General features: G+C 75.5%; 52 protein-coding genes and 1 riboswitch (2 of these 53 cut by a window edge). Of the genes, 31 read left to right on the top strand and 21 right to left on the bottom strand.

Going from position 1 to position 55,788, the window contains the following annotated elements:
• From folK to ACIQVD_RS04245, 3 genes are all read left to right on the top strand, one after another.
• Window positions 1-105 carry the final stretch of a 2-amino-4-hydroxy-6-hydroxymethyldihydropteridine diphosphokinase gene (folK, locus tag ACIQVD_RS04235; RefSeq protein WP_111554808.1) on the top strand. It extends 495 nt beyond the left edge of the window, so only the last 105 of its 600 coding nucleotides appear in the window; its start codon lies beyond the left edge, outside the window; its stop codon occupies window positions 103-105.
• Between the two features lie 122 nt (window positions 106-227).
• Window positions 228-725 carry a DUF3180 domain-containing protein gene (locus ACIQVD_RS04240; protein ID WP_402285929.1) on the top strand — a complete coding sequence of 166 codons (498 nt, stop codon included), beginning with the start codon at window positions 228-230 and terminating at the stop codon, window positions 723-725.
• 104 nt (window positions 726-829) lie between these two features.
• Window positions 830-1,834, top strand: coding sequence for a hypothetical protein (locus ACIQVD_RS04245; protein WP_400682519.1), 1,005 nt, complete (start codon window positions 830-832; stop codon window positions 1,832-1,834).
• 64 nt (window positions 1,835-1,898) lie between these two features.
• Here ACIQVD_RS04245 and ACIQVD_RS04250 read toward each other — a convergent pair whose 3' ends face one another.
• Both ACIQVD_RS04250 and ACIQVD_RS04255 read right to left on the bottom strand, forming a co-directional pair.
• Complete coding sequence (locus tag ACIQVD_RS04250) at window positions 1,899-2,474, bottom strand: TerD family protein (RefSeq protein ID WP_400682518.1); 576 nt, start codon at window positions 2,472-2,474, stop codon at window positions 1,899-1,901.
• Window positions 2,475-2,586: 112 nt separating this feature from the next.
• The gene (locus tag ACIQVD_RS04255) at window positions 2,587-3,078 is read right to left on the bottom strand and encodes a hypothetical protein (protein WP_100838541.1); all 492 of its coding nucleotides are present in this window, start codon (window positions 3,076-3,078) and stop codon (window positions 2,587-2,589) included.
• A 62-nt stretch (window positions 3,079-3,140) separates the two neighbouring features.
• On the opposite strand from ACIQVD_RS04255, the gene arfB reads away from it, so the two are divergent.
• The gene (gene arfB, locus ACIQVD_RS04260; protein ID WP_100836825.1) at window positions 3,141-3,569 is read left to right on the top strand and encodes an alternative ribosome rescue aminoacyl-tRNA hydrolase ArfB; all 429 of its coding nucleotides are present in this window, start codon (window positions 3,141-3,143) and stop codon (window positions 3,567-3,569) included.
• A 7-nt stretch (window positions 3,570-3,576) separates the two neighbouring features.
• On the opposite strand, the gene ACIQVD_RS04265 is transcribed toward arfB, so the two are convergent.
• The gene (locus ACIQVD_RS04265) at window positions 3,577-4,128 is read right to left on the bottom strand and encodes a flavin reductase family protein (RefSeq protein WP_400682517.1); all 552 of its coding nucleotides are present in this window, start codon (window positions 4,126-4,128) and stop codon (window positions 3,577-3,579) included.
• A 223-nt stretch (window positions 4,129-4,351) separates the two neighbouring features.
• Between ACIQVD_RS04265 and ACIQVD_RS04270 the strand changes: the two genes are divergently transcribed.
• A complete protein-coding gene (locus tag ACIQVD_RS04270; protein WP_400682516.1) occupies window positions 4,352-6,139 on the top strand; it encodes a diguanylate cyclase domain-containing protein in 1,788 nt (595 codons plus the stop codon).
• A 77-nt stretch (window positions 6,140-6,216) separates the two neighbouring features.
• Window positions 6,217-7,191: a hypothetical protein gene (locus ACIQVD_RS04275; RefSeq protein WP_400682514.1), complete on the top strand. Its 975-nt coding sequence runs from the start codon at window positions 6,217-6,219 to the stop codon at window positions 7,189-7,191.
• Window positions 7,192-7,237: 46 nt separating this feature from the next.
• Here the strand turns inward: ACIQVD_RS04275 and ACIQVD_RS04280 are convergent, their stop codons facing one another.
• The 4 genes from ACIQVD_RS04280 to ACIQVD_RS04295 all read right to left on the bottom strand — a co-directional run bounded on the left by ACIQVD_RS04280 (window position 7,238) and on the right by ACIQVD_RS04295 (window position 11,372).
• Window positions 7,238-8,092 carry a ketose-bisphosphate aldolase gene (locus ACIQVD_RS04280; protein WP_400682513.1) on the bottom strand — a complete coding sequence of 285 codons (855 nt, stop codon included), beginning with the start codon at window positions 8,090-8,092 and terminating at the stop codon, window positions 7,238-7,240.
• A gap of 94 nt (window positions 8,093-8,186) precedes the next feature.
• Window positions 8,187-9,362, bottom strand: a complete 1,176-nt coding sequence (nagA, locus tag ACIQVD_RS04285) for an N-acetylglucosamine-6-phosphate deacetylase (RefSeq protein WP_400682512.1) — start codon at window positions 9,360-9,362, stop codon at window positions 8,187-8,189.
• Window positions 9,359-10,291, bottom strand: a complete 933-nt coding sequence (locus tag ACIQVD_RS04290; RefSeq protein ID WP_400682511.1) for an ROK family protein — start codon at window positions 10,289-10,291, stop codon at window positions 9,359-9,361. Before ACIQVD_RS04290 ends, nagA begins: the two co-directional genes overlap by 4 nt.
• Window positions 10,292-10,448: 157 nt before the next feature.
• Window positions 10,449-11,372 carry an SIS domain-containing protein gene (locus ACIQVD_RS04295; protein ID WP_400682509.1) on the bottom strand — a complete coding sequence of 308 codons (924 nt, stop codon included), beginning with the start codon at window positions 11,370-11,372 and terminating at the stop codon, window positions 10,449-10,451.
• Between the two features lie 168 nt (window positions 11,373-11,540).
• Between ACIQVD_RS04295 and ACIQVD_RS04300 the strand changes: the two genes are divergently transcribed.
• The 4 genes from ACIQVD_RS04300 to otsB all read left to right on the top strand — a co-directional run bounded on the left by ACIQVD_RS04300 (window position 11,541) and on the right by otsB (window position 14,924).
• The gene (locus tag ACIQVD_RS04300) at window positions 11,541-12,329 is read left to right on the top strand and encodes a DeoR/GlpR family DNA-binding transcription regulator (protein ID WP_400682508.1); all 789 of its coding nucleotides are present in this window, start codon (window positions 11,541-11,543) and stop codon (window positions 12,327-12,329) included.
• 184 nt (window positions 12,330-12,513) lie between these two features.
• Window positions 12,514-13,776 carry an extracellular solute-binding protein gene (locus ACIQVD_RS04305; protein ID WP_400682507.1) on the top strand — a complete coding sequence of 421 codons (1,263 nt, stop codon included), beginning with the start codon at window positions 12,514-12,516 and terminating at the stop codon, window positions 13,774-13,776.
• Between the two features lie 25 nt (window positions 13,777-13,801).
• Window positions 13,802-14,032 carry a DUF3263 domain-containing protein gene (locus ACIQVD_RS04310; RefSeq protein ID WP_400682505.1) on the top strand — a complete coding sequence of 77 codons (231 nt, stop codon included), beginning with the start codon at window positions 13,802-13,804 and terminating at the stop codon, window positions 14,030-14,032.
• 46 nt (window positions 14,033-14,078) lie between these two features.
• Complete coding sequence (gene otsB, locus ACIQVD_RS04315; RefSeq protein ID WP_400682503.1) at window positions 14,079-14,924, top strand: trehalose-phosphatase; 846 nt, start codon at window positions 14,079-14,081, stop codon at window positions 14,922-14,924.
• An 81-nt stretch (window positions 14,925-15,005) separates the two neighbouring features.
• On the opposite strand, the gene ACIQVD_RS04320 is transcribed toward otsB, so the two are convergent.
• Both ACIQVD_RS04320 and ACIQVD_RS04325 read right to left on the bottom strand, forming a co-directional pair.
• Window positions 15,006-16,472 carry a trehalose-6-phosphate synthase gene (locus ACIQVD_RS04320; protein WP_400682502.1) on the bottom strand — a complete coding sequence of 489 codons (1,467 nt, stop codon included), beginning with the start codon at window positions 16,470-16,472 and terminating at the stop codon, window positions 15,006-15,008.
• Between the two features lie 107 nt (window positions 16,473-16,579).
• Complete coding sequence (locus ACIQVD_RS04325; RefSeq protein ID WP_100836814.1) at window positions 16,580-17,578, bottom strand: glucosyl-3-phosphoglycerate synthase; 999 nt, start codon at window positions 17,576-17,578, stop codon at window positions 16,580-16,582.
• A 148-nt stretch (window positions 17,579-17,726) separates the two neighbouring features.
• Window positions 17,727-17,854: riboswitch (SAM riboswitch) on the top strand.
• Between the two features lie 17 nt (window positions 17,855-17,871).
• On the opposite strand from ACIQVD_RS04325, the gene thrC reads away from it, so the two are divergent.
• The 7 genes from thrC to ACIQVD_RS04360 all read left to right on the top strand — a co-directional run bounded on the left by thrC (window position 17,872) and on the right by ACIQVD_RS04360 (window position 23,631).
• Entirely contained in the window at window positions 17,872-19,152 is a 1,281-nt protein-coding gene (gene thrC, locus ACIQVD_RS04330) for a threonine synthase (protein ID WP_199846992.1), read from the top strand.
• A 40-nt stretch (window positions 19,153-19,192) separates the two neighbouring features.
• Window positions 19,193-19,471, top strand: coding sequence for a MoaD/ThiS family protein (locus tag ACIQVD_RS04335; RefSeq protein WP_111554793.1), 279 nt, complete (start codon window positions 19,193-19,195; stop codon window positions 19,469-19,471).
• Between the two features lie 560 nt (window positions 19,472-20,031).
• Window positions 20,032-20,238, top strand: coding sequence for a cold-shock protein (locus ACIQVD_RS04340; protein ID WP_014137493.1), 207 nt, complete (start codon window positions 20,032-20,034; stop codon window positions 20,236-20,238).
• 323 nt (window positions 20,239-20,561) lie between these two features.
• Window positions 20,562-22,184, top strand: a complete 1,623-nt coding sequence (gene groL / locus ACIQVD_RS04345) for a chaperonin GroEL (RefSeq protein WP_100836811.1) — start codon at window positions 20,562-20,564, stop codon at window positions 22,182-22,184.
• A 196-nt stretch (window positions 22,185-22,380) separates the two neighbouring features.
• Entirely contained in the window at window positions 22,381-22,962 is a 582-nt protein-coding gene (locus ACIQVD_RS04350; protein WP_400682501.1) for a Uma2 family endonuclease, read from the top strand.
• 22 nt (window positions 22,963-22,984) lie between these two features.
• Window positions 22,985-23,347, top strand: a complete 363-nt coding sequence (locus tag ACIQVD_RS04355) for a hypothetical protein (protein WP_100836809.1) — start codon at window positions 22,985-22,987, stop codon at window positions 23,345-23,347.
• Window positions 23,344-23,631, top strand: coding sequence for a DUF4031 domain-containing protein (locus ACIQVD_RS04360; RefSeq protein ID WP_402285945.1), 288 nt, complete (start codon window positions 23,344-23,346; stop codon window positions 23,629-23,631). The genes ACIQVD_RS04355 and ACIQVD_RS04360 overlap by 4 nt, the downstream gene beginning before the upstream one ends.
• 29 nt (window positions 23,632-23,660) lie before the next feature.
• Here the strand turns inward: ACIQVD_RS04360 and ACIQVD_RS04365 are convergent, their stop codons facing one another.
• The gene (locus ACIQVD_RS04365; protein ID WP_402285946.1) at window positions 23,661-24,290 is read right to left on the bottom strand and encodes a hypothetical protein; all 630 of its coding nucleotides are present in this window, start codon (window positions 24,288-24,290) and stop codon (window positions 23,661-23,663) included.
• Between the two features lie 164 nt (window positions 24,291-24,454).
• Between ACIQVD_RS04365 and ACIQVD_RS04370 the strand changes: the two genes are divergently transcribed.
• From ACIQVD_RS04370 to ACIQVD_RS04390, 5 genes are all read left to right on the top strand, one after another.
• Window positions 24,455-25,156, top strand: coding sequence for an ABC transporter ATP-binding protein (locus ACIQVD_RS04370; protein ID WP_400682498.1), 702 nt, complete (start codon window positions 24,455-24,457; stop codon window positions 25,154-25,156).
• Window positions 25,153-27,858 carry an FtsX-like permease family protein gene (locus ACIQVD_RS04375; protein WP_402285949.1) on the top strand — a complete coding sequence of 902 codons (2,706 nt, stop codon included), beginning with the start codon at window positions 25,153-25,155 and terminating at the stop codon, window positions 27,856-27,858. Before ACIQVD_RS04370 ends, ACIQVD_RS04375 begins: the two co-directional genes overlap by 4 nt.
• A 107-nt stretch (window positions 27,859-27,965) precedes the next feature.
• Complete coding sequence (locus ACIQVD_RS04380) at window positions 27,966-28,310, top strand: PadR family transcriptional regulator (protein ID WP_402285951.1); 345 nt, start codon at window positions 27,966-27,968, stop codon at window positions 28,308-28,310.
• Window positions 28,307-29,308: a hypothetical protein gene (locus ACIQVD_RS04385; protein ID WP_402285954.1), complete on the top strand. Its 1,002-nt coding sequence runs from the start codon at window positions 28,307-28,309 to the stop codon at window positions 29,306-29,308. Before ACIQVD_RS04380 ends, ACIQVD_RS04385 begins: the two co-directional genes overlap by 4 nt.
• A 113-nt stretch (window positions 29,309-29,421) precedes the next feature.
• Window positions 29,422-30,108, top strand: a complete 687-nt coding sequence (locus ACIQVD_RS04390; RefSeq protein ID WP_400682494.1) for a copper homeostasis protein CutC — start codon at window positions 29,422-29,424, stop codon at window positions 30,106-30,108.
• A gap of 77 nt (window positions 30,109-30,185) precedes the next feature.
• Here ACIQVD_RS04390 and ACIQVD_RS04395 read toward each other — a convergent pair whose 3' ends face one another.
• Window positions 30,186-32,273, bottom strand: a complete 2,088-nt coding sequence (locus tag ACIQVD_RS04395; RefSeq protein WP_402285957.1) for a HelD family protein — start codon at window positions 32,271-32,273, stop codon at window positions 30,186-30,188.
• Between the two features lie 316 nt (window positions 32,274-32,589).
• On the opposite strand from ACIQVD_RS04395, the gene ACIQVD_RS04400 reads away from it, so the two are divergent.
• Entirely contained in the window at window positions 32,590-32,754 is a 165-nt protein-coding gene (locus ACIQVD_RS04400; RefSeq protein ID WP_158585433.1) for a hypothetical protein, read from the top strand.
• Between the two features lie 60 nt (window positions 32,755-32,814).
• Here the strand turns inward: ACIQVD_RS04400 and ACIQVD_RS04405 are convergent, their stop codons facing one another.
• Entirely contained in the window at window positions 32,815-34,446 is a 1,632-nt protein-coding gene (locus ACIQVD_RS04405; RefSeq protein ID WP_402285960.1) for a DNA repair helicase XPB, read from the bottom strand.
• A 134-nt stretch (window positions 34,447-34,580) separates the two neighbouring features.
• Between ACIQVD_RS04405 and ACIQVD_RS04410 the strand changes: the two genes are divergently transcribed.
• A complete protein-coding gene (locus tag ACIQVD_RS04410; RefSeq protein WP_033250540.1) occupies window positions 34,581-34,862 on the top strand; it encodes a hypothetical protein in 282 nt (93 codons plus the stop codon).
• A 16-nt stretch (window positions 34,863-34,878) separates the two neighbouring features.
• Here the strand turns inward: ACIQVD_RS04410 and ACIQVD_RS04415 are convergent, their stop codons facing one another.
• A complete protein-coding gene (locus ACIQVD_RS04415; protein WP_402285963.1) occupies window positions 34,879-37,371 on the bottom strand; it encodes a helicase-associated domain-containing protein in 2,493 nt (830 codons plus the stop codon).
• Between the two features lie 230 nt (window positions 37,372-37,601).
• Between ACIQVD_RS04415 and ACIQVD_RS04420 the strand changes: the two genes are divergently transcribed.
• A complete protein-coding gene (locus ACIQVD_RS04420; protein ID WP_402285965.1) occupies window positions 37,602-38,549 on the top strand; it encodes a hypothetical protein in 948 nt (315 codons plus the stop codon).
• Window positions 38,550-38,646: 97 nt separating this feature from the next.
• Here ACIQVD_RS04420 and ACIQVD_RS04425 read toward each other — a convergent pair whose 3' ends face one another.
• Window positions 38,647-39,672 carry an ABC transporter substrate-binding protein gene (locus ACIQVD_RS04425; protein WP_402285967.1) on the bottom strand — a complete coding sequence of 342 codons (1,026 nt, stop codon included), beginning with the start codon at window positions 39,670-39,672 and terminating at the stop codon, window positions 38,647-38,649.
• Window positions 39,673-39,901: 229 nt separating this feature from the next.
• Between ACIQVD_RS04425 and ACIQVD_RS04430 the strand changes: the two genes are divergently transcribed.
• Window positions 39,902-40,507, top strand: coding sequence for an HAD family hydrolase (locus tag ACIQVD_RS04430; protein WP_400682479.1), 606 nt, complete (start codon window positions 39,902-39,904; stop codon window positions 40,505-40,507).
• 37 nt (window positions 40,508-40,544) lie between these two features.
• On the opposite strand, the gene ACIQVD_RS04435 is transcribed toward ACIQVD_RS04430, so the two are convergent.
• Window positions 40,545-40,820, bottom strand: a complete 276-nt coding sequence (locus ACIQVD_RS04435) for a hypothetical protein (protein ID WP_400682478.1) — start codon at window positions 40,818-40,820, stop codon at window positions 40,545-40,547.
• Between the two features lie 174 nt (window positions 40,821-40,994).
• On the opposite strand from ACIQVD_RS04435, the gene ACIQVD_RS04440 reads away from it, so the two are divergent.
• Window positions 40,995-42,128 carry an alpha/beta hydrolase gene (locus ACIQVD_RS04440; RefSeq protein ID WP_400682477.1) on the top strand — a complete coding sequence of 378 codons (1,134 nt, stop codon included), beginning with the start codon at window positions 40,995-40,997 and terminating at the stop codon, window positions 42,126-42,128.
• 325 nt (window positions 42,129-42,453) lie between these two features.
• On the top strand, window positions 42,454-42,837 hold the full coding sequence (locus tag ACIQVD_RS04445; protein WP_100836787.1) for a cold-shock protein: 384 nt from the start codon (window positions 42,454-42,456) through the stop codon (window positions 42,835-42,837).
• 7 nt (window positions 42,838-42,844) lie between these two features.
• On the opposite strand, the gene ACIQVD_RS04450 is transcribed toward ACIQVD_RS04445, so the two are convergent.
• The 4 genes from ACIQVD_RS04450 to ACIQVD_RS04465 all read right to left on the bottom strand — a co-directional run bounded on the left by ACIQVD_RS04450 (window position 42,845) and on the right by ACIQVD_RS04465 (window position 46,407).
• On the bottom strand, window positions 42,845-43,696 hold the full coding sequence (locus ACIQVD_RS04450) for a 1,4-dihydroxy-6-naphthoate synthase (RefSeq protein WP_402285971.1): 852 nt from the start codon (window positions 43,694-43,696) through the stop codon (window positions 42,845-42,847).
• A 1-nt stretch (window position 43,697) separates the two neighbouring features.
• On the bottom strand, window positions 43,698-44,378 hold the full coding sequence (locus ACIQVD_RS04455) for a futalosine hydrolase (RefSeq protein ID WP_402285974.1): 681 nt from the start codon (window positions 44,376-44,378) through the stop codon (window positions 43,698-43,700).
• Window positions 44,379-44,389: 11 nt separating this feature from the next.
• Entirely contained in the window at window positions 44,390-44,926 is a 537-nt protein-coding gene (locus ACIQVD_RS04460; RefSeq protein WP_111554776.1) for a DUF2771 family protein, read from the bottom strand.
• A 137-nt stretch (window positions 44,927-45,063) separates the two neighbouring features.
• A complete protein-coding gene (locus ACIQVD_RS04465; RefSeq protein ID WP_400682707.1) occupies window positions 45,064-46,407 on the bottom strand; it encodes an MFS transporter in 1,344 nt (447 codons plus the stop codon).
• A 609-nt stretch (window positions 46,408-47,016) separates the two neighbouring features.
• Here ACIQVD_RS04465 and ACIQVD_RS04470 point away from each other — a divergent pair.
• Together ACIQVD_RS04470 and ACIQVD_RS04475 are read left to right on the top strand one after the other, a co-directional pair.
• Entirely contained in the window at window positions 47,017-47,892 is an 876-nt protein-coding gene (locus ACIQVD_RS04470) for a DUF3027 domain-containing protein (protein WP_400682473.1), read from the top strand.
• 283 nt (window positions 47,893-48,175) lie between these two features.
• A complete protein-coding gene (locus ACIQVD_RS04475) occupies window positions 48,176-51,463 on the top strand; it encodes a sacsin N-terminal ATP-binding-like domain-containing protein (RefSeq protein WP_402285978.1) in 3,288 nt (1,095 codons plus the stop codon).
• A gap of 56 nt (window positions 51,464-51,519) precedes the next feature.
• Here the strand turns inward: ACIQVD_RS04475 and ACIQVD_RS04480 are convergent, their stop codons facing one another.
• Complete coding sequence (locus ACIQVD_RS04480; protein ID WP_402285981.1) at window positions 51,520-53,991, bottom strand: HAD-IC family P-type ATPase; 2,472 nt, start codon at window positions 53,989-53,991, stop codon at window positions 51,520-51,522.
• A gap of 84 nt (window positions 53,992-54,075) precedes the next feature.
• Entirely contained in the window at window positions 54,076-54,411 is a 336-nt protein-coding gene (locus tag ACIQVD_RS04485) for a DUF2530 domain-containing protein (RefSeq protein ID WP_402285983.1), read from the bottom strand.
• Window positions 54,412-54,628: 217 nt separating this feature from the next.
• Between ACIQVD_RS04485 and ACIQVD_RS04490 the strand changes: the two genes are divergently transcribed.
• Window positions 54,629-55,788, top strand: the 5' portion of a protein-coding gene (locus ACIQVD_RS04490; protein WP_400682469.1) for an NCS2 family permease. Its footprint extends 304 nt past the window's final position; the window shows 1,160 of its 1,464 coding nt (coding positions 1-1,160); the start codon lies at window positions 54,629-54,631; the stop codon falls past the right edge of the window.

Raw genomic sequence — 55,788 nt, forward strand, 5'->3', positions numbered from 1 at the left:
GTACCGGGCCGCGGCCCGGTCGCCGAGCTGCTGGCGGGCCTGGGCGGGGCCGGGGCGCAGGGCGTGCGGCTCCGCGCCGACCTGCAGCTGCGGCTGCCCGAGTAGCCCGGTCGGCGCCCGGGAACTTCCGGGCGCACGCGGGCGTAGCTCCCTGCGGGTGCGGCCGGGCCGGTACGGTGGCCTGGTCGTGACCCCGCCGTCGTCCCACTGGAAGGAAGCCCGTCCGCGTGAAGCCGCTCCGTCTCCGTCTGCTGCTCGGCATCACCGCGATCACCGGGCTGCTGTCCTGGGGGGGCGCCCGGCTGTGGGACTCGCTGGACACGCTGCCCGGGGTGCCCGCCTACGCGCCGTACGTGCTGGCGGCGGTCGCCGTGGTGCTGCTGGCCGCGGCGCTCTCGCTGCGCTCGCGGCTCAAGGCGGTGCGCGAGCGGCAGCCCGGCGCCAAGGGCGTCGACCCGCTGCACGCGGCCCGGGCGCTGGTGCTGGGGCAGGCCAGCGCGCTGGTGTCGGCGGTGGTGACCGGGATCTACGCGGGCGTCGGGGTGTTCCTGCTCGGCTCGCTGGACATCGCGGCCCGCCGGACGCAGGCGGCCACCGCGCTGTTCGCGGTGCTGGCCGGGGCGGCGGTGATCGCGGTGGCGCTGTGGCTGCAGCACATCTGCAAGCTGCCCGACGACCACGACGACCCCGAGCACCCGCGCGGGACGGCCGCCTCCCCGCACTGACGGTCCGTCACCGGGCCGTCGCCGTCCGTGGTTCTCGCGGACTGTCAAGGCCCGAATGGGGGGCGAGGCTGACAGCGCCGTGATTCGCACGCTAGTTTCTAGCCATGTCTCGCGGACGCCACCGTCATTCCTCCGTCCTCGGCCGGCTGCTGCCGCCGGTCGCCTCCGGTGTGCTCGTGGTCGCGGCGCTGGCCGCGCTGGTGGCCAGTCCGGATCAGGTGGTGGCCCGCTCGGTGGGCGTCGCCGCGGTCGTCGCGGTGGTCGGTCTGGCCCTGGTGCTGCGCCAGCGCGACCGGGCCGCCCGGACCTCCGCCCAGCTGGCCGTGGTGCGCCGGATGCGGGCCGAGGAGCGCTACGAGGAGCAGATCGCCGAGGCCGAGTACGCGGCCGAGGTCGCCGAGGAGCGCGCCACCCGGTTCGGACGGCGGCTGACCGCGGAGAAGTCCCGGCTGGCCAAGGCCGAGACCGAGATCGCCCGGCTGCTGCGCGAGCGCGCCGTGATGGTCGCCGAGCAGGCCCTGAAGGAGGCCGAGGCGGCCCGCGAGGCCGTGGAGGCAGCCCGCCCCAAGCACCCCGTCACGCCCGCCTCCTACGTCCGCGCGCAGGCCGCGCTGCGGCACCTGGAGCGGCAGGCGGCGGTCGCCGAGGCGCGCCGCGCGGTGGACGAGCGGGCCCAGGTCGAGCTGCGCCCGAAGATGCCGGAGCCGGTGCCGGCGGCCGCGGCCGCCGCGCTGCGCCCGGTCGGCCCGGCGCTGCCCGGGCCGGAGCAGCGCCCGGCCGTCCCCGCGCCGCAGCGCCCGCGGGCCACGGCGTTCAGCTTCTTCGGCCGCCCCGGCGCGGCCCGGGCCGCGCTGCGCTCCGGCGCCGCGGCCCCCGCGGTCGGCGACCTGGCGGACGTGGTGGGCGACGAGGCGCTGGCCGACAGCGAGCGCTACGCGGTGACGGCCGGCGCCCCGGTGGACGCCGCGCAGCCGCCGCACCAGGCGGTGGAGCAGCCGCCGAGCCACCAGCACGCCGAGTCGGACACCGAGTCCGAGGTGGTCGACCTGACCGCGCACGACGAGACCGAGCTGCTGGAGCTGCCCGAGCTGCGGGCCGGCCGCTCCTGACGGCGCCCCGGTGCGCGAACGGCCCCCGGAGGATTCCGGGGGCCGTTCGCGTGGTGGCGCCGGGTCAGACGTTGACGCCGAAGTCCTGGGCAATGCCGACCAGGCCGGAGGCGTAGCCCTGGCCGATGGCGCGGAACTTCCACTCGTCGCCGTTGCGGTACAGCTCGCCGAAGATCATCGCGGTCTCGGTGGCGGCGTCCTCGGAGAGGTCGTAGCGGGCGATCTCGGTGCCGCCGGCCTGGTTGAGCACCCGGATGTAGGCGTTGCGGACCTGGCCGAAGCTCTGGCCGCGGTTGATGCCGTCGTAGATGGTCACCGGGAAGACGATCTTGGTGACGTCGGCGGGCAGCGCGGCCAGGTTGACGTTGATCGACTCGTCGTCGCCCGCGCCCTCGCCGGTGCGGTTGTCGCCGGTGTGCACGACGCTGCTGTCCGGGGTGCTGGTGTTGTTGAAGAACACGAAGTGCCGGTCCGAGTAGACCTTGCCTTCGCCGTTCAGGACGATCGCGCTGGCGTCCAGGTCGAACTCGGCGCCGGTGGTGGTGCGCACGTCCCAGCCGAGGCCGACGGTGACCGCGGTCAGGCCGGGGGCCTCCTTGGTCAGCGAGACGTTGCCACCCTTGGAGAGGCTCACGGGCATGGTCTGTGGTGTCCCTTCGGTCGGTTTTGCCCAGAGAACGCCGGACGGGCCGCGATTGGTTCCACCGGTTGGTGGACGGACGGTTCTCCCCCGGACGGCGTTCGGGCCGTGATCAGATTCTCGGGTAACGGCCCTGGACGGTCCAGACGTTCGGGTTGTCGGCGAGCCCCTCGTGCAGCTCGGTCAGGTCGGCCAGCACGTCCTGCAGGAAGTCCCGGGCCTCGCGGCGCAGTTCGGCGTGCCGGACCACCAGCGGCTCGTCCTCGGGGCGCCAGGTCGCGGTGATCTCCACCCAGCCGAACCGGCGGGCGAAGCGCAGCAGTTCGGTGTTCTGGGTGAAGTCCAGGTCCTCGGTGCGCACCCGGGCCTCCCGGCTGCCCCGCGGGTCCTGGTCGAGCCGCTCGGCGATGTCGCACACCGCCCAGGCGAAGTCCAGCACCGGCACCCAGCCCCAGCGGGTCTCCAGCCCGGCGCCCTCGTCCGTCTCCAGGTACACGTCGCCCGCGAACAGGTCGTGCCGCAGCGAGCGGACCGACGCGGTGCGGTAGTCGGTCTGCGGGGGGTCGGGGAGGCGGGTGGACAGCGAGTAGCCGAGCTCGATCACGCCCGCCATTGTGCCCGCTTAACCAGGTGACGGGGGCCGGGGGCGGGCGGGATGATGGGCGCATGACTGAGCCCGTGCGCGTACGGGGCTCGGTGGTCGTCCCCGACGCCGAGCTCGTCTGGCGCTTCTCGCGGTCCTCCGGCCCCGGCGGACAGCACGTGAACACCTCCGACTCCCGGGTCGAGCTGCGCTGGGACCTCGCCTCCTCCGACGCGCTGCCGGCGGTGTGGAAGGAGCGCGCCCTGGAGCGGCTGGCCTCCCGGCTGGTGGACGGGGTGCTGGTGGTCCGGGCCTCCGAGCACCGCTCGCAGTGGCGCAACCGGGAGGTGGCCGCGGCCCGGCTGGCCGCGCTGCTGGGGGAGGCCACCGCGCCGCCGCCGAAGGCCCGGCGGGCCACCAAGCCCAGCCGGGGCATGGTCGAGCGGCGGCTGGAGACCAAGCGGCACCGCTCGGGGCTCAAGCAGGGCCGGGGCCGAATCCGCCCGGAGTGACGGGCCGTCAGCCCAGCTGCCGGTAGCCGCCGCGCAGGTACAGCAGCGGCCGTCCGGCCGGGGCCGGCACCTCGGCGGCCAGGACGCGGCCGAGCACCAGGGTGTGGTCGCCGGCCGCGATCCGCTGCTCGGTGCGGCACTCCACGGTGGCCAGCGCGCCGTCGATCAGCGGGGCGCCCGCGTGCGGGCCGCGGTGCCAGGCGGCGTCGGCGAACAGCAGCCGGTCGCTGAGCCGCCCCTTCATGGCGAACCGGGAGGCGAGCGCGCGGTGCTCCTCGCCGAGCAGCGACACCGCCCAGGTCTCGGCCCGGGCCAGCAGCTCGTCCATCCGGGAGTCGGTGCGGAGCGAGACCAGCACCAGCGGCGGCTCCAGCGACACCGACAGGAACGAGGTCGCGGTCATCCCCGCGTCCTCGTCGTCCTCGGGGTCGTGCACGGTCAGCAGCGAGACGCCCGCGGCGAGTTGGCCGAGGGCGGCCCGGAACTCCTCGGGGGCGGCGCCGGCCGCCGCGGGGGCGGGGGCCGCGGGGGCGGCGGGGGACTGCGGAGAGCTGTACACGTACCGCACGGTAGTCGCCGGTCGGGCGTGCCGGTATCGGGCCGTGGTCGTAGGTCCGCTCGGCCTTTGGTCGCCAACTCCTTGATCATTGTGTGATTTGAGTCACAGTCACCGGCTATTGCTGACCGAGCGTGCCTATCGCAGTGCTCGCTGTGATTCAGTTCTTCTGGCAATCGGACGACAACCTTTCAAGAACCATCCGAAGCAGCCGGGGAGCCCCCGCATGGAAGCCGAGTCGGAGCCCTACGTCCGCCTCGCGACCCTCCGCACCTTGCACCGGGTCGTGGCGGACCTCAACGCTGCCCGGAGCCTGGCGGGAACCCTGCAGGCGGTCGTCGAGGGCGCGGTCCACGGGCTCGGGTTCGACGCCGCCGCGGTCAGCCTGGTGCGCCCCGACGGCGACCTCGTGGTCGCCGCCGTCTGGGAGATCGAGGAGAACGCCTTCGGCGGCCCCACCGTCCTGCTCGGCCAGGTCGGCTCCCGCGAGTCCTGGGAGCGGATGCTCCAGGTCGCCGACCACTGGGGCACCCTGCGCTTCCTGCCGCACGACCGCGGCTGGGCGATCGCCACCGACGTCCCCACCTGGACCGGCGACGGCCCGATGCCCGTCTACGGCAACGACTGGCACCCCGCCGACGTGCTGCTCGCCCCGATGTACAGCGCCGGCGGCGACCTGCTCGGCATCCTCTCGGTGGACCGCCCGCGCAGCGGCAAGCGCCCCGGCGCCTGGACCCGCGAGGCGCTGGAGATGTTCTCCCTGCAGGCCTCCATAGCCATCGGCAACGCCCGGCTGCGGGCCGAGATGCAGCGCGCCCTGGCCCGGCTGGAGAAGGAGCAGCAGGCCCTGCGGGCCAGCGAGGAGTCCTTCCGGCAGGCCTTCGAGTACGCCCCCAGCGGGATGGCCATCACCGAGCTGCACGGCGACGCGATGGGCCAGCTCAGCCGGGTCAACGACGCCCTGTGCCGGCTGCTCGGCCGTCCCCGCGCCGCCCTGCGCCAGCAGCGCTTCGTCGACCTGGTCCACCCCGACGACCTCGACCTGCTGCTGCGCACCAGCGCCGAGGGCGGCCGCGCCGAACTGCGGCTGGCCCGCCGGGACGGCGGCTACCAGTGGGTCTGCCTGCGCAACTCGGTGGTCGCCGACGCCGCCGAGGGCCCCAGCTTCCTGCTGACCCACGTCGAGGACATCGAGGACCGCAAGCGCCACGAGCTCCAGCTCGCCCACCGGGCCAGCCACGACGCGCTCACCGGCCTGCCGAACGGCGCCGAGCTGCGGGCCCGGCTGGCCCGCCGGCTCTGTCCGGTCGCCCCGACCCCGGCGATACCCGGCCAGGCACCGCCCCCCGACGCCCCCCACCAGCCCTCCCACGCCGCCGCGGACGGCCGCCCGGCCCCCGGGGCGCCCGACGCCCTCGCGCACGGCTACGCGGCCCCCGACGGGCCCCTGGAGCGCGACCTGGCCGCCTTCCCCGACGACCGGCCGCCGTACCCCGGCGCCCCCGCCCACCACGTGCACGCGGTGGTCCCCGCCGAGCAGCCCGCCGGCGACCTGTGGCACGGCCACCGCCGCGGCGCCCCCGCCGGCGAGCGCGGCCTGGCCGTCCTCTACTGCGACCTCGACGGGTTCAAGCTGGTCAACGACCGGCACGGGCACAACACCGGCGACGCCGTCCTGATCGAGATCGCCCGCCGCCTCCAGCAGGTCGTCCGGGAGGGCGACACGGTGGCCCGGATGAGCGGCGACGAGTTCGTCGTCCTGGCCGACAACATCGGCCGCGAGGAGGCCAAGGAGCTGGCCGGGCGGCTGCGCGGGGCGATCCTGCCGCCGATGCGGATCGACAACCGGGCGGTGCGGGTCGGCGTCAGCCTGGGCATCGGCTGGGCCGGGTGCGGCATGAGCATCGACGAGGTGCTGCACTCCGCGGACGAGCGGATGTACGACGAGAAGCGCACCCGCGGCGGCGCCGCCCGCGGCTCGCGCGGCGAGCGCTCGCACCGCCGGGCGGGCTGAACCGCTTCGCCCCCGCTCAGCCGGGCCAGGTAGGGTGCCCTGGGTACAGAGACCATCCAGCTCCAGGGGAGTCGACCGTGACCACGCCCGGTGACAACGGCGCACCGCCCGAAGACGCGGTCCAGGACGACCCCTTCGCGTACCTCTACCGCCCGGCGGAGGGCGAGCAGCCCGTCGCGGAGCGGCCCCGCAGCGGCTACAGCCGCCCGATGGAGGTCGGCCGCGCCAGCTACGGCGAGCGCCCCGTCCACCCGCAGGCCGGCCCCGCCGGGTACGGCCAGGCCCCCGGGCAGCCCGCCGGCCAGTTCCCCGGGTCGGAGCCCACCTCCGCGCTGCCCCAGCAGTCCCGCTACGCCGAGCGCTCCCGGCCCCGGCCCGGCGAGGAGAAGCCCGCGGGCCGCGGCAAGGCCGCGATCATCGGCGCCGTCGCGGTGGTCGCCGCGGTCGCCATCGGCGCGGGCGTCGCGCTCTCCACCGGCGACCCGGACGGCAAGCCCAAGTCCGGCGCCGCCGCCCAGTCCGCGCCCGCCGCCCCGTCCGGCGGCGTCACGGCCGCCGCGGGCAGCGCCGGCCCCTCGGCCGACTCCTCGCCCAGCACCACCGCGCTCTCCGGCGGGACGGACGTCGCCGACGCCGCCGGCATGAAGCTCGGCGGCGGCAGCACGGTCGCCGGGCAGGTCGCGGGCGCGAAGGCGGCCGGCGGCAAGTACGTCGACGGGCTCGGCACGGTGGGCGCCTCGGTCTCCTGGGACGTGAACGTGCCCGCCGCCGGCACCTTCCAGATCTGGCTGCGCTTCAACAACAGCGGCCCGAACGCCACCGCCACCGTCGCGGTGGACGGCAAGCCGACCTACACCCCGATAAAGCTCAACAACTACAGCCCCGGCCTGCCGCCGGAGAGCTCCTGGTACTCCTCCTGGGTCAGCGGCACCGTGGCCCAGCCCGGCCCGCACACCATCTCGGTGACCTGCCAGGCCGACAACCAGTGCGGCTTCCTGCTCGACCAGATCGCGGTCACCCCGAACGGCACCTCGAAGGTCCAGGGCTGGTAGCCCGTCCCGGCCGGGCGCGGTGCGTCCGGCCGGAACGGTGCGCGGGTCAGCGGCCGGCGACCACCCGGGCCAGGTGCTCGACGGTCCGGGCCATCGCGTCGCGGGCGGCGGCCAGGCCGGGCCGGGGGTCGGTGGCCCCGGGGTGGGCGGCCAGGTGGGCGCGGACGGCCGGGGTGTAGGCGAGGTTGAGCGCCGTCCCGATGTTGATCTTCACCATGCCGGCGGCGACCGCCTCGGCCAGGGCGTCGTCGGGCACCCCGGAACTGCCGTGCAGCACCAGCGGGACGGGGACGGCGGCGGCCAGGGCGCGGATCAGCGCGTGGTCCAGGGCGGCGGTCCGGGAGGTCATCGCGTGCGAGGAGCCGACCGCGACGGCCAGCGCGTCGACGCCGGTCTCGGCCACGTAGCGGGCGGCCTCGTCCGGGTCGGTGCGGGCGCCGGGGGCGTGCGCGCCGAGCGGGGGCTCGCCGTCCTTGCCGCCGACCCGGCCGAGTTCGGCCTCCACGTGCAGCCCGTGGCGGTGCGCCCAGGCGGTGGCCTCGGCGGTGGCCTTGACGTTCTCGTCGTGCGGCAGCGCGGAGGCGTCGAACATCGCGGAGGAGAACCCGGCGGCGGGGGCCGCGCGCAGCAGGTCGGCGTCCTCGACGTGGTCGAGGTGGAGCGAGACGGGGACGCGGGCGGCGGCGGCCACCTCGGCGCAGGCGCGGGCGATCGGCAGCAGTCGGCCGCCGCGGTGGGCGACGGCGTTCTGGCTGAGCTGGAGGACCACGGGCGTGGCCGCGGCCTCGGCGCCGGCGGCGATGGCCTCGGCGTGCTCCAGGGTGATCACGTTGAAGGCGGGCAGGCCGCGCCGGTCGGCGACGGCGGCGGCGAGCAGGTCGGAGGTGCGGGCGAGCGGCAAGGGGTGCTCCCGGTGGGGTGAGTAGCGAGGCGCAGGTTCCGCTGCTCACCCCCGTGACCGGGAGGACCGGGGCCGCCGGAGGGGCGGCGCCGGGTCAGGCCGGATTGCCGGCCCGGGCGAAGCGGTCCGCGCCGACGATCCACTCGCCGCGGCGCATCACCGCGACGAGTTCGTGGCTGTCGGAGTCGAGGACGACCAGGTCGGCGTTCTTTCCGGCCTCCAGGGTGCCGATGGTGTCGCCCAGGCCGAGCAGCCGGGCGGGGACGGTGGACAGCGAGGTGACGGCCTGGTTCAGGGACAGGCCGAGGACGGTGACGGCGCGCCGGAAGGCGACGTCCAGGGTGAGGGTGGAGCCCGCGATGGAGCCGCCCTCGACCAGCCGGGCCACGCCGTCCTCGACCCGGACCTGGAGCGGGCCGAGCGGGTACAGGCCGTCGCCCATGCCGGCCGCGCCCATCGCGTCGGTGATCAGCGCGACGCGGTCGGCGCCGGCCGTGCCGTAGGCCAGCTCGACCACCGAGGGGTGCAGGTGGACGCCGTCGTTGACCAGCTCGACGGTGACCCGCTCGTCCTCCAGCAGGGCGACGATCGGGCCGGGGGCGCGGTGCTGGATGCCCGGCATCGCGTTGAACAGGTGGGTGGCGACGGTGGCGCCGGCGTCGATCGCCCGCAGGGTGACCTCGTAGTCGGAGTCGGTGTGGCCGACGGCGGCGATGATGCCGAGGTCGGACAGCATCCGCACCGACTCCAGGCCGCCGGGCAGCTCCGGGGCCAGGGTGAACATCTTCGTGTGGCCGCGGCCCGCGTCGGCGAGCTTGCGCACCAGCGCCGGGTCCGGGTCGCGCAGCAGGTCGGGGCGGTGGGCGCCGCACCGGTTGTGCGAGATGAACGGGCCCTCGAAGTGGATGCCGGCCAGGACGCCGTCCTCGACGAGTTCGGAGAGCACCGCCGCCTGGCGGCAGACCTCGTCGATCTCGCCGGTGACGGTGGAGGCCATCGTCGTGGTGGTGCCGTGCTCCAGGTGCGTGCGGGCGGCGGTGAGCGCCTCCTCGGCGATCCCGGAGGCGTACGAGGCGCCGCCGCCGCCGTGCACGTGCAGGTCGACGAAGCCGGGGACGACGGTGTACCCGGTGAGGTCGAGGTCGTCCGGTTCCGCCTCGCCGCCGAGGCCCGCGATGCGGGTGCCCCCGACGGAGAGCCGGCCGGCGTCGATCACGCCGCCGGGCAGGACCAGTCGGGCTCCGGCCAGTGCAGTACGGTCCGCGGTCACGCGGTCACCTCCATGGAGAGCAGATCCCAGGCGAGCAAGCCGGCGCCCAGGGACGCGGCGGTGTCTTTGAGCATGGCCGGAACGACCTCGGGGGGCATCTGGAAGGTCAGGCGCTCGGTCACCGCGGCGCGCAGCGGCGTGAAGAGCGTGTCGCCCGCCTCGGCCAGCCCGCCGCCGACGATCACCGTGGACGGGTCGAGCAGGCTCTGGGCCAGCACGATGCCGTCGGCGAGCGCGTCCACCGCCTCCTGCCAGACCTCGACCGCCCGCGGGTCGCCGGCGTCGACGGCGCTCGCGCAGGCGGCGGCGTCGGCCTCCGGGTCGCCGCTGGCGGCGGCCCAGGCCCGGGAGACCGCGGAGGCCGAGGCCAGGGTCTCCAGGCAGCCGCGGGCGCCGCAGCCGCACTGCGGGCCGCCGGGGCGGACCACCACGTGGCCGATCTCGCCGCCGTAGCCGTGGGCGCCGGCCTCGATGGTGCCGTGGATGCCGATCGCCCCGGCGATGCCGGTGCCCAGCGCGATGAACAGGAAGCGGTCGACCCCCCGCCCGGCGCCGATCCGGCCCTCGGCGAGGCCGCCGGAGCGGACGTCGTGGCCGAGGGCGACCGGGATGCCGCCGAGGCGCTCGCCGAGCAGCTTGCGCATCGGCAGGTCCCGCCAGCCGAGGTTGGCGGAGAAGACCGCGATCCCGTTCCCCTCGTCGATCGTCCCCGGCACGGCGACGCCCGCCGCGAGGGGGGCGGCACCGAACCGGGTGCGGCCCTCCCGCGCCAGGTCGGCGGCGAAGTCGAGGATGGTGGCGACGACGGCGTCGGGGCCGTGCTCCCGCCCGGTCGGTCGGCGTGCTTCGAACAGCACGGAGCCGTCCTGGGCGACCAGCGCGGCCTTCATGCCGGTGCCGCCTACATCGAGTGCGATGACGTGCTTCACGGGGGACAGTTTCCCTTGGCCGGGTCTAAGAGGTCTAGTCCAGTTGCTCGATTGCTCTGGTCCTGAGAGGTGAGGTTTATCGCTCTTTGCCGTCTCCTGGGGGGTTTGCGTGTCGGGGCCGTGACCCGCGGTGCGGTCGGCGGGGGCCGGGCCGGGGTCAGCCGAGCACGATCGAGCGGGTCAGGTTGCGCGGCTCGTCCGGGTTCAGGCCGCGGTGCCCGGCCAGCGCGACGGCCAGCCGGTGCACCCGGACCAGGTCGGCCAGCGGGTCCAGGCCGTCCGCTCCGGAGTCGGCCACCAGCCGGCCGCCGACCGCGCCGACCTCGTCCGCCAGGCCCGCGGGCAGCGCGCCGAACATCCAGGCGGCCCGGCCCGGGGCGGTGATCGAGATCGGGCCGTGCCGGTACTCCATCGCCGGGTACGCCTCGGTCCAGGCGAGCGCGGCCTCGCGCATCTTCAGCCCGGCCTCCTGGGCCAGGCCGTTGGTCCAGCCCGCGCCGAGGAAGGAGACCTGCTCCAGCTCCACCAGCTCCCGCGGCACCTGCCAGGCCACCGCCCGCTCGGCGTCCGCGGCGGCCCGGTCGACCGGGGCGACCCCGGCCGGGAGGGCGTCCTCGCACTCCAGGTGGGCCCGGAGCAGGGCCAGCACGGTGGTGGCGAAGCGGGTCTGCACCACCGAGCGCTCGTCGGCGAAGCCCAGGTCGACCAGGTGGTCGGCGGTCGCCGCCACCGGCTGGTCCACGCAGGCGGTGATCGCGGTGCTCGGCAGGCCGGTGGCGGCCAGCAGCCGCAGCACCTCGGTGGTGGTGCCGGAGCGGGTGATCGCCAGCACCCGGTCGTAGCGGCGCCGGTGCGGGAACTCGGAGGCGGCGAAGGCGTCGGTCTCGCCGTGGCCGCCGGCCTCGCGCAGGGCGGCGTACGCCTGGGCCATGAACCAGGAGGTGCCGCAGCCCACCACGGCCACCCGCTCGCCGCGCCGCGGCAGGCCGGCCGGGCCGCTCGCCGCCAGCGCCGCGGCGGCGCGCCAGTTCTCGGGCTGGGTGGCGATCTCTTCGTCGGTCAGGGACAGGTACTGCGACATGGGTGCGGACTCCTTCGGCGGCCGGCTGGACTGCGCATTGAGTGCGCAAAGCTGATTGATTTATAGCCGTTTCGAGCATGATTTTACAATGAGTGGGAGGGGGGCGAGGTGTGCAAAGCTTTCCCGACCGTGCGCGGAGCGTGCGGGCGAGTGCGGGAGGAGCGGACGGTGTCGAGGTACGAACGGTGGAACGCGCTACTGGAGTTGCTGGCCGAGCACGGCAAGCTGGACGTCGAGGAGGCGGCCGACGCGCTGGACGTCTCGGCCGCGACCATCCGCCGCGACCTCGACCAGCTGGCCCGCCAGCAGATGCTCACCCGCACCCGCGGCGGCGCAGTGGCGCACAGCGTCTCCTACGACCTGCCGCTGCGCTACAAGACCGCCCGCAACGCCGACGCCAAGCAGCGGATCGGCTCCCTGGTGGCCGGCCTGATCGCCCCCGGCGAGGTGGTCGGCCTCAACGGCGGCACCACCACCACCGAGGTGGCCCGGGCGCTGGCCGTCCGGCCCGACCTGGCCGAGCACCCCGAGGGCGGCCAGAGCCTCACCGTGGTCACCAACGCGCTCAACATCGCCAACGAGCTGACGGTCCGTCCGCAGGTGAAGATCGTGGTCACCGGCGGCGTCGCCCGCCCCCAGTCGTACGAGCTGATCGGCCCGCTGGCGGCCCAGGTGCTCGGCGAACTCGCCCTGGACACCGCGGTGCTGGGCGTGGACGGGCTCGACACCGAGCACGGTGCGACCGCCCACCACGAGGGCGAGGCGGCGGTCAACCGGCTGCTCGCCGAGCGGGCCCGGCGGGTGGTGGTGGCCGCCGACTCCTCCAAGCTGGGCCACCGCGCCTTCGCCCGGATCTGCGGGCTGGAGGCGGTCGACACCCTGGTCACCGACAGCCAGGTGCCGCAGGAGCTGGCGGACGCCTTCGCCGACGCCGGGATCGCCGTCCTGACGGCCTGAACGCCCGGGCGGCCCGCGCACGTCGGCGGCCCCGCCGTCCGGATACCGGACGGTGGGGGCACCGGCGTTGCGCGGGGCGCAACGGGATCTGACACTTCGATAACTTCCGTCCCTACAGGTCTGGACCACTGCGCGCGGTAGCTGCCAGGGTCGCCGCTGTCACCCTCCTGAAGGCGGTACCCCCGTGAAGCGATCAGCGCTGCTCCCCCTGCCCCTCGTCGGATGCCTGCTGCTGGCCGGCTGCGGCGTCCTGTCCGGCGGGGGCGACGTGACGCTCGACCTGGTCGCGGCCGACTACGGCACCGACGCCTCCAACAGCAGCAGCGTCTACTGGAACAAGGTGGCCCGGGACTTCGAGGCCGCCAACTCCGGCGTCAAGGTGCACGTCGACGTGGTCTCCTGGGACGACATCGACAAGCACGTCGCCGACCTGATCGCCAAGGGGAGGACCCCCGACATCGTGCAGACCGGCGGCTTCGCCGACCAGGTCGCCGCCGACCGGCTCTACCCCGTCGGCGACGTGCTCTCCATGGAGGCCCAGGCCAACCTGCTGAGCTCGTTCAGCAAGGCCGGCCAGGTGCTCGGCAGCCAGTACGGCATCCCGTTCATCTCCTCCAGCCGGGTGTTCGTCTACAACAAGACCATCTTCGAGAAGGCCGGCATCACCGCCCCGCCCGTCACCTGGGACGACCTGCGCAAGGACGCCGACCTGATCAAGAGCAAGGTCCCGGGCGTCACCCCCTACGCGCTGCCGCTCGGACCCGAGGAGGCCCAGGCCGAGTCGATGATCTGGACGATGAGCGGCGGCGGCGAACTCTCCGACAGCGTCGGCAACTACACCATCGACAGCCAGCAGAACCGCGACACCTTCAAGTGGCTGCGCACCAACCTGGTCGACCGGGGCCTGACCTACGACGACCCCGGCCAGGTCAACCGGAAGGACGCCTTCGCCGCCTTCGCCAAGGGCGAGGTCGCCATGCTCAACGGCCACCCCGGGCTGATCAAGGCCGCGACCGACGCCGGCGTCCAGTACGGCACCGCCGCGGTCCCGCGCCGGAGCAAGGAGGTCAAGGAGGTCGCCTTCGGCGTGGCCGACTGGCTGATGGCCTTCAAGGCCAACGGGCACCGGGCGGAGATCAAGAAGTTCCTGAACTTCACCCTCTCCAAGCAGAACACCCTGGCCTTCGACGAGGAGTACAACCTGCTCCCGGTCACCCAGGACACCCTCGACGACATGTCCGCCAACCCCGCCCACCAGGACCTCGCGCAGTTCCTGCAGAACCTGCCCACCGCCAGCTTCTACCCCTACGGCGACCCGTCCTGGGACAAGGTCAGCAGCATGATCAAGCAGCAGATGGGCAAGGCCGTGAAGTCCGGCGGCGAGCAGGTGCTCGGCGAGCTCCAGACCACCGCCGTCGCGGAGGCGGCCAAGGCCCGCCAGGGCTGACGGTCCCGGGGCATAGCCTGGACGCATGGCCGAACTGACCGAACGCGACCGGGCGGTGCTCGCCCTGGAAGCCCGCGGGTGGCGGACCGCCGGCGCCAAGGAGCAGGCGATCCGGCAGGAGCTCGGCATCTCCGCCACCCGCTACTACCAGCTGCTCAACGCCCTGCTCGACCGGACCGAGGCGCTCGCCCACGACCCGGTCCTGGTCAACCGGCTGCGCCGGGTCCGGCAGGCGCGGCGCGACGCCCGGCAGTGAGCCCGCGGGAGGGCTGCCGACCCCTGCCGGCGGGTAGCGTCGGGGCATGGGAATCGCCGAACAGATCACGACCGAGGCAGGGCGGACCGGACTGGCGGGCCTGCTCGCCGACCCGAAGTCCGCCGTGGTGGGGCTCGACTTCGACGGCACGCTCGCCCCGATCGTCGCCGACCCCGAGCGGGCCCGCGCCCATCCGGGCGTCGTGCCCGCCCTCTCCGCGCTCGCCCCGCTGATCGGCGCGGTCGTCGTGGTCACCGGGCGCCCGGCCGCGACCGCCGCCGCCTACGGCGGCTTCGCCGCCGCCCCCGGACTGGAGCAGCTCACCGTCCTCGGCCACTACGGCGCCGAACGCTGGGACGCCCGCACCGACGCCGTCACCGCCGCCCCGCCCCCGCCCGGGGTGGCCGCCGTCCGGGACGAACTCCCCTCGCTGCTGCGGGAGCTGGGCGCGCCCGAGGGCACCTTCGTGGAGGACAAGGAGCGCGCGCTGGCCGTCCACACCCGGCGCGCCCCCGAGCCGGACGCGCTGCTGGAGCGGCTGCGCGGCCCGCTCGGCGAGCTGGCGCGGCGGCACGGGCTGGTCGTCGAGCCCGGCCGGATGGTCGTCGAACTGCGCCCGCCGGGGATCGACAAGGGGGTCGCCCTGCGCGGCTTCCTGGCCGAGCGGGACGCGGGCCCGGTCCTCTTCGCCGGCGACGACCTCGGCGACCTCGCCGCCTACGCGGAGGTCGCCGCCCGCCGCGCGGCCGGCCACCCCGGCCTGCTGGTGTGCAGCGGGCCCGTCACCGGCGAACCGCCGGTCGCCGAACTCGCCGAGCGCGCCGACCTGGTGGTGGCGGGGCCGGCCGGGATCGTCGACCTGCTGAACGGGCTCACCGAGCTGCTGCGGTAGCGGGGCGCGCACCGACGGGGGCGCGGCGGTCCTCCCGCGCGCCCCCGGTTCCGCGTGCGCCGTGCGGTTCAGGTCGTGCGTTCAGAGCGCCTTGAGCTGGTCCAGGAACCACTGCTGGGGCGGCAGGGCGGTGGCCGCGGCGGCCAGGCGCTCGGTGCGGTCGGCGCGTTCGGCGGCGGGCATGGCGAGCGCCTCGGCGAGGGCGTCGGCGGTGGCGACCACGTCGAACGGGTTGACGGTGATCGCGTCCTCGGCGAGCTCCGCGTGGGCGCCGGCCTCGCGGGACAGCACGAGGGCGCAGCCCCGGTCCGAGACGACCGGGACCTCCTTGGCGACCAGGTTCATGCCGTCGCGGATCGGGTTGACCAGGGCGACGTCGGCGAGCCGGTAGGCGGCCAGCGAGCGCGGGAAGTCGTCGTCGACGTGCAGCAGGACCGGCTGCCAGTCGCCGGTGCCGAACTCGGCGTTGACCTCCTCGGCGACGCGCCGCACGGCGGCGGTGTAGTCGCGGTACTCGGCGAGGTCGGTGCGCGAGGGGTAGGCGAAGGCGATGTGGACGACGTTGCCCAGCCACTCGGGGCGGGTGCGCAGCAGGTGCCGGTAGGCGAGCAGGCCGCGGACGATGTTCTTGCTGAGCTCGGTGCGGTCGACCCGGACGATGGTGCGCCGGTCGCCGACGGCCGCGCGCAGGGCGGCGAGGCGCTCGTCGACGTCGGGCCGGTGGGCGCGTTCGCGCAGGAACTCGCCGTCGGCCCCGAGGCCGTGCACGCCCAGCCGGGTGGTGCGGCCGCCGTGCGTGACGGTGAGTGCCTCGCGGTCGACGCGCGCGCCGAGCAGGGCCTCGCAGCAGTCGGCGAAGGCGAGCGCCCAGCGGCGGGTGAGGAAGGCGGCCCGGTCGGCGCCGAGGATGCCCTCCAGGACGGCGGCGGCGACGTCGTCGGGCAGCAGCCGGTAGTAGTCCGGCGGGGCCCAGGGGGTGTGCGAGAAGTGGCCGATCCGCAGGTCGGGGCGGAGTTCCCGGAGCAGCGCGGGGGCCAGCGAGAGGTGGTAGTCCTGCACCAGGACGGCCGCGCCGGGGGCGGCCTCGGCGGCGAGCGCCTCGGCGAAGGCGGTGTTGTACGCCCGGTAGGCGTCCCACTCGGTGCGGAAGTCGGCGTCGAAGGCGGGCTGCACGGGCGTCTGGTAGAGCAGGTGGTGGACGAACCAGAGGGTGGAGTTGGCGACGCCGTTGTAGGCGCGGGCGAAGGTCTCCGGATCGATGTCCAGCATCCGGACGGCCTGTCCGCCGACGTCGTGGCCGGCCCGGTCGAGGCGCCCGTCGGGGGCCTGCCGGGCGGCGGTGCGGTCGGCGTCGGAGAGCGCGGCGCAGACCCAGACCGCGTTCGGGTCGTCGATGGCGGAGAGCCCGGAGACCAGGCCGCCGCCGCCTCTGCGGAGGGTCAGCGCGCCGTCGTCCTCCGTGCGGAAGGACACCGGGCCGCGGTTGGAGGCCACCAGGATCGGGGCGGCTCCGGACTGCTGGGAGCGTTCGGACACGTGATCGGCCATACAGCCAACCTTGCCGTGCGATCACCGGACCAAACCACTCGGCGCGGTCCGCGGCAGGTGAACAGTGGGGGCGGGGCCGCCGGACCGCGCCGCCCGGGGCCGGGCGGTCAGCGGTCGCGGTACTCGGGGACGGTGGCCATCGGGGGGCGTTCGGTGGCCGGGACGGGGTGGGTGCGGGGGGTGAAGCCGGCCGGGGTGCGGGTGTACTGGGTGAGCAGCGGGCGGACCAGGTCGGGGTCGGCCTTGAGGCGGTGGGCGCGGTCCAGCCGCTCCAGGGCGGTGCGGTAGATGGTGGCGGCCATCCGGCCGAGGGCCTGGCCGTCCTGGTGCCGGTGGTGCCGCACGCCCACGTCGACCTGGGCCAGCGCGTCCAGCCCGGCCAGCTCCAGGGCGTCCACCAGCAGGCCGAGCTCGACGCCGTAGCCGGTCGGGAAGGGCAGCCGCTCCAGCAGGCCGCGGCGGGCCGCGTACTCGCCGCCGAGCGGCTGGACGAAGCCCGCGAGCTGCGGCCAGTGCAGGCTGAGCAGCGGGCGGGCGACCAGTTCGGTGACCCGGCCGCCGCCGGCCGGGACGACGGCGCCGTCGGCCTCGAACGGCCGGTCGTACATGGCCTTGACCAGGTGCAGGCCGGGGTCGGTGAGCAGCGGGCCGATGATGCCGGAGACGAACGCCGGGTCGAACTCGCGCAGGTCGGCGTCGACGAAGCAGACGATCGCGCCGCTGGTGGCGAGCAGCGAGCGCCACAGCACCTCGCCCTTGCCGGGCTCGGCGGGCAGCCGGGGCAGCAGCGCGTCGCGGTGCACCACCCGGGCGCCGGCCGCGGCCGCGGCGGCGGCGGTGCCGTCCCGCGAGCCGGAGTCGACCACCACCAGCTCGTCCACCAGGGGGACGCGCTCGACCAGCTCGGCCCGGATCGCGGCGACGATCTCGCCGACGGTGGACTCCTCGTCCAGCGCGGGCAGCACCACGCTCACCGTGCCGGCCGCCCCGGCGGCGCGCTTGGCGGCCAGCAGCAGGTCGAGCGGCCGGTCGGCGGCCGTCCACGAACGGCGGCGCAGCCAGTCGGCCACCTCCGGCAGTACCCCGGGCTCGGGCTGCTCCGGCACGTCTCGCTCCCTGTCTCGGTTCGTCTCGGTTCGTCTCGGGTGTCGGACGCGGGGGTCGGTCCGAGCGGGCCTTCGGATACAGTCTTGGTATCGCGATCGCGCCTTCGCACCCGGGGGTCGCTCGCAGCGTACGACCACAACTTCACAGAGCTCATCCAGAGGGACTGAGGGAACGGCCCGTTGAAGTCCCGGCAACCCTCCCGCGCGGCCTGCAGGCCCGGCGGGACAGGTGCCAATTCCGTCCCGGACGCGACCGCGATCCGGGGAAGATGAGGAGAAAGGGCCTCGCCACCATGGCTGTTGACACCGCCGCACCCACCACCGTCGACCTCGGTCCGGCGACCGCGCTGTCCTGTCGCGAGTGCGGTGCGCGCTCCCCGCTCGGCCCGGACTTCGCCTGTCCCGAGTGTTTCGGCCCGCTGGAGATCGCCTACGACTACACGGGCTACGACGCCGAGGAGCTGCGCAAGCGGATCGAGGCCGGCCCGGCGTCGATCTGGCGCTACGCCCCGCTGCTGCCCGTCCCGGCCGACGTGGCCGGCAAGCCGAACCTGAACCCGGGCTGGACCCCGCTGGTCAAGGCCGACAACCTGGGCCGCGAGCTGGGCTTCACCGCGCAGCTGCACGTCAAGGACGACTCGGGCAACCCGACCCACTCCTTCAAGGACCGGGTGGTGGCCTGCGCGATCGAGGCCGCCCGGGCCTTCGAGTTCACCACGCTCTCCTGCTCCTCCACCGGCAACCTGGCCGGCGCGGTGGGCGCCGCCGCCGCCCGGGCCGGCTTCAAGTCCTGCGTGTTCATCCCGCACGACCTGGAGCAGGGCAAGGTCGTGATGGCCGGGGTGTACGGCGGCGAGCTGGTCGGCATCGACGGCAACTACGACGACGTGAACCGCTTCTGCTCCGAGCTGATCGGCGACCCGGCCGGCGAGGGCTGGGGCTTCGTGAACGTCAACCTGCGCCCGTACTACGGCGAGGGCTCCAAGACCCTGGCGTTCGAGATCTGCGAGCAGCTCGGCTGGCGGCTGCCCGACCAGATCGTCATCCCGATCGCCTCCGGCTCCCAGCTCACCAAGATCGACAAGGGCCTGCAGGAGCTGATCAAGCTCGGCCTGGTCGAGGACAAGCCCTACAAGATCTTCGGCGCCCAGGCCGAGGGGTGCTCCCCGGTCTCCGCGGCCTTCAAGGCCGGCCGCGACGTGATCAAGCCGGTCAAGCCGGACACCATCGCCAAGTCGCTGGCGATCGGCAACCCGGCCGACGGCCCGTACGTGCTGGACATCGCCCGCCGCACCGGCGGCGCGGTCGAGGACGTCACCGACGCCGAGGTGGTCGAGGCGATCAAGCTGCTCGCCCGCACCGAGGGGATCTTCGCCGAGACCGCGGGCGGCGTCACCGTCGGCGTGCTGAAGAAGCTGGTCGAGAACGGCCTGCTCGACCCGTCCAAGGAGACCGTCGCGATCAACACCGGCGACGGCCTCAAGACCCTCGACGCGGTCGCCGACGCCGGCATGACCGCCGTGATCCGCCCGACGCTGGAGTCCTTCCGCGCCGCCGGCCTCGCCACCGCCTGACCCCCAGCCGTAGGACACCCCACGCCCCGAGGAGCACCGCATGAGCGCCACCGTCCGCATCCCGACCATCCTGCGCACCTACACCGGCGGCGCCGCCGAGGTGACCGCCGAGGGCGCCACCCTGGCCGCCGTCATCGCGGACCTGGAGGCGAACCACGCCGGCATCGCCGCCCGGCTGCTGGACGACGGCGGCAAGCTGCGCCGCTTCGTCAACGTGTACGTGAACGACGACGACGTGCGCTTCGCCGAGGGCCTGGAGACCGAGATCAAGGACGGCGCCTCGGTGTCGATCATTCCGGCGGTGGCCGGCGGCTGCTGACCCGGCCCGCATTCCCGCAGCCGCCGCCCGGTCCGGAATTCAATTACCCGGACCGGGCGGCGGCTCCGTGCGTACCGCGGCCAATGGGCCGCGCACCTGCGGTTCTCCCGTCCGGCGGGCCGCCGGAATTCCGCCGGGGCCCGGGGAGTAGAGTGCCGGGCAGGGCCGTTCCCCTCCCCGGCCCGGTTCAATCCTCGATTACCGCACCGCGCCCCGCCCGGCCGGGCCGCCTCCCGTCCCGCGCCCCGAGACGTGCGCCGGGCGGCTTTCCCCGCCTTCTGTCAGGCCGCCGTCAGAATTGTTCCGGCGTTTTGCGGTGACGCGTCCGTTATGTCCCGCCGCAATTGTCGGCGGATGCGCCTTTCGCCCGGGACATCCCCCGCCGGGTGGCGGGTTTCCCCGGAAATTGGGCCTGTTGCAGAGGGCGCATATCCGGATACATTCAGCCGCGACAGAGGCTGCGCCGTACGGGGGGGAGTCCCCAGGCCGGTCTTCCAGACCTCCGGGTCCGCGTCCTGCGGATCTCTGAAGGGCCCAGCACAGCACAAGGGGAGTTCGGAATGGCTCAGGGCACCGTCAAGTGGTTCAACGCCGAGAAGGGCTACGGCTTCATCGCGGTCGACGGTGGAGCGGACGTGTTCGTCCACTACAGCGCGATCCAGATGGACGGCTACCGCACCCTGGAAGAGGGCCAGCGGGTCGAGTTCGAGATCTCGCAGGGTCAGAAGGGTCCGCAGGCCGACATGGTCCGCGCCGCCGGCGCCTGACGGCCCCGGCAGACCCGCACGCACCGAAACCGCGGGCCCGCCCCCGACGCGACGCGTCCGGGGCGGGCCCGCGGGCTTTCCGGGGCCGCCCGGGCCACCAGCGGGTTTCCCGGCGGGGCGGTCGGCGGGGGCCGAATGGGCTTGCACTCGCCACCCCAGAGTGCTAATCATTGGCGTTAGCACTCACAGCGTGAGAGTGACAAACGGACCGGGCCGGTGAGGCCCCGGAAGCGGTAGGGGAAGGGACCCCCGCTCTCCTGGGCCGTCCGTCGCGGGCACCCCTTGGTCCGAGCAGTCGACCGTGTCCCGGAGGACCACTTCTGATGGCCAAGATCATCGCCTTTGACGAGGAAGCCCGCCGCGGCCTTGAGCGTGGCATGAACCAGCTTGCCGACGCCGTGAAGGTCACGCTCGGCCCCAAGGGTCGCAACGTCGTCCTGGAGAAGAAGTGGGGCGCCCCCACGATCACCAACGACGGTGTCTCCATCGCCAAGGAGATCGAGCTCGAGGACCCGTACGAGAAGATCGGCGCCGAGCTGGTCAAGGAGGTCGCCAAGAAGACCGACGACGTCGCGGGTGACGGCACCACCACCGCCACCGTGCTGGCCCAGGCGCTCGTCCGCGAGGGTCTGCGCAACGTCGCCGCCGGCGCCAACCCGATGGCCCTCAAGCGCGGCATCGAGAAGGCCGTCGCCGCCGTCTCCGACCAGCTGCTGGCCCAGGCCAAGGACGTGGAGACCAAGGAGCAGATCGCCTCCACCGCCTCCATCTCGGCCGCCGACACCCAGATCGGCGAGCTCATCGCCGAGGCCATGGACAAGGTCGGCAAGGAAGGCGTCATCACCGTCGAGGAGAGCAACACCTTCGGCCTTGAGCTCGAGCTCACCGAGGGCATGCGCTTCGACAAGGGCTACATCTCCGCCTACTTCGCCACCGACCTGGAGCGCATGGAGGCGAGCTTCGAGGACCCGTACATCCTCATCGCCAACTCCAAGATCTCCTCGGTCAAGGACCTCCTCCCGCTGCTGGAGAAGGTCATGCAGAGCGGCAAGCCGCTCGTCATCATCGCCGAGGACGTCGAGGGCGAGGCCCTCTCCACCCTGGTCGTGAACAAGATCCGCGGCACCTTCAAGTCCGTCGCCGTCAAGGCCCCGGGCTTCGGCGACCGCCGCAAGGCCATGCTCGGCGACATCGCCATCCTGACCGGCGGCACCGTGATCTCCGAGGAGGTCGGCCTCAAGCTCGAGAACGCCGGCCTGGACCTGCTGGGCACCGCCCGCAAGGTCGTCATCACCAAGGACGAGACCACCATCGTCGACGGCGGCGGCGACAGCGACCAGGTCGCCGGCCGGGTCAACCAGATCCGCGCCGAGATCGAGAACTCCGACTCGGACTACGACCGCGAGAAGCTCCAGGAGCGCCTGGCGAAGCTCGCGGGCGGCGTGGCCGTCATCAAGGCCGGCGCCGCGACCGAGGTCGAGCTCAAGGAGCGCAAGCACCGCATCGAGGACGCGGTGCGCAACGCCAAGGCCGCCGTCGAGGAGGGCATCGTCGCCGGTGGTGGCGTCGCCCTGCTCCAGGCCGGTGTCGCGTTCGAGAAGCTGGAGCTGGAGGGCGACGAGGCCACCGGTGCCAACATCGTCCGCGTGGCCCTGGAGGCCCCGATCAAGCAGATCGCGACCAACGCCGGCCTCGAGGGCGGCGTCGTGGTCGAGAAGGTCCGCAACCTGCCCGCCGGCCACGGCCTGAACGCCGCGACCAACGAGTACGTCGACCTGATCGCCTCCGGCATCATCGACCCCGCCAAGGTCACCCGCTCCGCCCTGCAGAACGCCGCCTCCATCGCGGCGCTCTTCCTCACCACCGAGGCCGTCATCGCCGACAAGCCGGAGAAGGCCGCCGCGGCCGCCGGCGGCGGCATGCCGGGCGGTGACATGGACTTCTGATCCGCCCGCCGGTTCCCACCGGCCCGGATCGGTCAGTCTCACGCCGTGAGGGCGGCCTCCTTCGGGAGGCCGCCCTCACGGCGTTCTCGCCGGGGTCACCCCTTCGTGGGACGCTGGGGCCATGGACGGTTTCGGCGGCTTCGGGCCCGACTACCTTGAGGGCGAACAGCGTCATGAGGAAGAGGGGAGGCCGACGATGGCGGTCATGGCGGTCGAGTCGGACCAGCAGTGGTCCTACCTGCTGGACACCTGGCGGGAGCTGGACGCCCCCGAGGGCTGGCGCACCGAGATCGAGGGAGGCCGGATCCAGTTGGTGCCACCGCCGGACAATCAGCACAACCGCATCGCCGAGAAGATCCACCGGGCCCTCGTGCGGCACCTGTCCGACGAGGTCGGCGTCTACCAGACGCTCGGAACGCAGATCGCCAGGCTGGAGAAGCTGTACATCCCCGACCTGGTCGTGGTGGACGAGACGCTCCTCGCCGGGGAGGACAACGTGCCGATCGACGCGTCGGACGTCCTGCTGGCCGTCGAGATCACCTCGCGCAGCACGGCCCGGCAGGACCGGACGAAGAAGCTCTGGGGCTACGCGCACGCGCCCGTCCCGCTCTACCTGCTGATCGACCGCTTCGACCAGCCGGGGCCGACGGTGACGCTCTACTCCGAGCCCTCCGACGGCGCGTACGGGCAGAGCGTGCGGGTGCCGTTCGGCAAGCCGGTCGAGTTGCCCGAGCCGTTCGGGATCGAGCTGGACACGGCGGGCTTCCCGGTGCCGTAGCCGGGTGCGGGACAATGGGCGGATGGCCAGTAGTCCCGACCTCGAAACCGCCCTGCACAACGCGCGGGCGCTGATCCTCGCCGACCTCACCGCCCGGGACGTCGCCGACGCGGCGATCGTCTCGTTGGTGGAGGACGCCGTGACGCACCGCCGCTGGTGGCTCGAACAGTGGCCGGACGGGCGGGAGTTCGTGCTCGGGCTGATCGCGCAGGACGTGCAGGACGCGCTGTTGGAGTCGTACGGGCGGTGGCCGCTGTGCACCGCGTGCGCGGTGGAGGAGGACGACCCGCACGCGCTCGGGGTCGAGCCCGAGCTGGGGCCGGACCCGCACTGGGTGTGCGGCAAGCGCGGCGTGGTGGTGGCCCCGGTCGGGGGGCTGGTGTGATCCTGGTCGACCCGCCGGAGCGGCCCGGCCGCGGCAGGCGGTGGCCGCACCTGGCCGGTGACGTCCCGTTGGTGGAACCGCACGCCTTCGCGGCCGAGTCGGGCGCCCCCGCGGAGGGCTTCGACCGCGACCTCCCCCGGCCTCCGGCCGGGGGGACCCCCTTCGACACCCCGGCGGCCTGGTGCGAGCGGGCGCCGGTGCCGGGCGCGGCGCCGGTGCGGAGCCGGGAGCTGGTGGCCCGGCTGACGGCGGCGGGGCTGCGGGTGCGGAGGGCGCGCGGCTAGCGTCCGGTGCCGCACCGGTGCGGGGCGGGTCAGCGTTCGAGGTCGGCGAGTTCCGCGTGCAGGTTGCGGCGGGCCGGGGCGTCGCAGCGGGCGCGGGCCTCGGGGGTGCGGTAGAGGGCGGGGAGCGCGAGGAGCTGGCGCAGGATCGCGGCGCGGCCCGCGCGGAAGGCGTCCGGGGGGACGAAGGAGTACTCGTCGCGGACGGCGGCGGCGTAGGCGGCGTACGCCTCGGGCGGGCCGCCGAGGACGGCGAGGTCGGCGTCGCAGAGGACTTCGCCGTTGCGGTCGCCGGGGGCGGGGTGGTGGTCGGCGGTGAGCCGGACCAGGCGATCGACCTCGTGGACCAGGGGTTCGGGCAGGCCGGCCTCGCGCAGGGCGCGGCAGGCGAGGGCGGCGCTGCGTTCCTCGTTCTCGGAGCGGTCGGGGCGGTAGACGGCGTCGTGGAACCAGGCGGCGAGGCGGACGGCGTCGGGGTCGTCGGCGTGGGCGGCGAGTTCGTCGACGCGGTCGAGGACGGCTTGCAGGTGGGTGGTGGTGTGGTAGCGGCGCTGCGGCTCGGCCCAGCGGGCGAGCAGGTCGCGGGCGTAGGGCTCGGGGTCGGCGGTGGCTCCGCAGCGGGTGAGCAGGTCGTGCCAGCGCGCGGACAGCGGTGCGGTCATGGCGGCCATTGTGCTCCCCCGGTCGGGGCCGTCCCGGTCGCGGTGGGCGGATGTGACCCAGCTTATATGTAGTTCACCGACTTATGACGCAGACTTGAGTCATCGCCGTCCGGCCGCTATACATACTCGGTATGCAAGACGTTCCGCTGTTCCGAGGGGGAGCCATGACCGGATCGAACGCGCAGGCCGTGCTGCGCCTGGAGGGGGTCGGCCGGGTGCACGGCCGGGGCGCGGCCGAGGTGCACGCGCTGCACCCGATCGACCTGGAGGTGCGGGCCGGGGAGTTCCTGGCCGTGATGGGCCCGTCCGGCTCGGGCAAGTCCACCCTGCTGGCGCTGGCCGGCGGCCTGGACCGGCCGTCCAGCGGGCGGGTGCTGGTGGAGGGCGCCCCGCTGGCGGGGCTGAGCCGGGCGAAGCTGGCCGACGTGCGCCGCCGCTCGGTGGGCTACGTGTTCCAGTCGTACAACCTGATCCCGTCCCTGACGGCGGCCGAGAACATCGCGCTGCCGCGCGAGCTGGAGGGCGTCCCGGCCCGCACCGCCCGCGCCGAGGCGCTGGAGGTGCTCGCCGAACTGGGCGTCGCCGAACTGGCCGACCGCTTCCCGGAGGACATGTCCGGCGGCCAGCAGCAGCGGGTCGCGATCGGCCGGGCGCTCTCCGGCGACCGGCGGCTGGTGCTGGCCGACGAGCCGACCGGCGCGCTGGACTCGGCGACCGGCGAGGCGGTGCTGGAGGTGCTGCGGACCCGCTGCGACGCCGGGGCGGCCGTCATGATGGTCACCCACGACGCGAGCCACGCCGCCTGGGCGGACCGGGTGGTCTTCCTGCGCGACGGCCGGGTCGCCGAAGAGGCGGTGCGCCGGTGAGCGCCCTGCGCGCGGTGCTGCGGATGGCCCGCCGCGACGCCTGGCGGGCCAAGGGCCGCAGCGCCCTGGTCGCCGCGATGATCGCGCTGCCGGTGCTCGGCGCGACCGGCGTGGACGTGGTGCACCGCAGCGGGCAGCTGACCGCCGCCGAGCGCTCCGACCGGCTGATGGGCCGGGCCGACGCCCTGGTCGGCGCGTACGACCCGGGCCGGACGATCGAGCAGGCGGTCTTCCCCGGCGACGGGGTCCGCACCCTGCCGCAGCGCCCGGACGCCCCGCCCGGAGCCGAGCAGCAGCGCGCCGCGAGCACCGAACCGGCCGCCCTGCTGAGCGAGTTGCTGCCGCCCGGCAGCACCCTGACCCCGGCCCGCACCGGCCCGGTCGCCGCCGTGCGGAGCCGGGACGGCCTGGCCCCCGTCGACACCTTCGAGGCCGACCTGACCGGACGGCTCTGGCAGGGCCGGATCGACCTGGTCTCCGGCCGGGCCCCCGCCGCCCCGCACGAGGCCGCCGCCACCCGGGCCTTCCTGGAGACCACCGGCCTGCGGATCGGCGACACCGTCACCGTCCGCGGCCTGGAGTCCACCCCGTTCACCCTGACCGGCACCGTCGAGCACCCCGGCGACCTGAACGCCTCCGAACTGGTCGCCCGCCCCGGCGAGTTGTACCGGCAGCTGGACGAGGCGCAGGTGGCCGCCGGGCTCGCCCCGCAGACCCCGTCCGCCGAGCAGGCCGCCGCCCGCAAGGCCGCCTGGCTGGTCACCCTGCCCGCCGGGGCCGCGCTCAGCTGGGAGCAGGTGCGCGAACTCAACCGGTACGGCTACACCCTGACCAGCCGCCAGGTCGCCGCCCACCCGCCCGCCGAGGCGCTGGCGCGGCAGGAGGCCGTCGGCGCCCGGGACGAACGCGAACGCACCCTGATGACCGCCGCCACCACCGCCGCGATGGCGCTGCTGGAGGTCGCCCTGCTGGCCGGCCCGGCGTTCGCCGTCGGCGCCCGCCGGGCCCGCCGCCAACTCGCCCTGCTGGGCGCGGCCGGCGGCCGCCCCGGCCACGTGCGGGCCGTGGTGCTCGGCGGCGGCCTGGTGCTCGGCGCGGTCGGCGCGGCGGCCGGCGGCGTGCTCGGCGCGCTCCTGGTGGCCGTGCTGCGCCCCCGGCTGGAGGAGTGGGGCGGCAGCCGGTTCGGACAGCTGGCGCTGCGTCCGGCCGAACTGCTGCCGATCGCCGCCGTCGGCGTCCTCACCGCCGTGCTGGCGGCCCTGCTGCCCGCGCTCCAGGCCGGCCGCCGCGAGGTGCTGGCCGGGCTGACCGACCGCGACCCGGTGCGCCGGGCCTCCCGCCGGACGCCGCTGCTGGGCCTGGCCGCCGTCCTGCTGGGCGCCGCGCTGGCGCTGTACGGGGCGGTGGCCGGACAGGTCGCCGGACCGCCGGTGCTGGCCGGGCTGAGCGTGCGCACGCTGTCCGTGCTGGGCGGCGCGGTGCTCGCCGAACTCGGCCTGCTGCTGTTCACCCCGCTGCTGCTCGCGCTGCTCGGCCGGCTCTCCCGCCGACTGCCGGTCGGCCCCCGGCTGGCGCTGCGCGACGCCGCCCGGCACCGCTCCCGCACCGCGCCCGCGGTGGCCGCCGTGCTCGCCGCCGTCGCCGGGGCGGTCGCGGTCGGCGTGCACACGACCGGCGCGGAGGTCCAGGACCGGGCCGCCTACCGGCTGGAGCAGCCGGTCGGCGCCGTCCGGCTCGTCCTGCACGGCGACGAGCAGGCGATGTCCCCACTGCGGGCCGCCCTGCCGCAGGACCTGCCGGACCTCGGCGAGCGCGCCGACCTCTACCAGGCGCAGTACGTGTTCTGCGAGGGCTGCAAGGGCCTGGTGTACGCCGCGGGCGGGCCCTCGCGCTACGACGCGGGCGACATCGGCCGCCCGCTGGTGGTCGGCGACACCGCGGCGCTGCACAACCTGCTGGCGCTGCGCGACCAGCGCGCGCAGGACGCGCTGCTCGGCGGGAAGGCCGTGGTCACCGACCCGTCCTACCTGCACGACGGCCGGGTCGTGCTGCGGATGCAGGGCAACGGGCAGCAGGTCACCGAGGTGCGGCTCGACGCGGTGCTGGTCGAGCGTCCGGCCGCGCAGCGCTACACGCCGGTGCTGGTCGCCCCCGACACGATCCGCCGGCTGGGCCTGACCGTCGAGCCCGCCGGGGCGGTCTGGCTGCCGTCCGCGCCGGTCGGCGAGCGGGCCGAGCAGCGCGCCGCCGCCACCGTGGCCCGGCTCGCCCCGCACGCGGAGTTCGGGGTGGAGCGCGGCTTCGTGCCGCAGGACAGCACGGTGCGGCTCGCGCTCACCGGCTTCGCCGCCCTGGTGGTGCTCGGCGCGGCCGTGGTCTCCACCGCGCTGGCCGCCGCCGACGCCCGCCGCGAGCGCGCGCTGCTCTCCGCGATCGGAGCCCGCCCGCGCACCCGGCGCACCGTCGCCGGGCTGCAGGCCGGGCTGATCGCCCTGCTCGGCGCGCTGCTCGGCACCGTCAGCGGCTTCGTCCCGGCGTTCGCCCTGCTGCGCTCCCGGGCCGCCGGGGTGCCGGGCGGTCCGGCGGTGAGCCTGGCCGACGTGCCGTGGACGACCGTCGCGCTGCTCGCCCTGGGCCTGCCGCTGCTGGCCGGGCTGCTCGGCGCGCTGCGCCGGGACGACCTCACCGGGTGGCGGGGGTGAGGCGGGGCACCGGGCGCGGGTGTGAGGCGGGGCACCGGGCGCGGGTGTGAGGCGGGGCGCCGGGCGCGGGTGGCGCGGATAGTACGGTTGGCGATATATGTAGTCGTATGACTGAACGCGCCATGCAGGAACCCACCCTGCTGCTGCTCACCGCCCTCGCGGACGCCCCCCGGCACGGGTACGCGCTGATCCAGGAGATCGACGCGATCTCCGGGGGGCGGGTGCGGATGCGCACCGGCACCCTGTACGGCGCGCTCGACCGGCTGCTCCAGCAGGGCCTGATCGCGGTCGCCGCCGAGGAGATCGTCGACGGCCGGGCCCGCCGCACGTACGCGCTCACCGACGGCGGGCGCGACCTGCTCGCCGCCGAGGCCGAGCGCCTGCGCTCCGTCGCCGCCGAGGCCCAGCGCCGCCTCGGCGGCGCCGCCGCACCCCGGGGGGCCACCGCGTGAGCGCCGTCGTCCCCGGCGGGCACCGGGCCGGTGTCGCCCTGCGCACCGTCCTCGCGCTGTACCCCGCCCGCTACCGCCGCGACCGGGGCGCCGAACTCGCCGAGGTGTTCGCCGACACCACCGCCGGGGCCGGGCGGCTGGCCACCGCCCGCGAGGCGTTCGACCTCGCCGCCTACGGCCTGCGGCTGCGCACCGGCCTCACCTCCACCGCGCGCGGCGGCCGGCTGCTGGCCGCCGCCGCGCCGCTGCTGGCCGGCACCCTGTTCGGGCTCCTCGCGCTCCCCGGCGACGTGCGCTTCTGGCGGGTGCCGGCCGCCGCCCGGGCCGGGTTCGACGCCCCCTGGCGGCAACTGCCCGACAACCTCGCCCTGTTGGGCCTGGCCGTCGTCCCCGTACTGCTGGCCGCCGCCGCGGCGTTCGGCGCCTGGCGGGCGGTCCGGACGCTGGCCGCGACCGTCGCCCTGCTCGCCGCCGTCCGGCTCGCGGTCGCGGCGTTCACCGCCCCCACCACCTGGGTGCTGCTCCTGGACGCCACCGCCCTGCTGCCCTACCTCGCCGCGGGCGCGCTGCTCCTCGCCGCCCCCGCCGACCTGCTGGAACGGCCCAGCCGCCTGCTGGTCGCGGCCGGGGCGGGCGCCGGGCTGCTGGTGACGAGGGCTCAGGGCGGCTACGACACCTGGCACCTGATGGACGGGTGGATGCCGCTGCTGCTCCTGCTCGCCCCGCTGCTGCTGATCCTGTGCGCCGCCCGCGAGCGGCTGCTGCCCGCGGCGATCGGCCTGGCCGTCCTGCCGTTGACCGCCTGGTTCAGCCTGTTCAGCCTCTGGGAGCAGGTCGGCGGAATGTGGCGGCTGGCACCGCTGGCGGCGGCCGGCGCGCTCGGGCTGCTGCTCACCGGACAGGCGCTGTCGGCCGGCCGGGCGGCCCGGGAGGAACGGAACGGTCCGGACGGCCTGGACGGCCTGGACGGTCCCGGCGGCCGGGCGGAACTCTCCTAGCGGGACGAACGGTGCGCCAACGGGGCGCGGCCGGAACGCGATCGGCGGGAGAAGCGGGGCCGAACGGCGGCGGGGGCTCGCCCGCCGCCTGCCGATGTGGCAGGCTATCCGATATGTCTAGACCAATGTTCGAAGTCATCGCGCTGACCCCCCAGGACGCCCGGGCCGCCGAGTCGGGCGGCGCCGACCGCCTCGAACTGGTCACCGACATGGCCGCCGACGGGCTCACCCCCACCACCAGGGACTTCGCCGCGATCCGCGCCGCCGTCGACCTCCCGCTGCGGGTCATGCTCCGCATCCGCGACGGCTTCACCCCCGGCGACCTCGACGACCTGCTCGCCCGCACCGCCGCGCTGCGGGCCGAGGGCGCCGAGGAGTTCGTGCTCGGCTTCCTCACCCCCGACGGCGCGGTCGACCTCACCGCGACCCGGGCCGTCGCCGAGGCCGTCTCCGGCTGCCGCTGGACCTTCCACCGGGCGATCGACCACAGCGCCGACCGCTCCGAGGTCCGCGCCGCCGTCGCCGACCTCCCCGGCCTCGACACCTTCCTCACCTCCGGCGCGGCCGGCGGCGTCGACGCCGGCCGCGAGGTCCTGCTCGGCGAACTCGCCAAGTCCGGCGAGCCCGGCTACCGCCAGCGGATCCTGGTCGGCGGCGGCCTGCGCGCCGAGCACGTCCCCGAGCTGCGCGCCGCGGGCTTCGACGCCTTCCACATCGGCGGCGCGGCCCGCGAGGGCGGCTGGGCGGGCGCGGTCGACCCGGCGAAGGTCGCGCAGTGGCGCGAGCTCATCGGCACCTGAGCCGGTAGGGGCGCGGGGTAACCGCGCCCCTGACCGCGCTGCGGCGGGTGCGGCGGTTCTCCCTGCGCCCCTGACCGCTAGGCCAGTTCGGCCGGCAGCGGCTGTGCGTGCAGCACCGTCAGGCCGGAGACCGCGCGGGTCAGCGAGACGTAGAGGCGGCGCAGGCCGGTGCGGTGGTCGGGCTCGCCCGCGACGATCGCGGCGGGTTCGTCGAGGACCACGTGGTCGTACTCGAGGCCCTTGGCGAGCGAGGCCGGGACGAGGGTGAGGCGGGCCTCGGCGGTGGTCTCGGTGCCGGGGTCGAGGAAGGGCAGCCCCGCGGCGGTGAGCGCCGCGGCGAGCGCCGGGACGCGGGCGTCCGCGGCGATCAGGCCGACCGAGCCCTCGTGGCCGAGCGCCGTGCGGCAGGCGGCCAGGACGGCCGCGTCCAGCCCGTCCAGCCCCTCCGGCCCGTCCGGGACGTGCCGGAGGGCGAGCGAGCCGGGCAGGTCGCGGACCGAGGTGGCGGGGGCCAGGCCGGGGGCGATCGCGGGGAGCAGCCGGGAGGCGTAGGCGATCACCTCGCCGGGGACGCGGAAGCCCTGGGTCAGCTCCTCGACGTGCGCGCCGTCCTTGCCGAGGTGGTGCAGGGCCTCCGGCCAACTGCCGGTGGCCCACGGGGTGGTGCCCTGGGCGAGGTCGCCGAGGACGGTCGCCGAGCCGGTGGTGCAGCGGCGGCCGACCGCCCGGTACTGCATGGGGGAGAGGTCCTGGGCCTCGTCGACGACCACGTGGCCGAGCGAGGGGGTGCGGTGCACCAGGTCGGCGGCCTCGTCGATCAGCACGGCGTCGGCGGCGGACCAGGGCGCGGTGCGGGCGGAGCGCGGGGGCTTGGCCCAGAGCAGGGCGGCCTGCTCACCGGCGTCCAGCACGCCGTCCGCCGCGGCGGCCAGGAAGTCGGCGTCGCCGAGCAGCCGGTGCACCAGCTTGACCGGGTCGACGGCGGGCCAGCACGCCTTGACGGTGGCCTTGACCGCCGCGTTGCGGGCGACGGCGTCCTGCACCCGGTCGTCCGGGGCCTCGCCGCCCTGCTCCATCTTCACCAGCACGGCGTGCGCGATCCGCTGCGGCAGCGCCTCCAGGGCGGCCCCGTAGCGGATCTCCCGGGCCATCAACTCCCGGACGATCTCCTCCAGTTCGTACGCGGGAACCCGCCAGCGGCGGGAGCCGCGGACGACCACGCAGGGCTCGGTGGGCAGCGTGATGCCGGCCCGCACCGCGTTGCGCAGGACGCGGGCCATCCGGGCGTCGCCCTTGATCCGGGCGGTGCCGGCGCTGTCGGCGCCGCGGACCTCGACGTGGCCGACCAGCTCCTGCACGGTGGCCTGGGCGACGTCCAGCTCGCCGAGGGCGGGCAGCACCTGCTCGATGTACCGGAGGAAGGAGCGGTTCGGGCCGACCACCAGGGTGCCGGTGCGGGCCAGGCGCTCGCGGTGCGCGTACAGCAGGTAGGCGACGCGGTGCAGGCCGACGGCGGTCTTCCCGGTGCCGGGGGCGCCCTGGACGCAGATGGTGCCGGTGACGTCGGCGCGGACGATCTCGTCCTGCTCGGGCTGGATGGTGGCGACGATGTCGCGCATCGGGCCGACGCGGGGCTTCTCGATCTCGGCGGCGAGCAGCGCGGAGCGGGTGTCGGCCTCGTCCGGGTCGGAGAGGTTCTCGTCCTCGTAGGCGGTCAGCTCGCCGCCGGTGTAGCCGAACCGGCGGCGCTTGGCGACGTCCATCGGCTCGGTGCGGCTGGCCCGGTAGAACGGCTGGGAGACCGGGGCGCGCCAGTCGATCACCATCGGGTCGCCGTCGGCGTCGTGCACGTGCCGGCGGCCGATGTAGAAGCGCTCGCCGCCGCCGCCCTCGGACTCGGACGCGCTGATCGCGTGCAGGTAGTCGAGGCGGCCGAAGAACAGCGGGGTGTGCGCGAGGTCGGCCAGCGCCTTGATCCGCTCGTCGACCTGCCGCTGCAGCACCTGGGCGGAGACCCAGGTGCCCGCCACGTCGCGCAGGTCGAGCGCCTCGACGTCCTCGCGCATCGCCTTCAGCGCGGCCCGGGAGGCGGCCAGGTGGGAGCGTTCGCGGCCGAGCGGATCGGTGTCGGCGGCGAGCGTGTCGGTGGGGGTGGGGGAGTGCACGGCGGACCTTCCCGGCCGCCCGGCAGAAGGGGGGCGGCGGACTCGTCTGGGCTCACGGTGAAAGGACACCGGCCGGTTCCCGAGCGGCCGGCACTCCCACGGCTGCCGGAGGCGCTGGCACCACGGTTCGGGAGGGGCAGACGGACGATCCTAGACCCGGTGCCCACCGGGTGCGAATCCTTTTCCGGGCCCGTCCCCCGGGGGAGTCCCCGGTACCGGGGTAGGGGGACGTACACCCCGGGGACGAGACGCGCCACCGCGGGCTCGGGCCTTTGGGCCGATGCGCCGGCCCCGTTCGTGAACCTACCGTGGAGACATGAGGACCGAACGAGTGAACCCCCAGCTCAACGGCGTCCACGGCGCCCACCCCGCCGCGGAGCGCCGCCGCCACCCGGTGGCCAACGCCGTCCGCAACGTCGGCATCGTGCTCGACACCGCCGCGCGCGTGCTCTTCCTCGGGCGCGACGGCGTCAGGCTCTGACCGCGGGCCGACGGGTCGGCCAGCTGCAGGCCGACGGGCAGGCCGGCCGCGGGCCGGCGGCTACAGGTCGTCCGCGTCGACGATCCGGTACGCGTAGCCCTGCTCGGCCAGGAAGCGCTGGCGGTGCGCCGCGAAGTCCTGGTCGACGGTGTCCCGGGCGACCACCGAGTAGAAGTGCGCCGCGTGCCCGTCCGCCTTCGGGCGCAGCACCCGGCCCAGCCGCTGGGCCTCCTCCTGGCGGGAGCCGAACGTCCCCGACACCTGGATCGCGACGGTGGCCTCCGGCAGGTCGATCGAGAAGTTCGCGACCTTCGAGACCACCAGCACGCCGATCTCCTTCGACCGGAACGCCTCGAACAGCTTCTCCCGCTGGGCGTTCGAGGTCTCGCCCTTGATCACCGGGGCGTCCAGCGCCTCGCCCAGCTCGTCCAGCTGGTCGATGTACTGGCCGATCACCAGGGTCTGGTCGCCCTCGTGCTTCTTCACCAGCCGCTCCACCACCCGGCGCTTGGTCGCCGTGGTCGAGCAGAACCGGTACTTCTCCTCCGGCTCGGCCGTCGCGTAGGCCAGGCGCTCGGAGTCGGTCAGCGTCACCCGCACCTCGCAGCAGTCGGCGGGCGCGATGTAGCCCTGCGCCTCGATCTCCTTCCACGGGGCGTCGAACCGCTTGGGGCCGATCAGCGAGAACACGTCGCCCTCCCGGCCGTCCTCGCGCACCAGCGTCGCGGTCAGGCCGAGCCGGCGGCGGGCCTGCAGGTCGGCGGTGAACTTGAACACCGGCGCGGGCAGCAGGTGCACCTCGTCGTACACCACCAGGCCCCAGTTGCGGGCGTCGAACAGCTCCAGGTGCGCGTACACGCCCTTCCGCTTGGTCGTCATCACCTGGTAGGTGGCGATGGTGACCGGGCGGATCTCCTTGCGGGTGCCGCTGTACTCGCCGATCTCGTCCTCGGTCAGCGAGGTCCGCTTCACCAGCTCGTGCTTCCACTGCCGGGCCGAGACGGTGTTGGTCACCAGGATCAGCGTGGTCGACTTGGCCTCCGCCATCGCCGCCGCGCCCACCAGCGTCTTGCCCGCGCCGCACGGCAGCACGACCACGCCGGAGCCGCCGTGCCAGAACCCGTCCACCGCGTGCCGCTGGTACGGGCGCAGCTGCCAGCCGTCCTCCCGCAGCTCGATCGGGTGCGCCTCGCCGTCCACGTACCCGGCGTGGTCCTCGGCCGGCCAGCCCAGCTTCAGCAGCACCTGCTTGACCTGCCCGCGCTCCGAGGGGTGCACCAGCACGGTGTCCGGGTCGACCCGGGCCCCCACCAGCGGGGCGATCTTCTTCGAGCGCAGCACCTCCTCCAGCACCGGCCGGTCGGTGGTGGTCAGCACCAGCCCGTGCACCGGGTGCTTCTGCAACTGCAGCCGCCCGTAGCGCGCCATGGTGTCCGCGACGTCCACCAGCAGGGCGTGCGGCACCGGGTAGCGCGAGTACTTCACCAGCGCGTCCACCACCTGCTCCGCGTCGTGCCCCGCCGCCCGCGCGTTCCACAGCCCCAGCGGCGTCACCCGGTACGTGTGCACGTGCTCCGGCGCCCGCTCCAGCTCGGCGAACGGCGCGATCACCCGCCGGCACTCCGCCGCCTGCGAGTGGTCGACCTCCAACAGCAGCGTCTTGTCGCTCTGCACGATCAGCGGTCCGTCCACGCTGTGCATCCCCTTCCGCGCGGGCCAAACCTCCAGTGTGCCGCATCGGCGCGGCAGGTGGCGGGGCGGTCCCGGGCCGGGCGACGGGCCGGGCGGGGGAGTGACCTGCGAGGGGTTCGCTCGTTGGGCAGGGCATGATCAAGCCCAACCGATTCCTGGCCGGCCTGGCGCTCTCCGGCGCGGCCCTCGCCACCGCCCTCGGGGCGGCACCCGCCCACGCCGCGGACACCGAGGCCATGGCCCTCGACCAGGTCGCCGACATCGGCCAGCCCGGTGGTCTGATCGGCACCGTCGCCTTCACCGGCACCGGCCTGCTGACGGGCGTCGAGCCGAAGATGCCGGACCCGCACGCGATCGTGGACGAGGCGAAGAAGCAGAAGGCGGAGGAGGACGCGAAGCAGGCCGCCGGCAAGTAGGCGGGCGCGGGGCGGGCTACTCCTCGACCTCGGCGACGCCGGTGATCCGGTGCAGCGCGAAGGTGCGGACCTCGTCGGAGAGGTGGTCGTAGGCGGTGACGAAGCCGCCCTCGACCTTGACGGGGTCGATGACGCGCTGGGAGGAGAGTCCCTCGGCGTTGATGTAGCCGATCCACGTGCGTTCGCCGAGCAGGACGGCGGTCTGCAGGGCGGCGAGGGTGTCGGCGGCGGCGGTGCGCGGGACGGCCGCGCTCGCCGCGGGGCCGGCGACGGCGTCCTTGCGGACGGCGGTCGCGGCCCGGTCGCCGGCCCGGATGGCGCGGACGGCGGCGGCGAGCAGGGCGTCGTGGGGGCGGGCGGGGCCGTCCGGGACGGGCAGGGGCGGGGTGCGCGGCGGGGTGCGGCGGCTGTCGGGGCGGGTGATCACGACGTCGCCCTCGGCGGACTCCGCGGCGGGCGCGTAGCCCATGGTGCGCAGGACGGAGAGCAGGGTCTCCGGCCCGGCCTGGGCGGCGAGCACGGTGGGGGCGAGCAGCCGCAGGCGCAGTTCGGCGGCGCGCCGGTCGGCGAGGACCTCGTCGAGCAGCCGGGGATCGTCGCAGCGCAGGTAGGAGGAGGCGGCGCCGACCCGGAGGATGCCGTGCCGGCGGGCCACGTCGTCGATCAGGTAGGCGAGCGGCTGCGGGACGGGCGTGCGGGAGTGCTGGGCGAGGAACGCCCGCAGGTCGGCGGCGGTGCGCCCGGCGTCGAGGGCGCGGCGGACCGAGTCGGGGGTGAAGCGGTAGACGGTCGCGCCGCCCTTGGACTCGATGTCGGCGGCCAGCGCGAGGGCCTGGGCGAGCGGGGTGAGCAGCGGACCGGGGGCGATCGCGGTGAGGTCGGGCTGCAGGATGACGTGGTCGAGCGGTTCGGGCAGCAGCGGGGCGAGGACGGGCGCCGGGTCGGTGCCGGCGAGCAGGGCGCGGGTGTGGGCGGCGAGGGCGCCGCGGCCGGTGGCGCCGAGCAGCTCGGCCTCGTGCAGGGTCCACTCGGCGAGCTGGTCGCGCAGGTCGCGGCCGTCCGCGCCGACCGGGCCGCCGCGCAGCGGGCGGTGCCAGCGCAGGGCGGGCAGCAGGGCGTCGGCGCCGGCGGCGGTGCCGGGCGGGAGTTCGGCGAGCCGGGTCAGGACGGCGCGGCGCACCGACGGGGCGAGGGTGCGGTCGAGTTCGGGGCCGAGGGCGGCGCGCGGGCGGCCCTTGCCGTCGGGGGTGCCGGTGAGGCGTCCGACCCGGGTGGCGGCGAGCCAGGCGCGGGCGAGCACGGTCCAGCGTTCGGCGGTGTCCTGCTGGAGCCAGGCGTCGTACCCGGGGGTCGGCGCCCAGACCTCGTCCGCCTCGCCGTCGGGGGCCAACAGGCCCGCGGTGTGGGCGAGTTCGATCCAGAACGCGGCGTCCGGCTCGGAGCTCTCCAGCAGGGCGGCGGCCCGCTTGAGGTCGCGCACGCCCAGGCCGCCGGCCCGCAGGGTGGGCGGCGGGGTGAGGCTCCAGGCTTCGAGGAGTTCCTCGACCACGCGGACGGCGGTGCCGGCCTGCCCGGCGGCGGTGCGGTCGGCGGTGGCCGGATCGCGCTCGACGACGGGGGCGACGGCGGGCGGGGCCGGGTCGACGCCGCGGTGGGTGCGTCCGCCGCGCAGGTGCAGGGCGAGTTCGCGGGGCAGCACGACGGAGCCGGGGCTGGAGGGCAGCAGCAGGCCGCGGGCGAGCAGCCACTCGACGGGGCCGCGGGCGTCCTCGGCGGTGACCTGCCGGGCGGCGTCCGGGACGGTGCCGGTGGGCGGGCCCCAGACCAGCCGTTCCAGCAGCCCGAGGGCGGCGGGCGGGGCCTGGTCGAGCAGCGCGCCCAGCCGCTTGCGGTCGCCGAGCAGGGCGGTGAGCGCGGCGACGGCGGTGACCGGGTCGGGGGTGGGCGGCAGGCCGGTGCCGGCCAGCAGCTGCTGGAGGCGGGCGGGGGACATGCCGACGGTGGCGTCGGCGAAGGTCGGGCCGAGGCCGGTGCGGCCCGGGTTGAGGGCGCTGGGGGCGAGCGCCTCGCGGACGGCGAGGACCAGGCGCAACGCGGAGTCCGGGCCCCACAGCAGGGCCTGTTCGCGCAGCCGGGCGAGCGCGGCGGGCAGCGCGGCGGTGACGGCGGCCCGGTCGACGGGTGCGGCGCCGGGGTGCGGCTTGACCCGGGCGGGCCCGGCCAGCAGGTTCCGCACGGTGGCCTCGGACGCGCCCTCGGGGGCGGCGGCCAGCGCCTCGGCGACCTGCAGGGTGAACCGGTCGAGCCGCTCCAGGGCGCGCAGCACGGACGCCCGGCTGGAGAGCCGCGCGGACAGCTGGGTGAGGTCGGTCGGCACCGGGTTCAACAGGTCGGGGCGGGCCCGGAGCAGCGCGGCGACGGCCCCGTCCTCCCGGCCGCGGAGTTCCTCGGCCAGGGTGCGGGGTGCGGCGGCGCGGGTGCCACGCGGCGCGCTCTGCGGTGCGGTCATCCGGTCCAGACTAGTCAACGCCCCCCGTCGCGGCCCAGAACGGCGGTGGAACTCGGGCTGAACCGGTCCCCGCTCAGCGGTGCGGGCCGCACCGGGCCCGGGCGTCCGGGGTCCGGCGGGCCGTGCGCCGGGGGCGGGCGGGGCCGGGCGGGGCTCGCTTCCGGCGGTCCGGGGTGGGTACCGTCTCGGTGGGCGGCGGGTACGTGGACGTGAGGGCGGGTGGCGGGGCGATGGCGGACGGCTCGTGGTGGCGCGAGGGCGGATCGGCGGACGGCTCGACGGACGGCCCGGAGGGCGGGGGGAGCGTGTACCTGCCCCGGCCGGCGGCGACCGCGCCGCCCGTCCCCCCGGCTCCGCCGACCCCTCCGGCGGTGCCGGCCCAGGCGCCGCCGAAACCGACGCGGGCACCGGCACCCGCGCCCGCGCCCGCCGCGCCCGTCGAACCGGACAAGCCGAAGCCGCCGACCGGGGCGGGCGGGTCCGGCGGGTCCGGCGGGGCGTTCCGGGCCGGGTCGTCGTCGCCGTCCGAGGCCGAGCGGGCCTTCGCGTACTCGGAGAACCCGGACGCCCCGGACTTCGGGATCGGGCAGCCCGGCTGGACCGCGCAGTACTTCGACCTGGCGGAACCCGAGCCCGAACCGGACCCCGAGCCCGAACCCGAGGCGGACCCCGGACCCGAGTCGCCCGCGCCGGAGGCCGGACGCCCCCGCCCCGGCCTGGGGCGCCTCCTGCTGGGCGCGCTGTTCGGCAGGCCCCCGGCCGCGCCCGAGGCCCCGCCCGCCCCCGCGGTCGCGGCGGGTGCGGCGGGTGCGGCCGCCGGGGCGGCGGGCGCCCGCAAGCCCGCGCCGCTGCTGCTGCTCGGCGCGGGGCTGCTGCTGGCCGGGGCGGTGACCGGCCAACTGCTGGTGATGCTGCTCGGCTGGGCGGCGGCGTACCTGTCGAAGGGCTGGACCGACCTGATGAAGAAGTTCGCCGTGCTCGGCATCCCGCTGATCACGGTGACCGGCCTGACGGTGTGGAACTGGGGCCGCGAGAAGGGGCGTTGGGGCAGCGCGCTGGCCCCGGGCAGCGACGCGGGCGCCACCACCTGGGCCGCCGCGCCGACCGTGCTGCGGGCCGCGGCGGTGCTGTCGGCGCTGTTCGTGCTGGCGGTGACGCTGCGCCGCCGCAAGGGGTAGCGCCGGGGCGGACGGCAGCGCGGGGCCGGGGCGGTGACGGCGGGTCGGGTGCGTCCCGGGCCGCTCCCCGCCTCTCGGTCCCGCCCGTTCCGCCGGGTCAGTTCGCGCCGAGGACGTGCAGCAGTTCGGCGATCAGGAAGTGCGCGCCGGTGTAGCCGATGCCCTGGAACCACAGCTGGTCGTCGACCCGGAAGGCGCGGTGGGCGCGGACGGCGCCCAGGGCCCGCCAGGCGGGGGAGGCGAGGGCGGTGGCCAGGCCGTTGCGGGCGGGGTCGCCGTAGCCCGCGTACAGCAGCAGGTCGCCGTCGGCCGGGGCGAGCTGGTCGGGGGCGGCCCCGGTGTCGAAGCGGTCGGCGTCCTGCGGGCCGGGGCGGGGCAGGCCGAGGTCGGCCAGGACGCTGCCGGGGAAGTTCTGCCGGGCGTACAGCCGGACGGCGGGGGAGCCCTCAACGAACCGGACCAGGCTGATCCGCTGCCCGGCGGCCCCGGCCGCGGAGAGCGCGGCCTTCGCCCGGTCGACGTGCCGGTCGTACGCGGCGACCACGGCGGCGGCCTGCTCGCGGCGGTCCAGGGCGGTGGCGTGCAGCTGGAAGTTCTCCTTCCAGGGGGCGCCGGTGGTCCGGGTGGCGACGGTCGGGGCGATCGCCCGCAGCGCCTGGAGGTGGTCGGTGTCGCGGGCCAGGTTGGTGAGGATCAGCTGCGGTCGCAGGGCGGTGACCGCGGCGGTGTCGGGCGCGGCCCCGATGCCGCCGACCACGGCGACCCCGGCGAGCCGGGAGGCGGGCCAGTAGCCGGGCGGCCCGGCGTCCAGCGGGGCCTTGGCGGCGCCGACCGGGGTGATGCCGAGCGTCATCGCGGAGTCCAGCTCGGCGGTGTCCAGGGCGACCACCCGGCGCGCCCCGCCGGGCACGGTGACCGGCCCGTCCGCGGCGTCCACGGTGACGTCGGGGCGCGGGACGGGGCTGGGCGGCACCGGTGTCGGCGTCGGCGGACCCGTGCGGACCCCGTCGTCGTCGGCGGTGGGCAGCGGCGAGGCGGTGGGCAGGACGTGCGGGCCGCAACCGGTGAGCAGGGCGGCACCGAGCCCGGCGAGGGCGGCCCGGCGGGACAGCGGGGGTGGCACCTGGGACCTCCTCCGGCGGCACGGTCGGATGCCAGCCAGTATGTCCGCGATGCGGCTCTCCTCCCGGCTTTTGCGACCGGAAACCCCGCCACTACCCCGCCCGGGTGGCCCCGGCCCCACCACCGGGCCCACCGCGAGGACCGGCACCGGCCCGCGGGGGCCCGTCCGCCGCAGCCGGGCGCATCCGGGCGGCGGAGGGGGCCCGCGGAGTGCTGGTTAGGCTGGCCGCATGGCTCTCACCGTCGGTTTCGACCTCGACATGACGCTCCTCGACACCAGGCCCGGCATCAAGGCCACCTACGACGTGCTGGCGGCCGAGACCGGGACGGTCATCGACTCCGACCTGGTGGTGAGCCGGCTCGGTCCGCCGCTGGTGCGGGAGTTGGCCAACTGGTACCCGCCGGAGCGGCTGGACGCGGTGGTGGCGCGGTACCGGGAGCTGTACGTCGAGCACGCCATCGCGCCGGCGCGCGAGCTGCCGGGGGCGCTGGCCGCGGTGGCCGCGGTGCGGGCGGCGGGCGGGCGGGTGCTGGTGATCACCGGCAAGTGGGAGCCGAACGCCCGGCGGCACCTGGACGGCATCGGGCTGGAGGTGGACGCGCTGGTCGGCGACCTGTGGGCGGAGACCAAGGGCGAGGCGCTGCGGGCGCACGGCGCGGACGTCTACGTCGGGGACCACCTGGGGGACGTCCGCGGGGCCCTGGCCGCCGGAGCCGTCGCGGTCGGCGTGGCCACCGGCCCGTACGGCGCCGCCGAGCTGGCCGCCGCCGGGGCGGACGCGGTGCTGGGCGACCTCACCGAGTTCCCGGCCTGGCTGGCCGGGCACCTGGGCTGAGCGGCCGGGGGACCGGGGGACCGGGGCCCGGGGGGCGCTACCCCGCGGTGGCGGCCTCCCGGGCGCGCCGCCGCCGGGTGTTGGCCCGGGCGGTGACGAACAGGCCGGCCAGGGCCACCAGCAGGCCCAGCGGCATCAGCATCGACAGCCAGTACGCGAACGTGGGCAGCCTGGTCAGGTCGAGGAAGAGCGGCACGAAGGTGGCGACGGTGGCCAGCATGCCGACGCCGAACACGACGCCGCCGACCCGGACCAGCAGGTCACCGGGGTCGCCCGGACGGTCGCCGGGACGGACACCAGGACGGTCGCTCACTCTCACCACTCCTTCGCGCGGACCACTCCCCCCGATTGTCCCACCGCGCGCCCCCTCCGATCGGCGGGGGCGCGGCGACACACGTTCCGACTGAACGCTCAGGATTCCCAGGAATCCCTCAGGCATGCTGAGGGAAACGGCATCCGGAACGGGCGAGCGGGGGCGTGCGGGCACATGGGTCTGACCAGTCACAAGGTGCTGGCGCTGTCCGCGCTGCTGTCGGCGCTGGCGGTGGCCGGCACGGTGTGGCTCTGGCCCCGGCTGGCCGGGCGCGGCTGGCGGGCGGTGCTGGGGCGGCTCGCCACCATCGTCGGCACCCAGCTGGCGGTGCTCTGCACGCTGGCCCTGCTGGCGAACAACTCCTTCGCGTTCTACAGCAGTTGGGACGACCTGCTGGGCACCGCCGAGGACGGCCCGGTGACCATCCAGAACCAGCTGCTCGGCCGCACCCCCGGCGTGCAGCGGCTGGCCACCGAGAACGTCCGCGACACCGGTGCGACCGGCCGGGCCCCCGAGCAGGCCGGCCGGCTGGAGCGGGTCCGGCTGCCCGGGGCGAGCACCGGGCTGGCCACCGAGGGCTACGTCTACCTGCCGCCGCAGTACTTCCGGCCCGAGTACCGGGACCGGCGCTTCCCGGCGGTGATCGCCATCACCGGCTTCCCGGGAGACGCCAAGAACCTGGTCACCAAGCTCAACTACCCGTCCGTGCAGTTGAAGCTCACCGAGCAGGGCCGGGCCAGGCCGACCGTGCTGGTGCTGATGCGGCCCTCCCCGGCGATGCCCCGCGACACCGAGTGCGAGGACGTGCCGGGCGGCCCGCAGGCCGACCGGTACTTCAGCGCCGACGTGCCCGCCGCGCTGCGCACCTCGTACCGGATCGCGGACGGGCCGGGCAGCCTCGGCGTGATCGGCAACTCCACCGGCGGGTACTGCGCGTTGAAGCTGGCGATGCGTCACCCCGGCGTGTTCGCCGCCGCGGTGTCGCTGTCCGGCTACTACCGGGCCGCCGAGGACCCGACCACCGGGGACCTGTTCGGCGGCGACCAGGGCCGCCGCGACCAGGCCGACCTGGAGTGGCGGCTGGCCCACCTGCCGGCCCCGGCCACCGCGCTGCTGGTCGGCGGCAGCCGGGAGGGCGACGGCGACTACCACGCCCAGACCGAGCGGTTCCTGGCCGCCGCGAAGGGCACCGCGACCAGGGTCTCGGCGATCACCCTGGACAGCGGCGGCCACAACTTCACCACCTGGTCCCGGATGCTCCCGGCCTCGCTCGGCTGGCTCTCCGACCACCTGGCCGACCCCGTCTGACCGGCCCGGCGTCACAGCGCGCAACTCCGTGCGCGCAAGGAGTTTCGACCCGCGCCGGCCCCGGGTATGCAGCCATCGCGCGGGCGGACCTGACGGATGGTCCACGAACGCCCGCCCGGTACCGATCGGGGGTGTGAGCCAGTGGGAGGCGCAGCAGACGCGGGGCACGGCCGCGCCCCGGTCCGGAATCCCGTCGCCGTTCCGGTGAACGCTGAGGGATCATTGCTCGACTGAGCGAAACCGGCCGCCCGCCCAGGGCGCCCGCCGCACATCCACCCGCGGCCCGACGGGGGCCGCACGCACCCGATACCGAGGACTGTTCGAGATGCCCACCGGCCAGGTCAAGTGGTTCAACGAGACGAAGGGCTACGGCTTCCTGTCGCGCGACGACGGCGGCGAGGTCTTCGTCCACACCAAGGCGCTGCCCGCGGGCGTCACCACGCTGCGGCCGGGCCAGCGGGTCGAGTTCGGCATCGCCGCGGGCCACCGCGGCGACCAGGCGATGAGCGTGACGCTGCTGGACGCGCTGCCCTCGGTGGCCGCCGCCCAGCGCAAGAGCGCCGACGACATGGCCCCGATCGTCCAGGACCTGATCACCAAGCTGGACAGCGTGCTGCCGGGCCTGCAGCGCGGCCGCTACCCGAGCAAGCCGGAGGGCCAGAAGATCGCCATGGTGCTGCGCGCCATCGCCGACCAGTTCGACGTCTGACCCGGGCTCAGGGGAAGGCCAGCGCGCCCGGGTCGACGGCGGGGACGAGTCCCTGCCCGGCGGCCCGGGTCAGCAGGCCGCGCACCGCCGCGTAGCCCTCCTCGCCGAGGTCCGCGGTGAACTCGTTGACGTACAGCCCGATGTGCTGCTCGGCGACGGCCGGGTCCATCTCCTGGGCGTGCGCCAACACGTACGCCCGGGACGCCGCCGGGTCCGCCCAGGCCGCGCGCACCGACGCCCGTACGGTGTCGGCCAGTTCGCGCAGCCGCTCGGCGCCCAGCGAGCGGCGGGCCACGATCGCGCCCAGCGGGATCGGCAGCCCGGTGGCCGCCTCCCACGCCTCGCCCATGTCGGCCAGGCGGTGCAGCCCGTACTCCCGGTACGTGAACCGGGCCTCGTGGATCACCAGTCCGGCGTCCACCTCCCCGGCCCGGACGGCCGGCATGATCTCGTGGAACGGCAGCACCACGATCTCGCCGAACCCGCCCGGCACCGCCCCGGCCGCCCACAGCCGGAACAGCAGGTACGCCGTGGAGCGCTCGCTGGGCACCGCCACCCGCCGCCCGGCCAGCGCCGCCGCCTCCAGCGGGCCGGCCGTCAGCACCAGCGGCCCGCAGCCCCGGCCCAGCGCCCCGCCGCACGGCAGCAGCGCGTACTCGTCCAGCACCCAGGGCAGCTGCCCGTAGGAGATCTTCAGGACGTCCAGCTCGCCGCGCTCGGCCAACCCGTTGGTGACGTCGATGTCCGCGAACCGCACCTCGGGCGCGTCCGCGCCCGGCACCAGGCCGTGCGCCCAGGCGTGGAAGACGAAGGTGTCGTTCGGGCAGGGCGAGTACGCGACGGTGAGCGGCTCGGCCATCTCAGACCTCCTGGAGCAGACGGGACAGCGGCGGCAGCGCCGCGAAGGCCCGTTCCAGGGCCGCCAGCGCCTCGCCGATCCGCCAGGCCGCGCGGTCGCGCGGCCCGACGGCATTGGACACGGCCCGCAGCTCACCGGCCGCGAGCCCGAACCGGGCGGCCGCCTCGGCCACCCCGAAACCCTCCATCGCCTCGGCCAGCGCCCGCGGGTGGCGCCCCCTCAGCGCGGCGGCCCGCTCGGCCGAGCCGGTCACCGTGGACACCGTCAGCACCTCGCCGACCGCCCCGCCGGTGGCCCCGGCCAGCGCCGCCACCAGCGCGGGCGGCACCGGGTGCCGGACGGTGCCGAAGCCCAGCTCGGTGACGTCCGCGAAGCCGTCCGGCGTCTCGGCGCCCAGGTCGGCCGCCAGCACGGCGTCCGCCACCACCAGCGACCCGACCGGCGCCCCGGGCGCGAACCCGCCCGCGATGCCCGCCGACAGCACCAGCCGGTACCGGCCGCGGGCCAGCGCCGCCGCCGTGCCCGCCGCCGCGGCCGCCGGGCCGACCCCGGCCGCCAGCACCACGGCCCCCGAGCCCGGTCCGAGCCCGCGCCGCACCGCCTCGGCCTCCGCCTCCACGGCGACGACGACGAGCAGCCCGGCGGCGGGGCCGGGCTGCTCGTCGGTGCGCTCAGCGGTCATCGACCGGCGGTTCAGCTGCTCTTGTTGTCCAGGTCGAAGGCCCAGACCGCGTAGTACTCCTGGGACGCCTTGTCCTGCGAGACCACCGTCACCGAGGTGACGTCGTTGCTCGACATCAGGGCGCCGGCGCTCTTCGAACCCGAGTAGGTCACCCCGGTGAGGACCTCACCCTCGGCGCCGCCGGCCAGCGGCACCTGGCCGCTGGAGCCGCCGTTGGTCAGCGCGAACCAGCCCTTGTCGGCCAGCTCCCTGGGCACCCCGACGCCGATCCGGTCACTGGCGCGGACGTCCAGCTTCGGCAGCTTGTCGTCCTTGCGCGCCTGCTTGATGTCCGACAGGCACTTGGTGAGGTAGTCCTCGTCGAGCGGCTTGCCGTCGTTGTAGCAGAAGGGGGCGGCGGTGGTGGTCGAGGTGCCGACGACCATCGTCGCCACGTTCTCACGGGGCTTGCCGGCGTCGTTCGCCCAGTAGATACCGGTACCGAGGGAGGCGGCGCCGACGACGACGACGCCGGCGATACCGGCGATGGCACGGGTGCTGAGGCTCATGCGCAAGAGGCTACTCGCCTTCCGTGATCACATGACGCCGGGGTGCCCGAGTCGCCCGAGGTTACGCCGTGCGCGGGCGCGCCGCGCACCGCCGGGAGCCGGGGCCGGGCCCGGGCCCGGGCCGCCGGGCCCGCCGCTCAGGCCACCCGGGGCCGGGCCGCCGACCGGTGCGGCCCGACCCGCAGCAGCGAGCGGAACGTCCACAGCAGCATCAGCGTCATCACCGCCGCCGCCACCGTCAGCCCCAGCACCGGGTTCAGCGGCAGCGAGATGCCCACCGCGCCGCCCGCCACCCAGCTCAGCTGCAACGCCGTCTCGGAACGGGCGAACGCCGAGGTCCGCACGGCCTCCGGCACGTCCCGCTGGATCAGCGCGTCCAGCGCCAGCTTGCCCAACGAGGCCGACATCCCCGCGACGGCCGCCACCACCGTCACCGTCACCGCGCCGTACCAGAGCGCCGACGCGCCCGCCGCCGCCGTCGCCAGCGCCAGCACCGCCGTCACCGTCACCTCCGAGCCGCGGGTGCGCAGCCACGACCCCAGCACCGACCCCAGCGCGTTGCCCAGCCCGGCCGCCGCCGCGACCAGCCCCAGCGCCACCGTCCCGGGCAGGCCGCCCGGCGGGTCCTTGCGGATCAGGAACGCCAGGAACATCACCAGGAACCCGACCAGCCAGCGCAGCGCCGCCACCCCGCGCAGCGCCATCACCACCGACGGGCCGACCGCCCGCAGCACGCCCTTCGGCCGCGGCTCCTCCTGCGGCCCGGCCAGCAGCTGCGCCCGCTGCTCGCCCCGCGCCGAATCCACCTGGTGCGGCAGGTGGAAGGCCATCAGGGTGCCGATCACGAACACCACGAACGCCCCGCGCAGCGGCCACCCCGGCCCGAGCAGCTGGAGCAGCCCGCCCACCCCGCCGGCCACCAGCGTGGTCAGCAGACCCGCCAGCGTCACCCGCGAGTTCGCCTTCACCAGCGACAACTGGGCGGGCAGCAGCCGCGGCACCACCACGCTGCGCACCACCCCGTACGCCTTCGACGCGACCAGCACGCCCAGCGCCTCCGGATACAGCGCCAGCCCGCCGCCGGTCACCACCCCCGCCATCACCCAGGCCAGCGCCGCCCGGGCCAGCATCGACATCGCCATCGCGGAACGGCGGCCGTTGGGCAGCCGGTCCAGCAGCGGGCCGATCACCGGGGCGAGCAGCGCGAACGGGGCCATCGTGATCAGCAGGTACAGCGCGACCCGGCCGCGGGCCTCGCCGGTCGGCACCGAGAAGAAGATGGTGGACGCCAGCGACACCGTGATCAGCATGTCGCCGAACGAGTTCAGCGCGTGCAGTTCGATCAGCTTCGCCAGGCCGGACTCGCCGGCGCCCTCCGCCGAGGTCGCCCGCCGGATCCGCCGGCCCGTCCCGTTCACCACCCGGCCGGTGCGGGCGCCCACCGCGGACGCGCCGCGGGCCCAGAAGCCGCGGGCCTTCACCGTCGGCTGGTCCGCCGGGCGGTCGGCGTCCGGGGAGCCGGTGTCCTCGGAGACGGTGTCCGCGGCGAGGGTGCTCCCGCCGCCGGTGCGGCCGGTGCACCCGGCGGGCCCGGAGTCCTTCGAGAGGTCCGGGCCCGGCTGACGGGGCGTCGGACAGGGGGCATCGGCCTCCGGCTCACCGGGGGCCACGGGATGCTGCCGCGACACGGCGGACGCTCCCGAACGGCTCTCGGCCTGCTCGGGACGCGGCCCGTGCCGCAGCGGGTTCTCCTCCGCCACACACCCATCCTGCCCGAGAATCGCCGACCTAACGAGTGATTGTCCGGGCGTCGGCGCGCCCGTCCCCACGGCCCGGACTGTGCTGCACCACCGACCGGCGGGTAGCCTGCACTACGCGCATGCCCGGCCTCCCACAGGGGGGCGGCCGACCTGGGCGGCGCGGCCCGGCCACGGACCGGCCCCGGGTCTAGCAGAATGGACCGGCCCCGTGCTCGCGGGGGTCGCCCCCAAGACGTGGCAGCGGGAGCCGACGCGGGCCCGCCCACCGGGTGCTGCCGCGGGACCGCAGGATGACAGGACTGGGAGAGAACCGACGCCGTGAGTGCTGCGATGCGAAGCCGTACCCCTGACCGGCTCTGTGCAGAGGCCGTCGACCTCGCCCGCCAGGCAGTGGTGGACAGCGTCGGGGAGGCCGTCGTCGGCCCCCACGTGAAGGCGAGCGCGGACGCCGAGCGCGTCGTCACCCACACCTTCGAATGCCTCGACCCGGCCTACCGGGGCTGGCACTGGGCGGTCACCGTGGCCCGCGCCCCGCGGGCCAAGAACGTCACCCTCGACGAGGTCGCCCTGCTGCCCGGCGAGGGAGCCGTCCTCGCCCCGCAGTGGGTGCCGTGGAGCGAGCGCCTGCGCCCCGGCGACCTCGGCCCCGGCGACCTGCTCCCCACCGGAGCCGACGACCTGCGCCTGGAACCCGGCTGGACCGGCGAGGACGAACCCGCCCCCAACTCGGTGCTCGTCGAGGCCGCCGAGGACGACGCCCCGGCCGAGGACATCCAGCCGGCGCCCGCCCGCGCCAAAATCAGCGCGATCGCCGAGGAGCTCGGCCTGGTCCGCCCCCGGGTGCTGTCCCGGCACGGCCTGCACCAGGCCGCCGAGCGCTGGGAGACCGCGTACGGCCCGCAGACCCCGATGGCGCAGTCCGCCCCCGCCTCCTGCGACACCTGCGGCTTCCTCGTCCCGATCGGCGGCTCGCTCGGCCAGGCGTTCGGCGTCTGCGGCAACGAGTTCGGCCCGGCCGACGGCCAGGTCGTCTCGCTCGCCTACGGCTGCGGCGCGCACTCCGAGGCCGCCGTCCTGCCGGCCCCGCCCGTCCCCAGCGAGCTGATCCTCGACGAGACGGTCGTCGAACCGCTCCCGCTGCACCCCGACCGCACCTCCGGCTCCGTCGAGCCGGACGCGCCCGCCGAGGAGCTCGGCCACGCGTGACGCCGCGCGCCGAGCGGCGCGTGCCGAACGGCGCGTGCGAAACCGGGGGCGCGGGGAACCGCGCGCGGCGTGAGGACGAACGCCGGCAAGGTCGCGGCGACGGGAGTGACCCGACGTCACCTCGCGACCTCGCGGTGCGGGTGTGCCCGTCCGCGCAGTTCCGCAGTCCCCCGTGCCCCCCGTCGGGCGCGTCCTGACCGCGCGTCCGTCGCGTACGGCGCCGTCGGGGACGACTGGCAGAATGCCGACTCGTACGCGGACCACACGAAGGGCGGCTCGGCACGTGGAGTCTCGGATCATCGGCAGCGCGGCGTCCCCCGAGGAATCGGACGTCTTCGACACGGCCCGGCTGCGGCACACCGTGCTCGCGGCCTGGACGGCCGCGCCCGCCCGGTTCCGGGAGGACGCCAACGCCGAGGAGGAGCTCGCGCTCGGCGGCTACCGGGACCGGCTCATCGTCGAACTCGCCCAGAACGCCGCCGACGCGGCCGCCCGGGCCGGAGTCGCCGGCCGGCTCCGGCTGACCCTGCGCGACGGCGTGCTGGCCGCCGCCAACACCGGCGCCCCGCTGGACGCCGCCGCGGTCGAGTCGCTCTCCACCCTGCGGGCCTCCGCCAAGCGCGGGGACGAGCGGGAGGTGGTCGGCCGGTTCGGCGTCGGCTTCGCCGCCGTGCTGGCCGTCAGCGACGAACCCGCCGTGCTCGGCCACCCCGGCGGGGTGCGCTGGTCGCTCACCGACGCCCGCGCGCTGGTCGCCGCGATCCCGCGGCTCACCGAGGAGTTGACCCGCCGCGAGGGCCACCTGCCGGTGCTCCGGGTGCCGTTCGCGGCCGAGGGCGAGCCCCCCGCGGGCTACGACACCGTGGTCGTCCTGCCGCTGCGCGACGCCGCCGCCGAGGACCTCACCCGCCGCCTGCTCGCCGGGATCGACGACGCCCTGCTGCTGACCCTGCCCGGCCTCGCCGAGGTGGTGGTCGACACCGCGGAGGGCGTGCGCACCCTGACCCGCACCGCGCACCCGCCGCGCCCCGAGCAACTGCCCGCCGTCACCGTCACCGACGGGGAGCGCAGCACCACCTGGCAGACCGTCAGCGCCGCCGGCACCGCCGCCCCCGAACTGCTGGCCGACCGCACCACCGAGGAGCGCGCCCGCCCGTACTGGACGCTCACCTGGGCCGTCCCGGTCGACGAGCGGGGCCGCCCGCAGCGCCCGCGCACCGCCGCCGTGGTGCACGCGCCCACCCCCAGCGACGAACCGCTCGGCCTGCCCGCGCTGCTGATCGCCTCCTACCCGCTCGACCCGACCCGGCGGCACGTCGCGCCCGGCCCGCTCACCGACTTCCTCACCGAGCGCGCCGCCGACGCCTACGCCGAACTGCTGCGCGCCCGCGGCGCCGACCCGGGCTCGCTGGACCTCGTCCCCGCCCCGCTCGGCCAGGGCGCCCTGGACAGCGCGCTGCGCACCGCCGTGCTGGAACGGCTGCCCGAGACGCCCTTCCTGCCGCACCCGCCCGGCACCGAGGCGGGCACCCCCGCGCTGCGCCCGCGCGACGCCGTCCTGCTGGAGGGCGCCGACCACGAGGTGGTCGAGGCGCTCGCCCCGATCTTCCCCGGCCTGCTCCCGGCCGGCCTGGAGCGCCGCACCGAACTGCGCACCCTGCGGGTGCGCCGCGTCCCGCTCGCCGAGGTGGTCGACCAGCTCGGCGGCCTGGAGCGCGAACCCGCCTGGTGGCGCGGCCTGTACGCGGCCCTGGCCGGGGCCGACCCGGAGTCGCTGGGCGCGCTGCCCGTCCCGCTCGCCGACGGCCGCACGGTCACCGGCCCGCGCCGCGTCCTGCTGCCCTCCGACGCCGCCGACTGGGCCGGCTACGAGGGCTACCCCGGCGCGCTCGCCGAGGCGCTCGACCTGCTCGACCTGCGGCTGGCCCACCCCGACGCCGCCCACCCGCTGCTCGCCAAGCTCGGCGCCGGCACCGCCACCCCGGCCGGCGTCCTGGACACCCCCGAGGTCCGGGCCGCCGTCGCCCGCTCGCTGGAGGTCGGCGAGGACGACTACGACGCCGCCGTCGACCTCGCCGACGCCGTCCTCGCCCTGGTCAGGGCCGCCGCGCCCGCCCCCGGCGAGCACCCCTGGCTGGCCCGCCTGGCCCTGCCCGACGACGAGGGCGAACTCGCCCGGGCCGGTGAACTCCTGCTCCCCGAGAGCCCGCTGGCCCACCTGGTGGACGAGGACGAGGCCGCCTTCGTGGACGAGGACCTGCTGGAGCGCTGGGGCCCCGAGGTCCTCGCCGCGGCCGGCGCCCTCACCGCCTTCACCCTGGTGCGCGCCGAGGACGTCGTCCTCGACCCCGACGACCTGGAGCGCCTCGACCCCACCGCCCCCGCCGACCGGGCCGCCGGCGGCCGCCCCACCGGCCTGATCGACGAGGCCCCCGACGGCCTCGCCGAGTGGTGCGAGGACGCCCTGGAGGCCCTGCACGCCGACGACGCCGGGGAGTTGGGCGTCCCGCCGGTCGCCGCCGAACTGCTCGCCGTCCGCGACCTCGACCTGGTCGCCGACGACGCCTGGCCCGAGGCGCTCGCCCTGCTCGCCCGGCCCCCGTACCGGGACGCCGTGGTGGCGCCGGTGCGCACCCTGCTGCCCGACGGCAGCTACACCGACCTGCCCTCGTACACCGCCTGGTGGCTGCGCGACCACCCCGTCCTGGACGGCCGCGAACCGGCCGGCCTGCGCGCCGCCGGGGCCGACCCGCTGCTGCGCGGCCTCTACGACGAGGCCCGCACCACGCTCGACCCGCAGTTCCTGCACGCGCTCGGCGTGCGCACCACGCTGAACGCGCTGCTCGCCGAACCGCACGGCCCCGACGAGCTGATCGACCGCCTCACCGACCCGCTCTCCGAGGTCAGCCACCGCCAACTGCACGGCATCTACAGCCTGCTGGCCGCCCTCCCGGCCGAGCGCGTCGAACCGCTCGACGTGGTCCGGGCGCTGGCCCCGCTGGACGACGCCACCGGCCGCCGCGACGACCGCACCGTCATCGTGGACGCCGCCACCGCGGTCGTCGCCGACGCCCCCGACCTGGTCGAACTCCTCCACGACCACGCCGTGCTGCCCGTCCACCCGCTGCTCGCCCCGGCCCTGGCCGAGCGCCTGCACGTCTCGCTGGCCAGCGAGGTGGCCGGCGGCCGGGTCCTCTCCGAGGGCACCCTGCACCGCGTCCCCGCGGTGGTCCGCGAACTGCTGCCCGGCTGCCCCGCCGTCTACGAGGAGCACGAGGAACTCCTGGTCGTCGGCCCCGACGGCGAGGAGGCCCACGTCGCCTGGCGCTGGGACACCGCCGCGACCGCCCCCGAACTGCCCTACGACCCCGACGAGGCCGAAGCCGCCGACGAGGACGACGAGTTCGACGTCCCGCCGGTCCCCGGCCTGCTGCACGCCGCCACCCCCGAGGGCCTCGCCGCCGGCCTGGCCTGGTCCGTCCACCAGTGGCACCGCCGCTTCGAGGTCCTGGCCGCCCTCACCGAACCCGACCGGGCGTACGAGCTGCTGGCGGCCCGCGACTACGAGTAGCGGTCCGGGGCCGGGCCCGCCGTTTCCCGGCCCCCGGCCCGTTCCGCGCCGGCCTTCTAGGAGCTCTTCTCGGCGAAGACCCGGGCGCTGATCTCCAGCAGGCCGCCCGCGATCAGGGCGATCGCCACGCCGGTCAGCGGGTCGCGCCAGCCGACCAGGTGGAGCTGGAAGAAGTCGGCGAGCCAGGGCACCACCAGGACCAGCGCGAAGGCGCCGGACATGGTGCCGATCAGCAGCAGGCGCCACCAGGTGTAGGGGCGGGCGACGATGGCGAGCACCCAGACGGCCACGATGAAGAGGGTGAGCGTCGCGACCGAGGTGTCGGCCTCCAGGGTGGTCTCGTCGTCGCCGCGGGCCAGCGCGTAGGCGGTGAAGGTCGCCGCGCCGCAGACGATCCCGCCGGGGACGGCCAGCCGCAGGACCCGGCGGACGAAGCCGGTGCGGGCGCGCTCGTTGTTGGGGGCCAGGGCCAGGAAGAACGCCGGGATGCCGATGGTCAGCGAGGACAGCACCGTCGAGTGCCGGGGCAGGAACGGGTACGGGACCTGGGTGAACACCACCAGCAGGGCCAGCAGCACCGAGTAGACGGTCTTGACCAGGAACAGCCCGGCGACCCGCTCGATGTTGCCGATCACCCGGCGGCCCTCGGCGACCACCGAGGGCAGGGTGGCGAAGCGGTCGTCGAGCAGGACGATCTGGGCGACGGCCCGGGTGGCGTCCGAGCCGGTGCCCATCGCGACGCCGATGTCGGCGTCCTTGAGGGCGAGGACGTCGTTGACGCCGTCGCCGGTCATCGCGACGGTGCGGCCCTTGGACTGCAGGGCGCCGACCAGGGCGCGCTTCTGCTGCGGGGTGACCCGGCCGAAGACGGCGGTGCGGTCGGCGGCCTCGGCCAGCTCGGCGGGGTCGGCGGGCAGGGTGCGGGCGTCGGTCGCGGTCTCGGCGCCGGGCAGGCCGAGGTGGGCGGCGACGGCGCCCACCGAGACGGCGCTGTCGCCGGAGATGACCTTGGCCCGGACGTCCTGGGAGCGGAAGTAGCGCAGGGTGTCCGCGGCGTCCTCGCGCAGCCGCTGCTGGAGCACCAGCAGGGCGAGCGGCCGCAGCTCGGCGGCCGGGTCGGGGTCGTCCAGCGGCAGCGGGCTGCGGCCCAGCAGCAGGACGCGCAGCCCCTTCGCGCCCAGCTCGTCGACCTCGGCGAGCGCGTCCGAACCGGCCGGCAGCAGCACGTCCGGGGCGCCGAGCAGCCAGCTGCCCTCGGTGCCGCCCGGTTCGAGCAGCTGGACGCCGCTCCACTTGCGGGCGGAGGAGAACGGGATCGCCTCCAGCACCCGCCAGCGGCCCTCCGGCGGCGGCCCGTACGCCTCGATGACGGCCCGCATGCTGGGGTTGGGGCGAGTGTCGGCGGCGCCGATCGCGCCGAGCGCCTCGGCCAGCACCGCCGGGTCGGCCTGCGGGGCCTGCCGGGGGGTGGCCAGCGGGCGGAGGTCGACCAGGTCCATGCCGCCCTCGGTGAGGGTGCCGGTCTTGTCGAGGCAGACGGTGTCGACCCGGGCCAGCCCCTCGATCGCGGGCAGCTCCTGGACCAGGCACTGCTTGCGGCCGAGCCGGACCACCCCGATCGCGAAGGCCACCGAGGTGAGCAGCACCAGGCCCTCGGGCACCATCGGCACGATGCCGGCCACCATCCGGCGGACGGCCTCCCTCCAGTCGTTGCGCTCCACCGCGAGCTGGCTGATCACCAGGCCGAGCGCGGTAGGGACCAGCAGGTAGGTGATGAACCGCAGGATCCGGTCGATGCCGGTGCGCAGCTCGGACTTGACCAGGGTGAACCTGCTGGCCTCCTCGGCGAGCCTGGCGGCGTAGGCGTCCCGGCCGACCTTGGTGGCGGTGAACGCGCCCGCGCCGGCCACCACGAAGGAACCGGACATCACGCGGTCGCCGGGGTGCTTGAGGACGGGGTCGGGCTCGCCGGTCAGCAGCGACTCGTCGATCTCCAGGCCGTCCGCCTCGGTGACGGTGCCGTCCACCACGGCCTTGTCGCCGATGCCGAGCAGCACGGTGTCGTCCAGCACGACCTCGCCGGTGCCGACCTGCACGGCGGCGCCGTCCCGGCGGACCTGGGGGCGGGCCTCGCCGATCAGCGCGAGGCTGTCCAGGGTCTTCTTGGCGCGGGTCTCCTGGATGATGCCGATCGCCGTGTTGGCCACGATGACCAGGCCGAACAGGCCGTCCTGGATCGGTCCGACGACCAGGATGATGCCGAACATCACCCCGATGAGCGCGTTGAACCGGGTGAACACGTTGGCCCGGACGATCTCCCGCACCGACCGGCTGGAACGCACCGGGACGTCGTTCACCTGGCCGCGGGCGACCCGCTCGGCGACCTCGGCCGCGCTCAGCCCGGGCTGGTACGCGCCGCCCGCGCCGGTGGGGTGCGCGCCGGGGGCCTGATCCGGGGCCCGGCCCGGGGCCGGATCGGGGTCCGGACCGGGGCCGTGCGCGGCGGTGCCTTCCGCTGAGTGCGTCATGGCACCGACTCTAGGTGGGCGATTTGTCCGGTGCGTCCCGCCTCGGGGCGGTGTCGGGCCGGACGGGTGGCGGGGGCCGGAGCCTCAGCGGGCGGCTCCGGTGCCGCTCCCGGCGCCCGTGCCGTTGTCGCTGCCGTCGTCGCCGTCGGTGCCGCTCCCGGTCGCCTCGGCCGCCTCGGCGGCGCGGGCGCGGCGGATCGCGGCGCGGCGGGCGGTGCAGTACTTGAGGCCGATCAGGCCGAGCAGGCCGCCGGACAGGCAGATCCACGGCCAGGTGCCGTGGCCGTGGTCGGACAGTCGGCCCTGGAACGGCACCAGCGCCACGAAGCCGACGAACCACAGCACCGTGCCGGTGCCGACGATGGCGACGTCGTTCCCCTCGAGGGGCGGGGGAGCGGAGCGCAGCGCGGTCTTGGGCATGGGCCCTAGCCTACGGGGCGGGCCCGGCGCTCCGGGAGAGGCGGTCCGGTCCGCCGCCGCCACCCGGAGTCGTCCGAACGTGATCGAGCGTGACCGTAATGGCCTTGCTCTACGCGCGAAGATGGCGCGTGCACGACCGGCGTCGACATACTGAAATGCCCCCACCCTGGCTTCCCCCCCCTGGCCCCCCGGCCTCTCCCGATCGAGGACCCCCGACATGTCTCCGCAGGCCCAGTCGACCACCGCGTCGCCCGAGCCCTCCCAGAACCCGCCGCAGCCCCCGTCCGGCGCCCTGGACCGCTTCTTCAAGATCTCGCAGCGGGGCTCCACCCTGCCCCGCGAGATCCGCGGTGGTGTCGCCACCTTCTTCACGATGGCGTACATCCTGGTGCTCAACCCGATCATCCTGGCCTCGGCCACGGACATGAACGGCACCCACCTCGCCGGCGGGCAGCTGGTCACCGCGACCGCGCTCACCGCCGGTCTGACCACCCTGCTGATGGGCGTCATCGGCAACGTCCCGATCGGCCTCGCCGCCGGCCTGGGCGTCAACACCATCGTGGCGCTCCAGCTCGCCCCCCAGATGACCTGGCCGGACGCGATGGGCATGGTCGTCCTGGCCGGCTTCGCGATCATGCTGCTGGTCGCCACCGGCCTGCGCGAGCGGGTCATGAACGCCGTCCCGCTCGGCCTGCGCAAGGCCATCGCGATCGGCATCGGCCTGTTCATCACCCTGGTCGGCCTGGTCGACTCCGGCTTCGTCTCCCGCATCCCGGACGCCGCCCACACCACCGTCCCGCTCCAGCTCGGCGTCGGCGGCCACCTGCACGGCTGGCCCGTGCTGATCTTCATCCTCGGCCTGCTGCTCACCATGGCCCTGGTCATCCGCAAGGTGCCCGGCGCGATCCTGATCTCGATCGCCGTGATGACCGCCCTCGCGGTGATCATCCAGCAGTTCGCCGACCTCTCCGCCGAGACCTGGGGCCTCACCGTCCCCGCCTGGCCCGGCAACCCGGTCGCCACCCCCGACTTCGGCCTGGTCGGCCACTTCAGCCTGTTCGGCGGCTTCCAGCACGTCAGCGTCCTGACCGGCATCCTGTTCGTCTTCACCGTGCTGATGAGCTGCTTCTTCGACGCGATGGGCACCATCCTCGGCGTCGCCGACGAGGCCCACCTGCTCGACGAGAAGGGCGACCTCCCGGGCATCAACAAGATCCTGATGGTCGACGGCATCGCCACCGCCGCGGGCGGCGCGACCTCCTCCTCCGCCAACACCTGCTTCGTCGAGTCCACCGCCGGCGTCGGCGAGGGCGCCCGCACCGGCTTCGCCTCGATCGTCACCGGCGCGCTCTTCCTGCTCGCCCTCTTCCTCACCCC

It is taken from the genome of Kitasatospora sp. NPDC090308 (assembly GCF_044769485.1).
In the GTDB taxonomy this organism is placed as follows: Bacteria; Actinomycetota; Actinomycetes; order Streptomycetales; family Streptomycetaceae; genus Kitasatospora; species Kitasatospora fiedleri.

Bases quoted from the DNA above. Each gene is read 5' to 3' on its own strand.
- ACIQVD_RS04295 (WP_400682509.1), bottom strand. From the start codon at position 11,372: ATGTCGCAGTACCTGTCCCTGACCGACGAAGAGATCGCCACCCAGCCC.
- ACIQVD_RS04390 (WP_400682494.1), top strand. From the start codon at position 29,422: ATGTCTAGACCAATGTTCGAAGTCATCGCGCTGACCCCCCAGGACGCC.
- ACIQVD_RS04410 (WP_033250540.1), top strand. From the start codon at position 34,581: ATGATCAAGCCCAACCGATTCCTGGCCGGCCTGGCGCTCTCCGGCGCG.
- ACIQVD_RS04270 (WP_400682516.1), top strand. From the start codon at position 4,352: ATGGAAGCCGAGTCGGAGCCCTACGTCCGCCTCGCGACCCTCCGCACC.
- ACIQVD_RS04430 (WP_400682479.1), top strand. From the start codon at position 39,902: ATGGCTCTCACCGTCGGTTTCGACCTCGACATGACGCTCCTCGACACC.
- ACIQVD_RS04460 (WP_111554776.1), bottom strand. From the start codon at position 44,926: ATGAGCCTCAGCACCCGTGCCATCGCCGGTATCGCCGGCGTCGTCGTC.
- ACIQVD_RS04250 (WP_400682518.1), bottom strand. From the start codon at position 2,474: ATGCCCGTGAGCCTCTCCAAGGGTGGCAACGTCTCGCTGACCAAGGAG.
- ACIQVD_RS04485 (WP_402285983.1), bottom strand. From the start codon at position 54,411: ATGCCCAAGACCGCGCTGCGCTCCGCTCCCCCGCCCCTCGAGGGGAAC.
- ACIQVD_RS04365 (WP_402285946.1), bottom strand. From the start codon at position 24,290: ATGACCGCACCGCTGTCCGCGCGCTGGCACGACCTGCTCACCCGCTGC.
- ACIQVD_RS04350 (WP_400682501.1), top strand. From the start codon at position 22,381: ATGGCGGTCATGGCGGTCGAGTCGGACCAGCAGTGGTCCTACCTGCTG.
- ACIQVD_RS04320 (WP_400682502.1), bottom strand. From the start codon at position 16,472: ATGGCCGATCACGTGTCCGAACGCTCCCAGCAGTCCGGAGCCGCCCCG.
- ACIQVD_RS04445 (WP_100836787.1), top strand. From the start codon at position 42,454: ATGCCCACCGGCCAGGTCAAGTGGTTCAACGAGACGAAGGGCTACGGC.
- otsB (WP_400682503.1), top strand. From the start codon at position 14,079: ATGGGAATCGCCGAACAGATCACGACCGAGGCAGGGCGGACCGGACTG.
- ACIQVD_RS04455 (WP_402285974.1), bottom strand. From the start codon at position 44,378: ATGACCGCTGAGCGCACCGACGAGCAGCCCGGCCCCGCCGCCGGGCTG.
- ACIQVD_RS04245 (WP_400682519.1), top strand. From the start codon at position 830: ATGTCTCGCGGACGCCACCGTCATTCCTCCGTCCTCGGCCGGCTGCTG.
- ACIQVD_RS04480 (WP_402285981.1), bottom strand. From the start codon at position 53,991: ATGACGCACTCAGCGGAAGGCACCGCCGCGCACGGCCCCGGTCCGGAC.
- ACIQVD_RS04310 (WP_400682505.1), top strand. From the start codon at position 13,802: ATGGCCGAACTGACCGAACGCGACCGGGCGGTGCTCGCCCTGGAAGCC.
- arfB (WP_100836825.1), top strand. From the start codon at position 3,141: ATGACTGAGCCCGTGCGCGTACGGGGCTCGGTGGTCGTCCCCGACGCC.
- ACIQVD_RS04380 (WP_402285951.1), top strand. From the start codon at position 27,966: ATGACTGAACGCGCCATGCAGGAACCCACCCTGCTGCTGCTCACCGCC.
- ACIQVD_RS04400 (WP_158585433.1), top strand. From the start codon at position 32,590: ATGAGGACCGAACGAGTGAACCCCCAGCTCAACGGCGTCCACGGCGCC.
- ACIQVD_RS04340 (WP_014137493.1), top strand. From the start codon at position 20,032: ATGGCTCAGGGCACCGTCAAGTGGTTCAACGCCGAGAAGGGCTACGGC.
- ACIQVD_RS04420 (WP_402285965.1), top strand. From the start codon at position 37,602: ATGGCGGACGGCTCGTGGTGGCGCGAGGGCGGATCGGCGGACGGCTCG.
- ACIQVD_RS04355 (WP_100836809.1), top strand. From the start codon at position 22,985: ATGGCCAGTAGTCCCGACCTCGAAACCGCCCTGCACAACGCGCGGGCG.
- ACIQVD_RS04370 (WP_400682498.1), top strand. From the start codon at position 24,455: ATGACCGGATCGAACGCGCAGGCCGTGCTGCGCCTGGAGGGGGTCGGC.
- groL (WP_100836811.1), top strand. From the start codon at position 20,562: ATGGCCAAGATCATCGCCTTTGACGAGGAAGCCCGCCGCGGCCTTGAG.
- ACIQVD_RS04415 (WP_402285963.1), bottom strand. From the start codon at position 37,371: ATGACCGCACCGCAGAGCGCGCCGCGTGGCACCCGCGCCGCCGCACCC.
- ACIQVD_RS04440 (WP_400682477.1), top strand. From the start codon at position 40,995: ATGGGTCTGACCAGTCACAAGGTGCTGGCGCTGTCCGCGCTGCTGTCG.
- thrC (WP_199846992.1), top strand. From the start codon at position 17,872: ATGGCTGTTGACACCGCCGCACCCACCACCGTCGACCTCGGTCCGGCG.
- ACIQVD_RS04335 (WP_111554793.1), top strand. From the start codon at position 19,193: ATGAGCGCCACCGTCCGCATCCCGACCATCCTGCGCACCTACACCGGC.
- ACIQVD_RS04470 (WP_400682473.1), top strand. From the start codon at position 47,017: ATGCGAAGCCGTACCCCTGACCGGCTCTGTGCAGAGGCCGTCGACCTC.
- ACIQVD_RS04450 (WP_402285971.1), bottom strand. From the start codon at position 43,696: ATGGCCGAGCCGCTCACCGTCGCGTACTCGCCCTGCCCGAACGACACC.